Genomic DNA, 57,343 nt, shown 5'->3' on the forward strand with positions numbered 1-57,343 from the left:
AGCACGGCCAACGCGGCGCCCGCGCCGACCACCGCACCGAGGCCGGCGCAGATGGCCACGGCCCAGACCGGGTCGACCGAGATGAGCTCGGCACCGCGGGCCGGCTGCATGCACAACGGAGCCACGACGGTGGCGCCCAGGGCGGCGCTGCCCGCGACCGCCAACCGCCGGGCTGTCCCGGTGAGCTGCTCGTCGTGGCGGGTCAGCCGCTCGGTGAGCACGGCACCGATCACGGCGGCGTTGGTCGCGAACCAGCCGGCCCAGACGAGCTGGGCCGGCCACTGGTTGACGGTGACGCCGGTGAAGACGCCGGTGAGCCGGACGATGCCGAAGCCGAAGGCGAGGCCGAGCTGCCCGGCGCCGGCCAGCAGGCTGACGCCGAACGCCGTGATCAGTAGCCGGCTCAAGGTCCGATGGGCCATGACCGGAACGTTACGGTCCGTCGCCACCGATCGCCACCGGCGCGCCGTGCGGAGCCGGAGTACCTGCTGGTGGTGGGTCTACTTGAGCTCCACCAGCCGGGCAAGGTATGTCGTGTCACCGACGTTTGTGAGCATGTGCACCGCCCCGGGATCGCGGTAGACCACCCCACCGGTCGGCTCGTCCGCATCGATCCTGGTGCCGTCGACGGTCTGCACCACGTTCTTCGCGCCCTGCACGGCGACCACCAGGTAGGGATGGTCGTGCCGGTGCAGCGGCTGCCGCTCACCCGGCGCCAACCGGATGTGCCAGACCCGGACCCGGTCGTTCTCGAAGACGACCTCCTGCCCCACCGGCCCGAGCGCGGGCTCCGGGCCGTTCGGATCGAGGCCGTTCGGATCGAGGCCGGTCGCATCTCCGGTCATCGGGTCGCGTCCAGTCGGGGAAGCACCTCGGCGGCGATGAGGTCCAGATGGTCCAGGTCGCTGAGGTCGATCAGGCGCAGGTGCACCCGGGTCGCGCCGATCGCCGCGAATTCGCCGATCCGGTCGACCAACTGTTCCGGCGATCCGACCACCGGGTCCTCGGGTGGCAGGGCGCTCTTGGCGTGCAGCGGTGCCGCCCGCCGCCGGGCCTCGGCGTCGTTGCGGCCGATCGCCACCACGATGCCGGCGGAGAGCGTCAGCGGCCGGCGTCCCGAGCCGTGGCGGTCGACCCGGTGGCACGCCTCGCGTACCCGCTCGTACGCCTCGGTGGTCTGGTCCACGCCGGTGAAGGGCACGTTGAACTCGTCGGCGTACCGGGCCGCCAGTTCCGGTGTCCGCTTGGGACCGCGTCCGCCGACGATGACCGGCGGCCCGGGGGTCTGCACGGGCTTCGGCAGGGCGGGGGAGTCGGTAAGCCGGTAGTGGTCGCCGGTGTAGCTGAACGTCCCGCCCGACGGGGTGCCCCACAGCCCCGTGATCACTTCGAGCTGTTCGGTGAGCAGGTCGAAGCGTTCGTTGATGCCGGGAAACGGAATGCCGTACGAGACGTGCTCACGCGCGTACCAGCCGGCGCCGATGCCCAACTCGATCCGGCCGCCACTCATCTGGTCGACCTGGGCCACCATCACGGCCAGCGGGCCGGGCAGCCGGAAGGTCGCCGAGGTGACCAGCGTGCCCAGCCGGATCCGGCTGGTCTCCCGGGCGAGTGCCGCCAGCGTCAGCCAGGCGTCGGTCGGGCCCGGCAGGGCCGGTTCGTCGCCCATGGCCTGGTAGTGGTCGGCGCGGAAGAAGCCCTCGAACCCGCCCTCCTCGGCCAGCCGGGCGAACCGGAGCTGGTCGTCGTAGCTGGCGCCCCGGTGCGGCTCCGTGAAGACGGCCACCCGCATGCCTATCGTCCCTCCGTGCCGGCGCTCGCCGGCTCGTTGCGTTCCATCAGCAGTTCGTGCAGGTCGGCACTGACCCGGGCGACGTCCGCCAGGTGGGCGTTGCGGCCGAGGGTGCGGGGCCGGGGAATGTTCACGTCGACGACCTTCCGGACCCGGCCGGGGCGCGGGCTGAGCACGACCACCCGGTCGGCGAGCAGCACCGCCTCGTCGATGGAGTGGGTGACGAAGACCACGGTGGCGCCGTTGCGCATGTGCACTCGCTGTAACTCACCGGCCAGCTCCTCGCGGGTGAGCGCGTCGAGCGCGGAGAAGGGTTCGTCCATCAGCATCACCCGGGGGTCGCCGATCAGCGACCGGCACAGGGAGACCCGCTGCTGCATGCCGCCGGACAGCTCGTGCGGCAACCGCTTCTCGAAGCCGGACAGCCCGGCCACGTCGAGCAGGTCCCGCGCCCGGTCCCGGTGCCTGGCGCGCCGCCAACCGAAGATCTCGACCGGGAGCAGCACATTGTCCAGGACCGTGCGCCACGGCAGCAGTGCCGGCCGTTGGAAGAGCATGGCGATGTCCCGCCGTGGCCCGGTGACCGGCGTGCCGGCGACGGTGACCTCACCCGAGGTGACCGGGATCAGGCCGGAGATCAGGCGAAGCAGGGTGGACTTGCCGCATCCGGAGCGGCCGAGCACCGCGACGAACTCGCCCTCGGCGACGTCGAGGTCGATGCCGCGCAACGCCTCGACCCGGCCGGCGCGGCCGTCGAAGGTCCGCGACACTTCGGACAGTCGGATCATCTCCGGCGGGCCTCCCCTGAGTGGGTGGTCAGGAATCCGCCAAAGGCTATCGGTACCGGTGCCGAATCGCACCGTCCGGGTTGGACATCACTTTGTATCCGTTCCGCAACCCGATACGCCTGGCGTCGCAAAGGTGGGGTTCTCGTACGCTGTGCCCGCGAAGAGTCCCCCTCGTACGCGGTGTCGGCTTCCGTCCCGGCTGCCGGTGCCGCCCCGACAACTCCCTTCCGGTGGCCCGACGCCCCGGTTGGAAAGGACAAGGTGCACTGATGAGAAGGCTGACCCGTACGGTCGCCGCGGCCACGATGGCCTCCGCCCTCGCCCTGGTTTCCGCATGCAGCAGCGGCTCGGACGACGCCGACGACAACAGCGGCGTGGGCTCGTCACTGGAGCAGGTGACATACCTCACCTCGTTCGGCAACTTCGGCCGTGACGCCTACGCCTGGGTGGCCAAGGAGAAGGGCTTCTTCAAGGAGGCCGGCTTCGAGGTCGAGATCAAGCCCGGGCAGGGCACCGGCTCGATCATCCAGACGGTCGTCGGTGGTCAGGCGCACTTCGGCCCGATCGACCTGACCGGTGGGCTGCTCCAGTTCGGCAACGGTGACGCCAAGGACTTCGTCGCGGTGGCCGCCATCCAGCAGCGCACGATGGCGGCCATCGCCACCGTCGAGGGCACCGGCATCAACACCCCGAAGGACCTGGAGGGCAAGAAGCTCGCGGACACCCCCGGCTCGGTGGTCCGCAACCTTTTCCCGACGTACGCCCGGCTGGCCGGCGTCGACTACACCAAGGTGACCTGGGTCAATGGTGAGGCACAGACCCTGATGGGCACCCTGGCCTCCGGCTCGGTCGACGGCATCGGCCAGTTCGTCGTCGGCCAGCCGACCATCGAGACGGTGACCAAGAAGAAGGCCGTCCTGCTGCCCTACAGCAATGTGATGCAGGACCTCTACGGCAACGTGCTGATCACCTCCAAGCAGATCGCCACCGAGAAGCCAGAGATGGTCAAGCGGTTCACCGCGGCGCTGCTCAAGGGCCTGGAGTACGCGCTGACCAACCCGCAGGAGGCGGCCGAGATCCTGGCGAAGAACGTCGACGCCGTGGTGCCGGAGGCGGCTGCCGCCGAGTTGCAGCTGATGGCCGGGTACGTCCGGTCCAGCAACTCCGGCACCGCGCTGGGCACGCTGGACAGCGGCCGGGTCGCCAAGAGCATCGCGATCCTGCGTGGCGCCGGCGCGCTGAAGTCGGACCTCACCCCCGACCAGATCATCGACTTCAGCCTCGTGCCGACGGCCTGAGGTCGACAAGTCCCGCACGGGGTACGCCGCACCGGGCAACCGGTGCGGCGTACCCCCGTTTCCCGCCCGCGCGAGGGCACCGAACCGCAGGAGGATCCGATGACCGACGTCCGCCCACGGCCGCTGGCGGCGACGCTCGCGCCCGAGCCGCCCCGGTCGCACCGCCTGGTCGCCGGTGGCGGCCGGCGACCCTGCGGGGCGGTGCGGTCGCGGCGCTGCTGCCGGCCGCCGGGCTCCTGATCGCGCTCGGTGGCTGGTGGCTGGTGGCCCGGTTGGAGCTGATCCACCCGGCGGCCCTACCGCCGCCCGGCGACGTGCTGGCCGCGTTCTCCGAGCGGCCGGAGCGGCTGCTGGAACACACCGCCGCCACCACCGGCGAGATCCTGTTCGGTTTCGCCCTCTCCGCCGCGGCCGGGGTCCTGATCGGCCTGGCGCTGGCCGCCTCCCGGGCGGTCGAGCGGATGTTCACCCCGCTGCTGGTCGCCGTCAACGCGGTGCCGAAGATCACTCTCGGTCCGCTGCTGGTGGTGGCTCTCGGCTGGGGTCAGAAGCCCATCCTGACCATGGTCTTCCTGCTCTGCTTCTTTCCGATCGTGCTGTCGACCGCGACCGGCCTGACCACCACGCCGGCCGAACTGGCCGAGCTGGTGCGGTCCTGGAACGCCTCCCGGTGGCAGGCGTTCCGCAAGGTCCGCTTCCCGGCCGCCCTGCCGCAGATCTTCGTGGGTCTCAAGGTGGCCATGCCGCTGGCCGCGATCGGTGCCGTGATCGGCGAGTTCCAGGCCGGCGAAGGTGGTCTCGGCTACGTCATCCAGCAGTACGCCGGCATCGGCGACACCGCCACCGCATGGGCGGCGATCATCCTGGTCGCCCTCGTCAGCATCATGCTCTACGCCGCACTGGTGCTCGTCGAGCGGCGCAGCCTGCCGTGGCTGCGCGAGACCACCTCCAGCCGCTGACCGATCAGCTCAGCAGCCGCCACCGGCCGTTGCGGGCGACCAGGGTCGTCAACGCCTGCGGCATCAGCCCGGAGTGGTTGTCCGGCGTCATCCGGATCGGCCCCGACAGGCCGTCCATCTGGGACGTCTCCAGCACGTCGCGCAGGCCGGCCCGGTCGACCTCGCCGGCCGGCCCGCCGGCCCGCAGTTCGGCGTCGGCGAGGAGCTGCACCGCGTCCGCGGCGAAGGACGCCGAGCCGTGGTAGCCGCCGAAGCGGGCGGTGTACTCCTGGAACCACTGGCGACGCGCCGCCTTCGCGGGCGTGGTCGCGATCACGTCGTCGATGACCATCGTCTGGGTGAAGACCAGGGTGGCCCGCTCCACCGCCCGCGCCGCCGAGCCGAGGAAGAGGTCGCCCGCGGCCGACGCGTCGAGGAACAGGGCGCCGGTGAAGCCGATCTGCTTGACCGCGCTCGCGGCGAGCATCGCCTGCTCCGGCGGGGTCCAGATGACCAGGGCCTCCGGCTCGGCGGCGACCAGCGTCTCGGCCTGCCCGTCCAACTCCGTGTCGGTACCCCGGACGGACGCCTCGGTCAGCACGTGGATGCCGACCTTGCCGAACTCGCGACGCAGTGCGGTGGCGCCCTCCTGGCCGTAGGCGCCCTCACTGCGCAGCAGGCCGACCGTGTCGATGTTGCGGCGACGCAGTTCGACGGTGAGCGCCGCGGCGCTGTCGGCAGCGTTCGGCGCCAGCTTGAACATGTACCGGCGTTCCGCCACCGGGTTCGCGACGGCGCCGGCGGCGGCGAGCGCGACGGTGGGGATCTGCTCTTCGTTGACCGTGCGCACGGCGCCTACCGCGCATTCGTTGCAGCCGCCCATGACGATGGCGGTGACTCGCGAATCGTTGCTGAAGTCGACGATGTTCCGCAGTGACTCACTGGCGTCGGAACGGTTGTCCTTCAGCAGGAGTTCGATCGTCCGTCCGTTCAGGGCACCCGAGGCGTTCAACTGCGCGACCTTCAGTTCCAGGGCCTGCCGGTACGCCTTGCCGACTCCGGCCGCCGCGCCGGAGAGTTCCAGGTCTGCGGCGATCACGATCGGGCTCGTGTCCTGCTCCTGCCCTCCGAACTGGCAACCGGTCAGTGTGGTGGCCAGCAGGGTCGACACGAGCGCCGTGGCGGTCGCGGAGCGGAAGGGGGTCAACTGTGTCCTCCTGATGTGGCGCGGGTGGGACCCGGTCACCGGTGGCTCGACCGTCCTCTGTGGATAATGAGATGGCTCTGCCGTACCGTGTGCGCGAAGCCTGCAAAACCTTGCCAATGCCGGGCGCTGCGGTCAAGCGGGGTCACCGGCGGCGTTTCGGGACACTGATCCCACATGTTGGTGTAACCAGATGTTTTCAAATGCTCACTGTGGCGACACGTTTGACCACTCTGGAGTTACATGCCCTGTTCAAGGGCGCTGTGGAAATGTAGGTATTAGTTGACCGGATCACGAGATGCGTGCCGTCCGACCGTTTCCTGCCCCCCTGCGGCTTCCCAAATACCATCTCGTCTGATGAAATCGCGGCCGTGCCGCGCGTGGCGCTGGCCGTCGCTCCATGCACGGGTCGACGGGTCAGGCGTGGAGAAAACGACGGAGGCGATGTCGTGAGCACCGGATCGACGACCCTGCCCGCCATTGGTGACGCCGCGCGGAAGGCGCCCGGCCGGCTGCCCCGGCTGCGTGACGCCCGGATCCGGTCCAAGTTGGCGTTGATCCTGGTTGTCCCGGTCGCCGCGGTCATCGCGCTGGCGACGGTCCGCCTGATCTCCGTCGGCGAGGGCGCCTACGACGCGACCCAGAGCCGGTCGCTCACCGCGCTCTCGGTCGATGTCTCCGCGCTGGCGGACGACCTGCACGCCGAGCGGATGGCGGCGGCGGCCTACCTTGCCGCGCCGCAGCAACAGGCCGACGCGTACAACCTGCGGGTCCGGCAGACCCAGCAGCGGATCGACGAGTACCGGGCGGAGCGAGCCCGGGTCGGTGAGCCTCCCGCCGCGGTCCGTGACCGGCTCGCCGCCATCGACGCGCACCTGGACACCCTCGACGGCACCCGACAGGAGGTGCTCGACCGCCAGCAGATGGAGGTCGCCGAGGCCGCGCTGCGCTACGGCGTGGTGCTGACCGACCTGGTCGGCTACGGCGACGGGTTGGCCCAGTTGCCCGGGGACGAGCAACTGGGTGACAGCCGCCGGGCGGTCGCCGCCTTCGCCCGCGCCAAGGCGGCGGTCGCCGAGGAGGAGGCGGTGGCCTTCACCGCGCTGAGCGCCGGCCGGCTCGACAACGAGCAGTTCTCCGCCTTCGTGGCCACCCTCACCGGGCAGCAGGAGGCACTGGTGGCCTTCTCGCTGGCCGCCGACCCGATCCAGCGGGCACTGGTCGAGCGCACCGTCTCCGGCGATGCGGTGGTGCTCGCCGACCGGGTCGCCACCGACCTGAGCCGATCGGTGAACCAACGCGCGCCGTTCACCGCCCAGGAGGCCACGGCCGCCATCGGCGCCGTGCACGAGCTGATGCGATGGGCCGAGGTCGAGTTGCAGAGGCGCCTGCTCGATCAGGCCGAGCAGGCTCGCTCGGACGTCATCCAGCAGGCCGTCGTCGAGACGACGCTGGTGCTGCTCACCCTGATCATCGCGGTGACCCTGGCCGTGGTGCTGGCGCGCTCGCTGAACCACTCGCTACGGCGGCTGCGTGAGGGTGCGCTCTCGGTGGCCAACCACGATCTGCCCGAGGCGGTGCGCCGGCTACAGAGCATGGGCAACGTCAGCGACGGCGGCGTCGACGAGATCGTCCGCGAGGTACGCGACCCGATCCAGCTCAACAACCGCGACGAGGTGGGGCAGGTCGCCTCGGCGTTCAACGTGGTGCACCGGGAGGCGGTCCGCGTCGCGGCCGAGCAGGCGGCCCTGCGGACCAGCGTCTCGGCGATGTTCCTGAACCTGGCCCGGCGCAGCCAGAACCTGGTCGATCGCATGATCGGTGAACTCGACGCGATCGAGCGGGGTGAGGAGGACCCGAAGCGACTCGCCCAGCTGTTCGAACTCGACCACCTGGCCACCCGGATGCGTCGCAACGACGAGAACCTGCTCGTCCTCGCCGGTGCCGACTCGGCCGTGCCGCGCCGCGACGACGCGCTGCTGGTGGACGTCCTGCGGGCCGCGCAGTCGGAGGTGGAACTCTACAACCGGATCGAGTTCGGCACGGTCGACACCGACGTGTCCGTGGCCGCCCACGCGGTCAACGACGTGGTGCGGTTGGTGGCCGAGCTGCTCGACAACGCCACCCGCTTCTCGCCACCGAACACCACGGTCGTCGCCGACGGCCGGCGGATCCGCGACTACGTGCTCATCCAGATCGAGGACCGGGGTCTCGGCCTCACCGACGAGCAGCTCGACTCTCTCAACCGACGGCTCACGGCGCCATCCGCGGTGGACGTCGCGGCCTTCCGCCTGATGGGTCTCGCGGTGGTCAGCCGCCTCGCCGCCCGCTACGGAGTCCGCGTCGAGCTGCGCCGCAACGTCGAGGGCGGCACGGTCGCACAGGTCACCCTGCCCGCCGCCACGGTCGTACTGCCCAGCCTGCGTGGTCGCGACCAGGCGATCATCCGGCCGCGGCAGCCGCTGGCGGTCGAGCAGACGCCGATGGCGCCGGTCGGTCACAGTGACCAGTTCGGCGGGGCGGGACGCGGCAACATCGCGACCCTGACCGACCAGTGGCGCAACAACACGCCGTCCTCGGCGTCCTGGCCGACGGCGGAACCGGCGCCCGACAACCAACTGCCGACCCGTACGCCGCCACCGGCCTTCGCCGGCGGGTTCAACGCCGGTACGCCGACGGCGACCCAGCCCACCCTCGACCCGACCCGGGGCGCCGGTGGGCGCGCCGAACCCGTGCTGCCGGTCGGCCCGGTCGCCGGCGCGCCGACGGGGTTCGCCCCCGGCGCCGGCCAGCAATCCGGCGGCGGAGGTTTCTACAACTCCGGCTTCCAGGGGCTCGGTGCCAGCCTGGCCGCCAGCGCACCGACCCCTACCGGGCCGATCACCGCCCCGCCCGAGCAGCCCGGCGAGGCGCCCATCTTCCGGGAGATGGAGGCGGTCTGGTTCCGGTCGCACGGCAACGACGCGACCGCGATCTTCAGCCGGCCGCAGTTCGACGAGCCGCCGCCGGCCGCCGACCCGCCGGCACCCGCCGTCGAGCCGACGAGAGGGCGGAGCCCGCTACCCACCCGCACGCCGGGCGCGGCGGCAGCCGGGACACCCGCGCCGCCGCCGGCGTCGTACACTTCGTCGTCCAGCGCGACGACCGGCGCGCTGCACAACGCGCCACCGGTGCCGCCCTCCGCGTCGCCACCGCCCTCCGCACCACCGCCGTCCAGCAGTGCGGAGGACGACGCCTGGCGGACGGCGGCCGACGACGGGTGGTCGCGAGCCAGCCGGGCGGCCGAGCCCGCCCCGCCGGCACCACCCGGTCCGGCCTGCCGAAGCGGGTGCCCCAGGCGCAACTCGTGCCCGGCGGCATCGAGCCGCGCAGCGGGCGCGAGCACAGCCGCCGGACCCCGGATGAAGTACGTGGTCTGCTGTCGGCCTACCACCGCGGCGTCCAGCGTGGCCGGACGGCGGGAGCGAGTCAGAACAGCACTTCGACCAAGGAGACGAGCCGATGAACAGGCCAGCGGCCATGCAGGACATGGGTTGGCTGCTCAGCAACTTCGCCGACAGCGTGGCGGGCATCGCCCACGTGGTGGCGGTGTCCGCGGACGGGCTGCTGCTCGCCTCCTCCCGCGACCTGCCAACGGATCGGGCGGACCAGCTCGCCGCGATCACCTCCGGCGTGGTCAGCCTGACCGAGGGGGCCGCGCGGATGTTCAGCGCCGGCGGAGTGCTGCAGACAGTCATCGAGATGGACAGCGGATACCTGTTCCTGATGTCGATCAGCGACGGCTCGTCCATGGCGGTGCTCGCGGCGCGCAGCTGCGACGTCGGCCAGGTGGGCTACGAGATGGCATTGCTGGTGGAGCGGGTCGGCGCGGCGCTGGTGCCGCTGCCGCGGGACGCGGTGCGGTCGTAACGGGTGCGCTGCCGGCGGACGGAGGAGGTGATCGTGGATGGAGCAGCGGCGTGACCCACGCGGCGCGCTGGTCCGACCGTACGCGGTCACCCGGGGCCGGACCGAGCCGCTGCAGGACATCGCGCTGGAGGCGGTGCTGGTGGTCAGTCCCACCCAGATCGCCGAGTCGCGCTTCGCCGGGCACGACAAGCATCGCATCGCCATGGTCTGCGAGGGCCGGCCCGAGTCGCTGGCGGAGATCGCCGCGTACACCCGGTTACCCCTGGGTGTCGCCCGGGTGCTGGTCGCCGACATGGTGGCCGAGGGCCTGTTGACGCTACAGACGGCCGCTCCCGCCACAGGTTACGAGGAGCGGATGGAAATGCTGGGAAGGGTGCTGAGTGGACTTCGCGAGCTATGACCCCGCCGGGGCCCGCCAGAGCCGGGGAATCATCTCCGCGAAGATCGTGGTCGCGGGCGGCTTCGGGGTGGGCAAGACGACGCTGGTCGGTGCGATCTCCGAGATCACACCGCTGACCACCGAGGCGGTGATGACCGCGGCGGGCGTCGGCATCGACGATCCGTCGAAGGTGCCGGGCAAGGAGACCACCACGGTCGCCATGGACTTCGGTCGGATCACCATGGCGCAGGATCTGATCCTGTACCTGTTCGGCACACCCGGGCAGACCCGATTCTGGTTCATGTGGGACGAGATCATCCGGGGTGCGGTGGGCGCCGCCGTTCTGGTGGACACCCGCCGGATCGCCGATGCCTTCGCCCCGCTGGACTACTTCGAGAACCGCAACCTGCCGTACGTGGTCGCGCTCAACCGGTTCGACGGCGCGCCCCAGTACGAGCCGGACGAGGTGCGCGAGGCGCTGGCCATCTCGCCGGACGTGCCGCTGGTGATGACCGACGCCCGGCATCGCGACTCGGTCAAGCGGGTGCTGGTGACCGTCGTCGAGCATGCCATGACGCGGTTGCAGACCGAGCACGACCGGGGTTTCCCGACCCCGGTCGGCTGAGTCTCGGACGGTGTCCCGCCGGACCGGCTCAGGCCGGTCCGGCGGGACAGACCCGCCTCAGTCGACGCGGAGGCGGTAGCCGCGCTTGACCACCGTCTGCACGACACGAGGGGCCTTCAGGCCGGCCCGCAGCCGGGCCACCGCCATCTCCACGGCGTGCTCGTCGGCGCCCCGCGGCAGCGTCCGCAGCAGCGCGGTACGCGACAGCACCCGCCCCGGCGTCTGGGCCAGGGCCCGCAGCACCGCCATCGGCGCCGGGGCGAGCGGACGCAGTTCGCCGTCCACCACCGCCGCATGGCCCCGCAGGGTGAGCAGGTGCCCGGCGACCTTGATGGTGACCGTTCGCCGGGGCAACTCGTCCACGATCGTGCGCACCAGCGCGCCGAGCCGGCCCGGCTCGGCGCGCTCACCGGCACCCCGCGGCGGACCAGCGGCTCCGCCGTGACCGGGCCGACGCAGCTGGCCAGCACGTCACCGCGCAGCGCGTCCAGCACCGCCTCGGTGCGGTCGCCGGCGGCCCGCAGCAGCGCCTCCGCCGCCGGTGCCGAGGTGAAGGTGACCGCGTCCACCAGCCGGCCGGCCACCAGGTCGACCAGCCGGTGCAGCGGTGCCGGGTCGGTCGGTGGGGCCCAGCGGTAGACCGGGATCTCGATCACGGTCGCCCCGGCCTCCTCCAGCGCGCGGGTGCACTCCGGCTGCCGCTCGCCGTGCAACTGCATGGCGATGATCTGGCCGGACACGCCTCGGCGGCGCAGGTGGTCGACCACCTCGTCGCAGCTCTCCGAGGCGGGCGACCACTGGTCGTACAGCCCGGCCGCGCGGATCGCCCCGCGTGCCTTGGGACCCCGGGCCACCACGTAGGCGCCGCTGAGGACCCCGCGCAACGGCTCGGCCAGCCCCCATCCCTCGGCCGCCTCCAGCCAGCCGCGCATCCCGATGCCGGTGTTGGCCATCAGGATGTCCGGCGGCCGTTCCAGGCACGCTCGGGTGGCCTCGCGCAGTTCGGTGTCGTCCGCGAGTGGCACGATACGCAGGGCGGGGGCGAGCACCACCCGGGCGCCGCGCCGTTGGAGCAGCGCGGCGAGTTCGTCCCGCCGCCGGTCGGCGGTCACCCCGATGGTGAAGCCGGCCAGTTCTTCGCGCATCAGCCCTCCTGTCGCAACCGCACCTCGACCATGCCGTCCCGGCAACGAACCTCGTGCCGGGCCACCGCGACCCCGGGCAGGTCGAGACAATCCCCCGTGCGCAGGTCGTAGACCTGCTTGTGCAGCGGCGAAGCGACCGTTGGCACACCACCCCGGCTGCCCACGATGCCGCGGGAGAGCACGTACGCCCCGGCGACCGGGTCGCGGTTGTCGATCGCGTACAACCCGTCCGCGGTCCGGAAGAGTGCCACCTGCACCCCGTCGACCAGGGCGGCGACGCCCCGATCCGGATCCAGCCGGTCCAGCGGGCAGATCGTGGTCCAGCGCAACGTCGTCGTGGTGGTCATCGCCGCACCTCCGGCAGGCCGAGCGTGACCGGTTGGCGTCCCTCCGAAGGGGGCTGGCCGCCGACCGGCACCGGCTGGCCGCGTTCGGTGGCGAAGGTGATCGACGGGTCGGGCACGTCGGGCGCATTGACGAACGAGGTGAACCGGCGCAGCCGGTCGGGGTCGTCGAGCACGTCGCGCCACTCGTCGGAGTACGACGCGACGTGCCGCGTCATCGCGGCGTCCAGTTCGACGCAGAGACCGAGCGAGTCGTCCACGATCACCGACCGGAGATGGTCGAGGCCGCCGTCCATCGCCTCGATCCAGGCGGCCGTACGTTGCAGCCGGTCGGCGGTCCGGACGTAGTACATCAGGAACCTGTCGATCAGTCGGATCAGCGCCTCGGTGGACAGGTCGGTGGCGAACAGGTCGGCGTGCCGTGGCCGGAAGCCGCCGTTGCCGCCGACGTAGAGGTTCCATCCGGTCTCGGTGGCGATGACCCCGAAATCCTTGCTCCGCGCCTCGGCGCATTCCCGGGCGCAGCCGGAAACCGCGGATTTGATCTTGTGTGGGGAGCGGAGTCCCCGGTAGCGCAGCTCCAGGGCGACGGCCAGCCCGACCGAGTCCTGCACCCCGTAGCGGCACCAGGTGGAACCGACGCAGGACTTGACCGTTCGCAGCGCCTTGCCGTAGGCGTGCCCGGACTCGAACCCGGCATCCACCAGCCGGCGCCAGATCTGCGGCAGTTGCTCGACCCGGGCACCGAACAGGTCGATCCGCTGCCCACCGGTGATCTTCGTGTAGAGGTTGAAGTCCCGGGCCACCTGGCCGATGACGATCAACTTCTCCGGGGTGATCTCCCCGCCGGGGATCCGGGGCACCACCGAGTAGCTCCCGTCGCGTTGCAGGTTCGCCAGGAAGTGGTCGTTGGTGTCCTGCAACGAGGCCTGCTCGCCGTCGAGGATGTGACCGTTGCCGAGCGAGGCGAGGATCGAGGCGACGACCGGCTTGCAGATGTCGCAGCCGCGCCCCCGGCCGTGCTCCGCGATCAGCCGGGAGAACGTCCGGATGCCACGCACCCGGACGATGTCGAACAGCTCCTGGCGGCTGACATCGAAGTGTTCGCACAAAGCCGTGGACTGGCTGACGCCCGCCGCGTCGAGCAACTGCTTCAGCATCGGTACGCAGGAACCGCAGCTGGTCCCGGCCCGGGTGCACGCCTTCAGGGCGGGCACGTCCGTGCAGCCGCCGGCGATCGCCGTGTCGATCTCCGCCCGGGTCACCGCGTTGCACGAGCAGACCTGGGCGGTCGGGGGCAGGGCCCCGGCCGTCGTACCCGTCGCACCCTCGGGAGCCAGCAGGGCCAGCGGGGCGGCCGGCAGCGGCCCGCCGACGCTGGCCCGCAGCGTCGGGTAGGCGGCGGCGTCACCGACCAGCACCCCGCCGAGCAGTGTCGCGGCGTCGTCGGAGAGGACGAGCTTGGCGTACACCCGGGTGGCCGGGTCGGTCCAGGTCACGTCCAGGCAACCCGGTGTGGCGCCGTGCGCGTCGCCGAAGGAGGCCACGTCGACGCCGAGCAGTTTCAGCTTGGTGGCGGTGTCCGCGCCGGGGAAGACGGCCGCGCCGCCGACCAGCCGGTCGGCCACCACCTCGGCCATCGCGTATCCCGGGGCGACCAGGCCGTAGCAGGTGCCCTCGACGGCCGCGCACTCGCCGACCGCGTAGATCCGCTCGTCCACCGTCCGGCAGCCGGCGTCGACCAGCACGCCACCGCGCGGACCGAGGTCGAGCCCGGCCGCCCGCGCCAACTCGTCGCGGGGGCGGATCCCGGCGGCCACCACGACCAGCTCCGCGTCGAGCACCGTGCCGTCGGCCAACTCCACGGCGGTCACGGCCCCGTCCGGGCCGGCACGCAGCGCGGTGGTGGCCACCCCCAGATGGCAGGCCACGCCCAGGTCCTCGACGTAGCGGCGGAGCATCGCGCCCCCGGCGGTGTCCACCTGCACCGGCATCAGCCGGGGGGCGAACTCCACCACGCTGGCGCCCAGCCCGAGCAGGCGCAGCGCGTTCGCTGCCTCCAGGCCGAGCAGGCCGCCCCCGATCACCGTCCCGTGGCGCCGGCCGTCGGCGTACGCACGGATCGCGGTGAGGTCGTCCAGGGTCCGGTAGACGAAGACACCCGGCAGGCCGGCACCGTCCACCGGTGGCACGAAGGGGTACGACCCGGTGGCGAGCACCAGGACGTCGTACGGATGCTCACCCGCGGCAGTGGTCACCACCCGACGGGTCCGGTCCACGCCGGTCGCCGGTTCGCCGAGGCGCAACTCGACGCCGTCGTGCGGGGTGTGCAGGTTCAGCTCGTCGGCGCCGGCCCCGTCGAAGTACGCCGAGAGTCGTACCCGGTCGTACGCCGGTCGGGTCTCCTCGGCGAGGACCGTGACCCGCCAGCGTCCCTGCGGGTCGCGCGAGCGCAGCGCGTCCACGAACCGTTCGCCGACCATGCCGTTGCCGATGACGACCACCCTGCCGCCGGTCATCGTCCCACCTCCACCGGATCCGCTTTGGACAACCAATCGACGATGCCGGCGACCGCGTCCCGGCACCCGCCGCAGCCGGTGCCGGCCCTGGTGCCGGCGACGACCTCGTCGAGCGTGCGGGCCCCGCTCCGCCAGCAGTTCACCAGCGCGCCCTTGCTGACCGTGTTGCACTGGCACACCGTGGCCGCGTCCGGCATCAGCGCCGGTGACACGGCGGGCGCCGCGGTGGCGCCGCCGACGGCGCGGCCGAGCAGCAGTGCCCGTCGGTCGGCCGGGACCGGGTGACCGCGGTCGAACAGCTGGATCACCGTGCCGACGGACGGGTTGTCGCCGAGCAGGATCGCGGCGGCCAGCCGTTCGCCGTGGATTCGCAGCCGCGCGTAGGTGCCGCGGGCCGGGTCGGCGAAGGTCAGCTCCTCGCCGGGGCCGCCCGCCGGGTCACCCATCGCGGCGAGGTCGATGCCGGCCGCCTTGAGCCGGGTCACCACCGGCCGTGGCCGGTACCGGGCCAGCGGGTCCTGCCCGGTCAGCACCTGGGCGACCACTCGGGCCTGCGCCCAGGCCGGCGCGACCAGCCCGGTCAGCGTGCCCTCGTGCTGCGCGCAGTCACCGATCGCCGAGATCCGCCGGTCGCTGGTCTGTAGCCGGTCGTCGACCAGCACACCCCGTTCCGTGGCCAGCCCGGCACCGGTCGCGAGGGCGATGTCGGGGCGTACTCCGCAGGCGAGCACCAGCAGGTCGGCGTCGAGCGACCGCCCGTCGGAAAGCTCCAGGCGTACCCCGGACGCGCCGGCCTCGACTCCGGTCGGGGTGACCGCCAGGTGGGTGGTCACCCCGAGACCGGTGAGCGTGCCGGCGAGCACCGCGCCGGCGGCCGGGTCGAGCTGGCGTTCCATCAGGTACGGCACCCGGTGCACCACGCCCACGTCGAGGCCTCGGGCGGCGAGGCCGCGGGCAGCCTCCAGCCCGAGCAGCCCGCCGCCGAGCACGAGGGCCCGCCGCGCCGCACCGGCCACGGCGAGGATGCGCCGGCAGTCGTCGAGGGTGCGGAACGGGATCACCCGTTCCGGAAGGCGCTGCGGGTCGAGGCCGGGCAGCGGCGGCACCACCGCCCGGCTGCCGGTGGCGAGCACCAGGTGATCGAAGGGGATGCGGTCACCGTCGTCGGTGCGTACCTGCCCGGCGGTGCGGTCGATCTCGGTGACCGTGACCCCGGTGCGCAGGTCGACGCCGCGCCCCGCGGCCTCCGCCAACTCCACGTCCGGCTCACCGATCTTCCCGGCGAGCAGGGTGGACAACATGATCCGGTTGTACGCCCGGTGCGGCTCCGCGCCGAGCACGGTCACCTTCAGGTCCTCGCCGCAGGCGTGCAGTTCCGCCGCGAGGCGGGAGCCGGCCATCCCGTTGCCGACGACCACGACCCGTTCGCTCGTGCCGGCCCTCCGCTGCGCGCCGCTCATGCCCTCTCCAGCCGTACGGCGCAGATCTTGAACTCGGGCATCCCGGAGATCGGGTCGACGGCGTCGTTGGTGACGGAGTTGGCCCGGGCCTGCCCACCCCAGTGGAACGGCGCGAAGACGGTGTCGGGCCGGATGGTCGGGCTGACCCGGGCGGGTGCCTGGAACTCGCCCCGCCGGGAGACCACCCGTACCGCCTCGCCGTCGGTCAGCCCCAACCGGTCGGCGAGGTCGGGATGCAACTCCACGAAGGCATCCGGGGCGGCCCGGCGCAGCGCGGCCACCCGGCGGGTCTGGGTGCCGGACTGGTACTGCGCGAGCACCCGTCCGGTGGTGAAGTGCAGCGGGTACTCCGCGCAGACCTCCTCGGCCGCCGGCCGGTGCTCCACGGGATGGAACCGGGCCAACCCGTCGGGCGTGGCGAACCGGTCGGCGAAGAGTCGGGGCGAGTCGGGCCCGTCTTCCTCGGGACATGGCCAGAACACCCCGTCGGCCGTGTCGATCCGGTCCCAGCTGATCCCGGCGTAGTCGGCGATGCCGCCGGCCGAGGCCCGCCGCAGCTCGCCGAAGACCGTGTGGGGGTCGTCGGAGGGGGCCCGGCCCCGTGTCCCGAGGCGGGCGGTGAGGTCGGCCAGGATCTCCAGGTCGGTGCGGACCCCCGCCGGAGGCCGGCGCAGCGCCCGGCGGCGCAACACCCGTCCCTCCAGGTTGGTCATCGTGCCGTCCTCCTCGGCCCACTGCGCGGTGGGCAGCACCACGTCGGCCAGCGCCGCCGTCTCGGAGAGCAGGAAGTCGGCGACGACCAGCAGGTCCAGGTCGCGCAGCCGGCTCTCGACCCGGGCCGCTCGGGGTGCGGAGACCACCGGGTTGGAACCGAAGACCAGCAACGCCCGTGACCCTGACGCCGTCCCCAACGAGTCCAGCAACTGGTAGGCCGGCACGCCCGGACCGGGCAACTCGTCGGCGGGTACGCCCCAGACCCGCGCGACGTGGGCGCGGGCCTCCAGGTCGTCGATCTTCCGATACCCGGGCAGCTGGTCGGCCTTCTGCCCGTGCTCCCGGCCACCCTGCCCGTTGCCCTGCCCGGTCAGGCAGCCGTAGCCGGAGCCGGGGCGGCCGGGCAGGCCGAGCGCGAGCGCGAGGTTGACGAAGGCGGTGACCGTGTCGACGCCCTTGGCGTGCTGTTCGGCCCCGCGTGCGGTGAGGATGATCGCCCGCCCGGCGGTGCCGAGGGCGCGGGCCGTCTCCTCCAGGTCGGCCACCGGCACGCCGGAGAGCGCCTCGGCGCGGGCCGGCCACCAGCCCGCCACGGTGCGCCGTACGGCGGAGAAACCGGTGGTGCGGCTGGCGACGTAGTCCCCGTCGACGTAGCCCTCGGTCAGGGCGAGGTGCAGCAGCGCGTTCGCCACCGCCAGATCCGTGCCCGGCAGCGGTTGCAGGTGCAGGTCGGCCTGCCGGGCGGTGGCGGTCACCCGCGGGTCGATCACGATGAGCCGACCGCCCCGCTCCCGTTGCTCGGTCAGCCAGCGCACCAGCGGTGGCATGGTCTCCGCCGGGTTCGCGCCGACCAGCAGCAGAGTGTCCGCCCGGCCCAGGTCGGACAGGGGGAACGGCAGGCCCCGATCCACCCCGAAGGCCCGCATGCCCGCCGCGGCGGCCGAGGACATGCAGAACCGTCCGTTGTAGTCGATGTGCCGGGTGCGCAGCGCCACCCGCGCGAACCTGCCCAGCGCGTACGCCTTCTCGTTGGTGAGCCCGCCGCCGCCGAAGACGGCGACCGCGTCGTGGCCGTGGCGCTCCTGGATGTCGCGGACACCGGTGATGATCCGGTCCAGGGCCGCGCTCCAGCTCGCCGGGCGCAGCTCGCCGCTGGCCGGGTCGCGCAGCAGGGGGGTGGTCAGCCGTTCCGGGTGGCCGAGCAGGTCGGTCGAGGTCCAACCCTTCTGGCACAGGCCACCCCGGTTGGTGGGGAACTGCCGGGGGAGGACGCTGACCTCACCAGCCTCCTCGCGCAGGATCATCCCGCACTGGAGAGCGCAGTACGGGCAGTGCGTGGCCACCTCTCGGGGCGCCTGCCCCGGTCGTGTCGCCGGCTGTGCACCGTCTGTCATGTCGGCAAAGCGTGCCGTTGGGCAGTTTCCGGTCCGCGTCCCGTTTGTTTCGGTCCTGTCAAGAGCCGCTCACACTGCACGTCGGCTGGGGGCAAGCTTGCAGGGTCCGCAATATGGAACAGACCTCCTGCTATTTGGGAGACGGCATGGGTGTGGCCGAGACGTTCGACGCGGTGGCCAGCGGTTACGATGCGTCACGCCGCCGATTGGTGCCTGGAGGACACCGGCAAGCGAGACCTCTACCGGCGGGCGGCCGGGACGCTGCGGCCCGGTGGGATCCGAGGCCGGGCTTGAGGACGTGGACTGCTACTTCAAGGCGTGGCGGCTCGCCGTCCTCGGCGGCTGCGCTCCGGGCCCGGTCGGCCGCGCTCCGTCGAGTGGGGCTGGGCCGCGTCGAGCAGGGCTGGGCCGTCGAGCGGGGGAGAGCATCAACCTGCCGCGCGCACTGTCGAGCTGAACCGCTTTCGCTCTCAGGTTAGGTCCGGGCTCCGCCCCGGAACTGCTGGACATCGATTGAACTGCGGACGGTCGGCTGAGCTGCGGGGTGCTGCGGTGAGGCTGTCGAGCCAAGGGCGATGGCGCCGGCAGAAGGCGATCGAGCTGCGGAAGTCGGCACGGCGGTGGAGCAGAGGCGGCGGCGATTCGTCTGCGCTATCAGCTCGACAGCGCCGGCGGGTGGGACGTGGCCGGCGGGTGGGGACAGCACCGGCGGGTGGGACAGCACCGGCGGGTGGGACAGTGCCGGCGGGTGGACTGGGATGACTGGCGGTCATACCAGTGGGTAGGCTGTGCGGCATGACTGCCAAGGTGACTTTGTCGTTCTCGGACGAGACGATCGCGGAGGCCCGGCGGTTCGCGAAGCGCGAGGGGCTCTCGCTCTCCGCCTGGATGGACCAGGCGGCCCAGGAGAAGGCGCTGCGCGAGGTCTTCGCCGCCCACGCCGCCGCCGTCGGGCGCGCCGGGCTGGATCTGGAGTCCGCGTCCCTGGCCGACGCCCAGGAGGTGGGCCTGGTCGACGATCTGCTCTTCGGCGGTCGCCCGCGTGCTGCGTAGGGGCGAGGTCTGGCGGATCGAGGGGGCTCGGGAACGGCTCGGGCTGGTGGTCAGTTCCGATGTCTACAACTCGACCGCGGTGCCGATCGTGATCGTGGCCGAGGTGGTCGAGGCGGCGCTGCTGCGCGACTCGCCCCTGGCGGTACCGATGGGCCGCTGGGTGGTGATGCCCGACCGGGTCTCCTCGCCGATGAAGAAGTGGTTCACCGAGTGCGTCGACGTGGCCGACGCGGAGACCATGCGGCGGGTCGACCGCGCGCTGCGTATCCTGCAACAGCTCTGATTCGACGCGGTCCTCACCACCGTCGGCCACCCGTGGTGCGATCCCCGTTGCCCGGCCGACCCGAAGGGCGAATGCGGCGGTAACGGCCGCTACCTAGCTTCTGCGCCATGACCACCACGAGCGCGAAGCCAGCGGTAATCGAAGCGGAAGACCTGGACCGTCGACCAGGGCGATGGATCGGGCACTGGGCCCCGGAGGATCCGGGCTTCTGGCGGGGCGTCGGCAGTGGTGTCGCCCGCCGCAACCTCATCTGGTCGATCTTCGCCGAGCATATCGGTTTCTCGGTGTGGCTGCTGTGGAGCATCGTCGTCGTCCGGCTCGGCGACGCCGGTTGGCAGCTGACCACCAGCCAGGCGCTCTGGCTGACCGCGGTGCCCAGCGGGGTCGGCGCACTGCTGCGGCTGCCGTACACCTTTGCCGTGCCGGTGTTCGGCGGCCGGAACTGGACCGTCGTCTCCGCGCTGCTGCTGATCGTGCCGTGCGCCGGCCTGGCCTGGGCGGTCGAGCATCCGGAGATCGGCTTCCTGCCCCTGCTGCTGATCGCCGCGACGGCCGGGCTCGGCGGCGGCAACTTCGCCTCCAGCATGGCGAACATCTCCTTCTTCTACCCGGAGCGGGAGAAGGGCTGGGCGCTGGGGCTCAACGCCGCCGGTGGCAACATCGGGGTGGCCGTGGTGCAGTTCGTGGTGCCCCAGGTGATCGTGCTCGGCGGTGGGCTGGTGCTGGCCCGGGCCGGCCTGATGTACATCCCGCTGGCGGTGATCGCCGCGGTCTGCGCGTACCTCTTCATGGACAACCTGGTCGAGGCCAAGGCCGACGTCGGGCCGGTCTGGTCGTCGCTGCGGCACCGCGACACCTGGGTCATGTCGCTGCTGTACATCGGCACCTTCGGCTCGTTCATCGGCTACTCGGCGGCCTTTCCCACCCTGCTCACCTCGGTGTTCGGCCGGCCGGACGTGGCGTTGGCGTGGGCGTTCCTCGGGGCGGGGGTGGGCTCGTTGTGCCGGCCGTTCGGTGGCCGCCTGTCCGACCTGGTCGGTGGCGCCCGGGTCACGGTGGCCAGCTTCGTGCTGATGGCCGCCGGCGCCCTGGCCGCGCTCTGGTCGGTCGAGCGGCGCAGCATGGGCGTGTTCTTCGCGGCCTTCCTGCTGCTCTTCGTGGCCACCGGCGTCGGCAACGGCTCGACCTACCGGATGATCAGCAGGATCTTCCAGGTCAAGGGGGAGGACCAGGGTGGTGCGCCGGAGGTGATGCTGTCGATGCGCCGGCAGGCCGCCGGCGCCCTGGGCATCATCTCCGCGGTCGGCGCCTTCGGGGGCTTCCTCGTGCCGATCTGCTATGCCTGGGCGCGGTCGACCTACGGCGGCATCCAGCCGGCACTACGCTTCTACGTGGGGTTCTTCCTGGTGCTGCTGCTGGTCACCTGGGCGACGTACCTGCGGCCGGGAAGCCGGATGGCCCGCGCAGGGGTGTGATTCCGATCATGCCGGCCCCGTTCGGCACGCCGGCCGGACCCCGTTTTGACCGGCCGGCGGGGCTGCGGGTATCGTTACCTGCTGTTGTACGACATCTGTGGGCGTGCCGCCTGAGGTACGCTTGGTCGTTCGTGCGCGCTGTTCGGCCGGGAGGTCCTGGTCACCTCGGCGCGCGACCCCAGACCGACGACGAGACAAGGTAGACCTGTGCGTACGTACAGCCCGAAGCCGGGTGAGATCGAGCGTCAGTGGCACGTCATCGACGCCTCTGATGTCGTGCTGGGCCGTCTGGCCACCCACGCCGCCACGCTGCTGCGGGGCAAGCACAAGCCGACTTTCGCGCCGCACGTCGACACGGGCGACTTCGTCGTCGTCGTGAACGCGGGCAAGGTCGCGCTGACCGGCAACAAGCGCCAGCAGAAGATCGCCTACCGGCACTCCGGTTACCCGGGTGGCCTCAAGCAGGTCGGCTACGAGGAGCTGCTCTCCAAGCGCCCCGAGCGGGCCATCGAGCTGGCGGTGAAGGGCATGCTTCCGCACAACAAGCTCGGCCGTCAGCTGATCAAGAAGCTGAAGGTCTATGCCGGTGCCGAGCACCCGCACAGCGCGCAGCAGCCGGTGCCGTTCGAGATCAAGCAGATCGCGCAGTGAGCGCGGGCGAAGGAAGCAGCATGACCGACATCACCGCCACCGAGGTTGCCCCCGAGGCCACCGAGGCGCCGGCGCCCGTCGCCCGCGCGCCTCGTGGTGACCGCCCGATCCAGACCGTGGGTCGGCGCAAGGAGGCCATCGTCCGGGTCCGTATCGTCCCGGGCACCGGCAAGATCACTTGCAACGGGCGTGACCTGGAGGCCTACTTCCCGAGCAAGGTGCACCAGCAGCTGATCAAGGATCCGCTGGTCACCGCCGAGAAGCCCGAGGCGTTCGACGTCATCGCCAACCTGCGGGGCGGCGGCACCACCGGCCAGGCCGGTGCGCTGCGGCTGGCCATCGCCCGGGCGCTGATCGTCAACGAGCCCGACGACCGCCCGGCGCTCAAGAAGGCCGGCTTCCTGACCCGGGACGCCCGGGTCAAGGAAAGCAAGAAGTACGGCCTCAAGAAGGCCCGCAAGGCTCCCCAGTACTCGAAGCGCTGACCTCCAGCCGCACCTTGTACTTCTGACGGACGGCCGGTCCGCCTCCCCTCACGGGGGAGGTGGGTCGGCCGTTTCCGTCTCTTCGTGGCAGGGCAGTTTCTCCCGCATCGGCAGTTTCATCGGAGGTTGGTGGGTATGGGCCGGTTGTTCGGCACAGACGGCGTACGCGGGCGGGCAAACGCCGATCTCACCCCGGAGTTGGCGCTGTCGGTGGCGGTGGCCGCCGCACACACCCTCGCCGAGTCGGATCGGAGCCACGCGCCGCTGGCCGTGGTCGGTAGGGACACCCGGGCCAGCGGCGAGATGCTGGAGGCGGCGGTGGTGGCCGGGCTGACCAGCGCGGGCGCGACGGTCATCCGGGTCGGCGTGCTGCCCACGCCGGCCGTGGCGTTCCTCACCGCGGAGGCCAAGGCGGACCTCGGGGTGATGCTGTCGGCCTCGCACAACCCGATGCCGGACAACGGGATCAAGCTCTTCGCCGCAGGCGGGCACAAGCTGCCCGACGAGATCGAGATGCGGATCGAGGCGGCTGTCGAGGCCAATGCCACCACCGCCTGGAAGCGCCCGGTCGGCGCGGGGGTGGGCCGGGTGCACGACCTGCTCGATGGCGCGGACCACTACGTACAGCACCTGGTCGGCACCGTGGCGCACCGCCTGGACGGGATCAAGGTCGTGGTCGACTGCGCCAACGGCGCCGCCGCCGAGGTGGCCCCGGTGGCGTACCGGGAGGCCGGCGCCGAGGTCATCGCGATCAACGCCGAACCCGACGGACTCAACATCAACGACGACTGCGGGTCCAATCACATCGAGGCGCTGCGCCAGGCGGTCGTGGAGCACGGCGCGCACCTCGGCCTCGCGCACGACGGTGACGCCGACCGTTGCGTGGCGGTGACCGCCGACGGCGACGAGGTCGACGGCGACCAGGTGATGGCGATCCTCGCCCTGGCCATGCGGGAGGCCGGCACGCTGACCGCGGACACCCTGGTGGCCACCGTGATGAGCAACCTCGGTCTGCGTCTGGCCATGTCCGCCGAGGGCATCCGGCTGGTCGAGACCAAGGTCGGCGACCGGTACGTGCTGGAGGAGTTGCGCGCCTCCGGACTGGCGCTGGGCGGCGAGCAGAGCGGACACATCGTGCTGCCGGCGTACGCCACCACCGGCGACGGGGTGCTGACCGGGCTGCACCTGATGGCCCGGATCGCGGCCACCGGCCGGACCCTGTCGGACCTCGCGGCCGTGGTGACCAAACTGCCGCAGGTGCTGATCAACGTGCCGGTGGGCGACCGCACCGTGGGCGCCGCCGCGCCCGCCGTCCGCGCCGAGGTCGAGCGGGCCGAGGCGGAACTGGGCGAGACCGGGCGGGTGCTGCTGCGCCCGTCGGGCACCGAGCCACTGGTCCGGGTGATGGTGGAGGCCGCCAGCGAGGCGACCGCTCGGGAGGTCGCCGAGCGCATCGCCGCCCAGGTCCGCACCGCGAGCCCGCCTTCTTGATCAACTCGCCTGGTTGGCGCGCAGCCGGGAGACCGCTTCGGTGAGCGCCTCGGGGCGCTTGCAGAAGGCGAACCTGATCAGCCGCCGGCCGGCCTCGGGATCGTCGTAGAAGACCTGGGTCGGCACGGCCACCACGCCGCACCGCTCGGGCAGCGCGCGGCAGAACTCGACACCGTCGCGCCCGCCGAGGGCGGTGACGTCCGCGGTGACGAAGTAGGTCCCCTCGGGCGTGAGCACGTCGAAACCGGCCTCGGTCAGCCCGTCGACCAACTGGTCCCGCCGGGCCTGTAGGCCGGCCCGGAAGCCGGCGAAGTACGAGTCGGGCAGCCCGAGTGCCACCGCCACCGCCGGTTGCAGGGGTGCGGCGTTGACGAAGGTGAGGAACTGCTTGACCCGCAGCAGCGCCGAGACCAGCGCCGGCGGTCCGCTGGCCCAGCCCACCTTCCAGCCGGTGCAGGAGAAGGTCTTGCCGGCCGAGGAGATCCGCAGCGTACGCTCGCGCATTCCGGGCAGCGTGGCCAACGGCACGTGCCCGCTCGCCGCGTCGGTGAAGGCCAGGTGTTCGTAGACCTCGTCGGTCACCGCGTACGCGCCGTGCTGCTGGCACAGCTCGGCGACCAGGGCGAGTTCGGTCGGGGTGAACACCTTGCCGGTCGGGTTGTGTGGGGAGTTGAGCAGCACCAGTCGGGTGCGGGTGCCGAAGGCGGCGCGCAGCGTGGCCGGGTCGAAGGCGTACCGCCCGTCGGGGCCGGGGCGCAGGGTGACCGGGCGCCGCACCGCCCCGGCCAGCGCGATCGAGGCGGCGTACGAGTCGTAGTACGGCTCGAAGCAGATCACCTCGTCACCGGGTTCGCAGAGGGCGAGGATCGCCGCGGCGACCGCCTCGGTGGCACCGGCGGTCACCACCACCTCGCCGTCCGGGTCGTACTCCAGCCCCCAGAATCGGCGCTGGTGCGCGGCCACGGCCGTGCGCAGCTCGGGGATGCCCGGTCCCGGCGGGTACTGGTTGCGGCCGGAACGCAGTGCCTCGGCCGCGGCGGCGAGCATTTCCGGCGGGCCGTCGGTGTCCGGAAAGCCCTGCCCGAGGTTGACCGCGCCGGTGCGCGCGGCGAGGGCGGACATCTCGGCGAAGATCGTCGTCCCGAACGGGCGCATCCGGGTCACCAGCGGGTCGACATCGGTGCTCGTCACGCCCGTCAGGGTACGGGTGCGATCCGCCGGGTCGATTCGCGCGGGCTGGGTGCTTTGTGACTGCGATCACCGACGCGACCTAGAATGCTCAAATTCAGTGATTGTTTACCCGGGTTTCGCGCAGACATCGTGAGCGAAACTGGTTAGGCTGCCTGTCATGTGTGGAATCGTGGGTTACGCCGGTGGCCGACCGGCGCTCGGCATCGTGCTCGACGGCTTGCGGCGGCTGGAATACCGCGGCTACGACTCGGCCGGCGTCGCCATCGTCTGCGACGGGGAGCTGCTGACCGAGAAGAAGGCCGGCAAGCTGGCCAACCTGGAGAAGGTGCTCTCCGAGCGGGCCGCCGAGGACCCGAGCGGCTGCGGCGCCAGCCCGATCGGCATCGGCGACGGCACCACCGGCATCGGGCACACCCGGTGGGCCACCCACGGCGGCCCCACGGACCGTAACGCCCATCCGCACCTGTCACCCGACGGCCGGGTCGCGGTGATCCACAACGGCATCATCGAGAACTTCGCCAAGCTCCGCACCGAGCTGGAGGACGAGGGCGTCCAGTTCACCAGCGACACCGACACCGAGTGCGCCGCCCACCTGCTCGCCGCGGCCCTGGCCGACCTGCGCGCGGCCGGCCAGCCGGACGGGCCGCAGTTGCTCGCCGCCGCGATGCGGGTGGTCTGCCAGCGGCTGGAGGGCGCCTTCACGCTGCTCGCCGTGGACGCCGCGGTGCCCGGCGCGGTGGTCGGCGCGCGCCGCAACTCACCGCTGGTGGTCGGCCGGGGCAACGGGGGGAACTACCTCGCCAGCGACGTGGCCGCGTTCATCGAGCACACCCGCGAGGCGGTCGAGCTGGGTCAGGACCAGATCGTCCTGATCACCGCCGACACCATCGAGATCACCGACTTCGAGGGGCAGCCCGCCAGCGGCAAGGACTTCCACATCGACTGGGACTCCTCGGCCGCGGAGAAGGGCGGCTACGACTGGTTCATGCTCAAGGAGATCGAGGAGCAGCCGCAGGCCGTCGCCGACACGCTGCTCGGCCGGCTCACCGAGACCGGTGAGATCGCCCTGGACGAGGTCCGCCTCAGCGACCAGGATCTGCGCGACGTCGACAAGATCTTCATCGTCGCCTGCGGTACCTCCTACCACGCCGGGATGGTGGCCAAGTACGCCATCGAGCACTGGACCCGGATCCCCTGCGAGGTGGAGCTGGCCAGCGAGTTCCGCTACCGCGACCCGGTGCTCGACCGGTCCACCCTGATCGTGGTGATCTCGCAGTCCGGCGAGACGATGGACACCCTGATGGCACTGCGGCACGCCAAGGAGCAGAAGGCCCGGGTGCTGGCCATCTGCAACACCAACGGCTCCACCATCCCCCGGGAGTCCGACGCGGTGCTCTACACCCATGGTGGGCCGGAGATCGCCGTCGCCTCCACCAAGGCGTTCCTCACCCAGGTGATCGCCTGCTACCTGATCGGCCTGCACCTGGCCCAGGTGCGTGGCGTCAAGTACGCCGACGAGGTGGCGGCCGTGGTCGAGCAGCTGCACCAGGTGCCGGGCAAGCTGCGCGACCTGCTCGGGCGGATCGAGCCGGTCCGCGAGCTGGCCCGGGAGCTGAAGTCCGAACCGACGGTGCTGTTCATCGGCCGGCACGTCGGCTACCCGGTGGCGCTGGAGGGGGCGCTGAAGCTCAAGGAGTTGGCGTACATGCACGCCGAGGGCTTCGCCGCGGGCGAACTGAAACACGGCCCGATCTCGCTTATCGACCGGGGCACCCCGGTGATCTGCATCGTCCCGTCCCCGGTGGGTCGGGGCATGCTGCACGACAAGGTCGTCTCCAACATCCAGGAGGTGCGCGCCCGTGGCGCCCGCACCATCGTGATCGCCGAGGAGGGTGACGAGTCGGTCGTCCGCTACGCCGACCATCTGATCCACGTGCCGCGTACGCCGACGCTGCTCGCCCCGCTGGTGACCACGGTGCCGTTGCAGGTGTTCGCGGCCGAGATCGCCGCCGCCCGGGGACACGACGTCGACCAGCCGCGCAACCTCGCCAAGTCCGTCACCGTGGAGTAGCCCGGGGGCGGTCACCGGTCGAGGACGATCCGGGCCATGCCGTCCAGGGCCGGATTGGCCGGATCCCAGTAGCCGGTGTGGCCGTGCCGGCCGCTGGGAAACGTCCGGCCACCGAAGGCCGGATCGGCCGGGTCGCGGCCGAACCAGCGTTCGTCGCCCGACCCGGTCAGCAACCCCGCGATCGTGCCGATCGGGGAGACGCCGAGCAACGCCTGCCGGGCCAGGTCGTCCGGCGGGCGGGTCAGCCGGATCACGTCGTCCGGGGCGGTGCTGGCCCACACCTGCCCGGCCGGCACACCGAGTTCCGTCGCGTGCGCCACGCCCACCCCCGGTGAGCCGACGAAGACCAGTGCGTCCGCGGCCAGCCCGTGATCGCGTGCGGCCGTGCCCACCACCAGCGACCCGTAGCTGTGCCCGAGCACGGTCTGCCGGGCCGGCGGCCCGTCGTGGGTGGCCCGCAGCCCCTCCTGGAAGCGGTGCAGCGCGTCGCCGCCCGCGCGGGCCTGCCCGTCCCAGGCCGCCTCGTGGAGGAAGTCCGGCGCGTCGTAGTCCAGCCAGAGCACCGCGGCGGTCTCCTCGCCCGGTGCCAGTTCGGCGCAGCGGGCCAGCACCCGCCCCGCCCGGCCCAGTTCGCCGGTGGCGTCGTCGAGCCCGGTGGTCATCCCCGGCACGTAGGTCAGGACACCGGCGGCGCGGTCCGGATTGCCCAGCGTCACCACCGCCCGCCCTTCGCCGCCGACATCCAGCCCCAGCAGGTACGCCCGCGGCGGCTGGGGCGAATCCAGCCGGGCGGCGAGCGCGTCCAGGCCGGTCAGGGTGGCCTCGACGCGGCGCAGCCCGGCCAGCTCCAGCGCCCCTCGGGGCACCCGCCCCAGCAGCTGCTCCCACTGCGCGAGCAGCGCCTCCCGCCGGAGCCCGAGCAGCAGCCGGTTGGCCTGGTCACGTGCGGCGGCCGGCACGCCGTCGAGCCGGCCGACCAGTTCGGGCTCGTGCACCACCAACCACCGCCGCTCGGCCGGTGTGAGCCCGGCCCACCAGAGGCGCACCAGGGCGGGATCGGCGGGCGGGGCGGGTCGCTGCGGCGGCGGTTGGACGGCCCAGCCGGAACCGGCCGCCGCCGCCAGCCGGCCGAGGCGCGCGGCAGCCTCCCGGTCGGCGGCCGTGGCCAGGTCGAGGGCGTTCCCGATGGCCGTCGACACCGGCAGGACGGTGGGACCGGCCCGGTCGGCCGGAACCCGGGCCGGGTCGGCGCGGACCTTTCCCCAGCGGTCGATCAGCACGCCCGCGGTGGCGGCCAGCGCCACCGCGCCGGCCAGCCGGGCCCGCGCGGCCGACAGCCGCGTGGCGAACTCGGCGAGCACCTGGTCGGTCTCGATCGCCGCCGGGACCAGCGCGACCAGCTCGGCCCGCAGCCCGGACAGCCGCGCACCGGCGGCTCCGGCGGCGTCGCCGGACCAGCCGGCCCGCAGCGCCGTGGCGCCGTCGGCCAGCTCGCCGGCCCGTCGCTCGGCCAGCCCGGCCAGGCCCGCCCAGGCCGCCCCGCTGGCCCGCCAGGCGGCCGGGTCGGTCGTCGAGAGCTGGGCGTAACCGACCTGCCCCGGTGCGGACCGGGTCGGCGTCGACCCGGTCACCGGGGCAGCGCCGACAACCGGGCGGCGGCCCGCGCGTCCACCGACTCGTACGCCCCGGCGGCGGCCCGCACCGCGTCACCGGTCTCCGCGACCCGGGCACCGAGCCGACCGGACCAGGCGTGCACCGACGCCTCCAGTCGGGCCAGCGCCCCGGCCGTCGACCATTCCCCGGCCGGTGCCGCCAGTCCCGGCACGCCGGCCAGCCCGTGGGCCAGCCGGTGCCCGGTGTCGCCCAGCGACCGCCCGATCCGGTGCAGCAGCTCCGGCCGCACGGTCAGCTCGTCCTCGGTCATCGACCCCTCCCGCCTCTCGCCCACGACGCAGACGACGCTAGGCGGCACGGGGCGGCTGCGGGGGTGCCCTGTGGACGACCGGCGGCGGGCGTACCGCGAGGTTGTCCACAGGCGTTGCCGGGCACCCGGCCGGCGGCTATCTTGCGGCGCCCGCGCCGGTAGGGTGGGCCGCGTGATCGTCGCCGGCTGAGCGTCGGGCGCGGGGAACCGGAGGTGTGGCATGAGGCCGGTCTGGCGGGTGGCGGACGTACGCGCGGCGGAGGCGGCCCTGATGGCCACCCTTGCGCCCGGCACGCTGATGCAACGCGCGGCCGCCGGCCTGGCCCGACGCTGCGCCCTCCTGCTCGCCGACCGGGGCGGGGTGTACGCGGCGCCGGTGCTGCTGCTCGTCGGTTCCGGTGACAACGGCGGCGACGCGCTGTACGCCGGGGCCCGCCTGGCGCGACGCGGCGCGGCCGTGTCGGCGTTGCTGCTGCGCCCGGGACAGGCCCACGCCGAGGGGCTGGCCGCGTTGCGGGCCGCCGGGGGCGGATCGTCGAGCGCCCACCGGCCGTGGTCGACCTGGTGCTCGACGGCATCGTCGGCATCGGTGGTCACGGCGGGCTGCGGGAGCCCGCCGAGCAGCTCGCGGCGAGCCTGCTGCGCCACCGCGGGCGCGACGGTGCCCGGGCGACGGTGGTGGCGGTGGACGTGCCCAGCGGGGTCGAGGTGGACACCGGGGGCGTGCCGCTGACCCCGTCCGGCCAGCCCAACGCGGTGCGTGCCGACGTGACGGTGGCCTTCGGCGCGTTGAAGCCGGCGCTGGCGGTCGGACCCGCCGCGGCGCTGGCCGGCGAGGTGGAGCTGGTCGACATCGGGCTGGCGCCGTGGCTGCGGGGCAGCCCGGCACTGCACGTCGTGCAGTGGTCGGACGTGGCCGACTGGTGGCCCGCGCTCGGTCCCACCTCGGAGAAGTACACCCGGGGAGTGGTCGGCGTCGCCACCGGTTCCGCGACGTACCCGGGCGCGGCGGTGCTCTCCGTCGGCGGTGCGCTGGCCGGCCCGACCGGCCTGGTCCGCTACGCCGGAGGCGCCCGGGACGAGGTGGTCCGCGAGCATCCCTCGGTGATCGCCACCGGTCGGGTGGCCGACGCCGGCCGGGTCCAGGCGTGGGTGTGCGGCTCAGGGCTGGGTACCGGCGAGCCGGCGGCGGCGGAGCTGCGGACCGTACTCGCCGCACCGGTGCCGGTGGTGCTGGACGCCGACGCGCTGACCCTGCTGGTGGACGGCTCCCTCGCCGACCGGTTGCGCGGGCGCGACGCACCGATCGTGGTCACCCCGCACGACCGGGAGTTCACCCGGCTCTGCGGCGAGCAGCCCGGCGCCGACCGGGTCGCCGCCACGCTGCGACTGGCCGCCTGGATGAACGCGGTGGTCCTGCTCAAGGGGGACCGCACGGTGATCGGCACACCCGACGGGCGGGCGTACGTCAACCCGACCGGCACCCCGGCGCTGGCCACCGGCGGTACCGGTGACGTGCTGGCCGGACTGCTCGGCTCACTGCTCGCGGCCGGGTTGCCGCCGGAGCGGGCCGCCGCCGCGGCGGCGTTCCTGCACGGGCTGGCCGGTCGGGAGGCGGCCCGGGTGGCCCGGTGACCGCGCCGGACGTGGCCGCCGCGCTGCGTCCCGTGCTGGCCCGCCTGCCCTGACTACCCGCCGCGGTGATCAGCGCGGAAAGTAGGCTGGGGGCATGTGGCAGGCCGAGGTACGCGTGGACCTTGACGCGATCCGGGCGAACGTGGCCCGGCTGCGCGCCAGCACCGACGCCGAGCTGATGGCGGTGGTGAAGGGCGACGGCTACGGCCACGGCATGGTGCCGGCGGCCCGGGCCGCGCTCGACGCCGGGGCGGACTGGCTCGGTGTCTGCACCCTGGACGAGGCGCTGGCGCTGCGCGCGGCCGGCATCGACGCCCCGGTGCTGGCCTGGCTGCTCGCGCCGGGGTTGCCGCTGCACACCGGCGTCACGGCCGGCGTCGACCTGGGCGTGGCGAGCCTCCCGCAGCTGGCCGAGATGGTCGAGGCGAGCCGGATCGCCGCGCTACCGGCCCGGCTGCACCTCAAGATCGATACTGGGTTGGCCAGGGGTGGGGCGACCGTCGCCGACTGGCCGGCACTGCTCGACGCCGCCGCCAAGGCGCAGGCCGACGGCCTGGTCGAGGTGGTCGGGGTGTGGAGCCACTTCGTCTACGCGGACCTGCCCGGCCACCCGACCACCGACCGTCAGCTGGCCGTCTTCCACGAGGGTCTGGCCATGGTCGAGCGGGCCGGGTTGCGACCGCGCTACCGGCATCTGGCCAACTCGGCGGCCACCCTGACCCGGCCCGACACCCACTTCGACCTGGTCCGGCCGGGGTTGTCCGTCTACGGCCTCTCCCCGGTGGCGGGCCAGACCTACGGACTGCGCCCGGCGATGACCGCCCGAGCCCGGGTGATGCTGACCAAGCGCGTCCCGGCCGGCGTGGGCGTCTCCTACGGCCACACGTACACCACCGATCGGGCGGCGAACCTGGCCGTGGTGCCGCTCGGTTACGCCGACGGCGTGCCCCGGCACGCCTCGAACGCCGCTCCGGTGCAGCTCGGCGGGCGCCGCCGGATCATCTCCGGCCGGGTCTGCATGGACCAGTTCGTGCTCGACTGCGGCGACGACCCGGTGGTCGCCGGCGACGTGGCCACGCTGTTCGGCAGTGGCGCCGACGGCGAGCCGACGGCCGACGACTGGGCCGAGGCGGTCGGCACCATCAACTACGAGATCGTCACCCGCTTCGGCAGCACCCGGGTCCCGCGCGTCTACGACGGTTCGACATGACGGGACTGCGTATCCCCCGGCCCCGGACCACCGCCGGCAAGGCCGCCGGTCTGGTCGGTGCGGCGCTGGGGTCGCCGCCGCCGGGCTGGCCGCCGGGGTGGCGACGGAACGGGCGCTGGTCCGCCGGCTCAAGGCGGACGCCGCCGACCCGTACGCCGAGGAGGCGTTCGGCGAGCAGCGGCACGACGAGGCGTACCGGCTGGAGATGCCGGACGGCACGGACATCCACGTCGAGGTGGTCGAGCCGACCCGGCCGGTCGAGGGCAACCCGACCGTGCTGCTGGTGCACGGCTTCTGCCTGGACATGGGCACCTTCCACTTCCAGCGCAAGCTGCTGGCCGAGCGGGGCGAGCACCGGATCGTCGCGTACGACCAGCCCGGGCACGGCCGGTCGGGTCGGCTGGAGAGCGGCGACTACGACCTGATGGCGCTCGGGCACACGCTGCGCCGGGTGATCGACGAGGTCGCCCCGGAGGGGCCGCTGGTGCTGGTCGGTCACTCCATGGGCGGCATGACGATCATGGCCTTGGCGGAGCTGTACCCGGAGATGTTCGGTGACCGGGTGGTGGGCACGGTGCTGATGGCCACCTCGGGCGGGCTGCTGGCGGAGACGAAGCTGGTCGCGCCCGCCCTGCTCGGCCGGGTCGGTGCTCCGGTGCTCTACATGGCCGGCAACGTCACCCGGTACGGCGGCGCGGTGATCGATCGGGCCCGCCGCTCGACCAGCAACGTGGCCTGGCTGCTGACCCGCAGGTACGGCTTCGGCACCAGCAACCCGAGTCCGGCCCTGGTGTCGTACGTGGAGGAGATGAACTCGCGTACCGCGGCCGACACCGTGACCCGCTACCTGCGTACCCTCGCCACCCACTCCCGGTTTCCGGCGCTGGCCACGCTGGCGGGCACGCCGGTGCTGGTGATCGTCGGCGACAAGGACATGATCACACCGGCGACCCACTCGGAGGAGATCGTCCGGCGGCTGCCGCACGCCGAGTTCGTCAAGATCCCCGACAGCGGGCACGTGGTGATGTTGGAGCACGCCGACCAGGTCGACGCCGCGCTGGTCCGCTTCCTCGACAGCTGCGGGCGGAACGGGTCGTGAGCCGGATCGTGCTACCGACCGTCGCGGACACGCACGCCTTCGGGCAGCGGCTGGCCGGGCTGCTGCGCGCCGGTGACCTGGTGCTGCTGACCGGCCCGCTGGGTGCCGGCAAGACCGCGCTGACCCGGGGGATCGGCGCCGGCCTGGGGGTGCTCGGTGACATCACCTCGCCGACGTTCGTGATCGCCCGGGTGCACCGCCCCGATCCGGTCGACGGGCGGCAGGTGGCGTTGGTGCACGCCGACGCGTACCGGTTGGGCGACGCGGGCAACCCCCGGGCCGAGATCGACGACCTCGACCTTGACGCGTCGGTCGACGACTCGGTGACCGTGGTCGAGTGGGGCGAAGGACTCGTCGAGCAACTGGCCGACGCCCATCTGCGGATCCGCCTGCATCGGCACGACGACGACACCCGGACGGCGGAGTTGGAGCCGGTCGGTGGCGACTGGGCGCAGCGCCTCGGGGCCCTCACCGCCCGGGGCTGAGCGCTGTCGCACCCGGTGCCTACAGTGCCCGCAGACGTTCCGACCGGTGAAAGGTTGCCGATGCCCGACGACACCCCCGCTCCCGACCTGCTGGCGCTGCTCCCCGACGAGTGGCGGGCGGTGCTGGCGCCTCATCTCGACCCGGCCCGGATGTCCGCGTTGAGCGAGTTCGTCGCCGCGGAGTACGCCGCCGGCCCGGTCTTTCCGCCGGTGGAGGATCTCTTCTCGGCCTATCGGCTCTGCCCGCCGTCGGCCTGCCGGGTGCTGATCCTCGGGCAGGATCCCTACCACCGCTCCGGTCAGGCCCACGGGCTCAGCTTCAGCGTGCGCGAGGGTGTGTCGGTGCCGCCGTCGCTGCGCAACGTCTTCAAGGAGCTGGGCGAGGATCTGGGCGTGCCGAAGCCGCGCAGTGGCAACCTCGACGGCTGGGCGGCGCAGGGCGTGCTGCTGCTCAACTCGGTGCTGACCGTGCGCCAGGGCACGCCCGGGTCACACGCCAACCGGGGCTGGGAGGAGTTCACCGACGCGACCATCCGGGCCCTCGACGCGCTGGACTCGCGGGTGGTGTTCCTGCTCTGGGGTGGCTATGCGCGCAAGAAGGCGGCGCTGGTCGGCAACCCGCAGCACGTGGTCCTGGAGGCGGGGCACCCCAGCCCGATGAACCCGCGTGGTTTCCTCGGCAGCCGCCCGTTCAGCGCGGCCAACAAGGCGCTCGCCGACGCCGGCCTGCCCGCCATCGACTGGGAGCGCTCGGCCGGCTGAGCCGTGTGCTCCTCCCGCCACGCCGCCCGCACGTGCCAGGTGGTGGCATCCGCCTGGTTGGTCGGTGGAGCCGGTCGGACGACATGCCTTGACTAACGTCGATCGTTGGATAACGATATCGGAAATAGATGTTGGCTAACGTCTTCAGTCTGGGGGTCCGTAGCGACGCCAAGTAGCAGTGGAGCACCCACACAACCGACAGTCCGGCAATTCGTACAACCATGGCGTGGCATCGACGCGCGGTGACCGTCCCTCACCACATGCACCCCGTCGATTACGTCACGCCGCCTCTCGCAGGGAGAAGCACACCACCATGAACGAAATCCCCACCCACCGTAAGAGTCGCCGACGCGGCCGCGTCAGGATGCTGGCTGCCGCCGCCTTCGCCGCAGTGTTGGCCACCACCGGCACCGTCGCGATCTCGGCCAGCCCCGCCCACGCCGAGGCCGACCGGCAGGTCTGCTCGAACACGGAAGGCACCCACAACGGGTTCTTCTTCTCGTTCTGGAAGGACAGCGGCGACGCCTGCATGGTGTTGCGCGAGAACGGCCGCTACAGCAGCTCGTGGAGCAATAGCACCAACAACTGGGTCGGCGGCAAGGGCTGGAACCCCGGGACCCGCCGCACGATCAGCTACTCGGGCAGCTACAACCCGGGCAACAACAACAGCTACCTGGCCCTGTACGGCTGGACCCGCAACCCGCTCGTCGAGTACTACGTCGTCGAGAACTTCGGCAGCTACAACCCGAGCAGCGGCGCCACCCGGCTCGGCAGCGTCACCACCGACGGCGGCACCTACGACATCCTGCGCAGCCAGCGGGTCAACCAGCCCTCGATCGACGGCACCCAGACGTTCTACCAGTACTGGAGCGTCCGGCAGCAGAAGCGCAGCAGCGGCACCATCACCACCGCCAACCACTTCGACGCCTGGGCCAGCGTCGGCCTGAACCTCGGCAACCACTACTACCAGATCATGGCCACCGAGGGTTACCAGAGCCAGGGAAGCTCGGACATCACCCTCTCGGAAGGCGGCACCCCCGGCCCCGGCCCGACCAACCCGCCCAACCCGACCACCCCGCCGCCCAGTGGCGGTTCCGGCCAGATGATCGTCGGTCAGCAGTCCGGCCGGTGCCTGGACGTGCCGAACTCCAGCACGAGCAACGGCACCCAGATCCAGTTGTACGACTGCTGGGGTGGCTCGAACCAGCGGTTCACCCACACCTCGAGCAGGCAGCTGACGGTGAACGGCAAGTGCCTGGACGTGCCGAACTCCAGCACGAGCAACGGCACCCGGATCCAGTTGTATGACTGCCACAGCGGTGCGAACCAGCAGTGGAATATCAACTCCAACGGCACGATCACCGGAGTGCAGTCAGGGTTGTGCCTCGACGCCGGTGGCAGCGGTAACGGGGCGGCGATCCAGCAGTACAGCTGCTGGGGTGGAGCAAACCAGCAGTGGAGCCGCCGCAACTGATCCGTCGCTCGGGGCCAGGCTCTGACGGGCCTGGCCCCGTGCCTCCACGCTATGCCAGCCTGGTCGGCAGGGCTCCGTCACGGTGCGGTAAGCGATGTGACGGAGCCCTGCTCAGCACGACCGAGGGGCACGAGCGCCTCGGTCGCCGGGATCCAGGTGCGTTCGTCGTTCATGTCCTGACTACTCACCGTCATGGGCGCGGTGCGCGCGAGCGCTACGACCCGGCGGCGATGGCGGGCGGGCGTCCAAGGGCCAGGGGCGATGCGGCTAGGCTGGTTCACCGTGCTCGTACTCGTGGTGGACAGCTCGACCCCGGCGGTGACCGCGGCGCTGGTCGAGGTCACCGCGAACGCGGTGGTCACTCGGGCGCAACGGTGCACGGTCGACGCCCGCGCCCACGGTGAACTGCTGGCCCCGCAGGTGGAGGCGGTGCTCGCCGACGCGGGCGCCCGCCCGGTCGACCTGGCCGCGATCGTCGCCGGGCTCGGCCCCGGCCCGTTCACCGGGCTGCGGGTGGGCCTGGTCACCGCCGCCACCATGGGGCAGGTGCTCGACATTCCGGGGTACGGCGTCTGCTCGCTGGACGCCATCGGCCATCCGGCGGCGACCGGCGAGCCGGTGCTGGCGGCGAGCGACGCGCGGCGGCGGGAGATCTACTGGGCGGTCTACGACGGCGCGGGTGAACGTCTGGTCGGGCCGGAGGTCGGTGCGCCCGCGGCGGTCGCCGACCAGGCTCGGGCGCTGGGCGCGACCGCCGCGGTCGGTGACGGAGCCCACCGCTACGCCGACGTCCTGGGCCTGCCGCTGCGGGCCGAACCGCGGTACCCGGACGCGGGCGCGCTCGCCGGCCTGGCCGCCGAGCGGATCCGAGCCGGCGCGCCCGCTGATCCGTTGACCCCGCTCTACCTGCGCCGGCCGGACGCGGTGGCGGCGACCGCGCGCAAGCCGGTCCTGCCGTGAGACCGGCGCATCCGGGCCGGTTCCGCTGGTGGCACATCGACGAGGTGCTGCCGATCGAGGCGGATCTCTTCGGCGCCGAGCAGTGGTCGGCGGCGATGTTCTGGAACGAGTTGTCCCACGGGCACTTCTACCGGGTGGCGACGGACGACGACGGCGCGGTGCTCGGCTACGCCGGGCTCGCCGTCGCGCCGCCCGGCGAGGCGTGGGTGCAGAACATCGCGGTCCGGCGGGACGCGCAGCGCCGGGGGTCGGGCGGCTGCTGCTGGAGGCGCTGCTCGCCGAGGCCGCCCGGCTCGGCGTACGTGCCGTGCTGCTGGAGGTCGCCGCGGACAACGCGGCGGCGCAGCGGCTCTACGCGACCTACGGGTTCGAGCCGATCGGCGTGCGGCGCGGCTACTACCAGCCGAGCAACACCGACGCGCTGGTGATGCAGCGCATCGAGGACTGAGACCACCATGGCTGACGAACCACTGATCCTCGGCATCGAGACCTCGTGCGACGAGACCGGCGTCGGCGTCGTACGCGGCCACACCCTGCTCGCCGACGCACTCGCATCCAGTGTGGAGCAGCATGCCCGGTTCGGCGGGGTGGTGCCCGAGGTGGCCAGCCGGGCACACCTGGAGGCCATCGTGCCGACCATGGAGCGGGCGCTGACCGAGGCCGGGGTGAGCCTCGCCGACGTCGACGCGATCGCGGTCACCGCCGGCCCCGGCCTGGCCGGTGCGCTGCTGGTCGGGGTGGCGGCGGCCAAGGGGTACGCGGTCGCCGCCGAGAAGCCCGTCTACGGCGTCAACCACCTGGCCGCGCACGTCGCCGTGGACACCCTGGAGCACGGTCCGCTGCCCGAGCCGGCGATCGCGATGCTGGTCTCCGGCGGGCACTCGTCCCTGCTCCTGGTCGACGACCTGGCCCGGGGGGTGACCCCGCTGGGCGCCACCATCGACGACGCGGCCGGCGAGGCGTTCGACAAGGTCGCCCGGCTGCTCGGCCTGCCGTTCCCCGGCGGGCCGTACATCGACCGGGAGGCCCGTGCCGGAGACCCGGCGGCGATCGCCTTCCCGCGCGGGCTGACCGCGGCCAAGGACCTCGCCGCGCACCGCTACGACTTCTCCTTCTCCGGGCTGAAGACCGCGGTGGCGCGTTGGGTGGAGGCACGGCAGCGGGCCGGCGAGGCGGTCCCGGTGGCCGACGTCGCCGCGTCCTTCCAGGAGGCGGTCTGCGACGTGCTGGTCGGCAAGGCGTTGGAGGCCTGCCGCGCCAACGGCATCGAAACCCTGGTGATCGGCGGGGGAGTGGCGGCCAACTCGCGGCTGCGTGCGATGGCCGAGCAGCGGGCCGCCCGGCACGGCATCCGGGTCCGGGTGCCCCGGCCCGGGCTCTGCACGGACAACGGCGCGATGGTGGCGGCGCTCGGCGCGCACCTGGTCGCCTCGGGCGTCGCGCCGAGCCGGCTCGACCTGCCCGCGGATTCGGCGATGCCGCTGACCACGGTCAGCGTCTGAGGGAGGACGGCGACGTGATCGTACGGATGTGGGAGGCACGGGCGGAGCCGTACGCGCTCGCCGACCTGATCACCTGGGTCTGCGACACCGCGCTGCCCGAGTTCGAGCACGACCCACTGCACCTGTCCAGTGAGGTCTTCTCCTCCACCGACCATCGGGTGGTGGTGATCTCCAAGTGGCGCAGCGGCCCGCGGTCACTGCCCGATCCGCCGGTGATGCTGCTCGCCCGGCAGCCGCATTCGTGGGACTTCACCCAGGTCGACCGCTGACCGGTCGACCGGGCCGTTCCGCATCAGCGGATGGTCACCGTCGTGGTGGCGGTGGAGCGGTCGATCTCGCTGGTCCGGGCGGTGATGCGCAGCGTCCAGTCACCGGCCACCGGAAAGTGGATCTCCGCGCTGGCGTGATGCGGTTCCAGCGCGTCGACCTGGACGGTGATCGGCTCGATGCCGGCCGCCGGCAGGGCGGCCGTGACGGTCCACTCCGCCACCGGCAACTCCTTCGCCTGCGGGGTGTAGACGTAGGCGTGCAGGCTGTTCGCGGTGCCGGCCACCGCCGGGTAGACGTCGAACTGGAGCGTGAACAGATCGGTGGTGAGCGACTGCGCGACACCCTCCCGGGTCACCCCGTCGGCCGCCGTGCCGGCGGTACGGCCGGGCGGGGTCTGCACCAGGATCGCCGTCAGCGCCAGCACCGCCGCCGTCGCGGCGAGTTCGAGCCCGGCCGCCCGGGTGACCCGCCGGGGTCGACCGGCGGCGACCTGCCGGCGGATCAGCCGCCGCTGCCCGGCCGCCACGCCCAGGATCCCGGCCAGCAGTGCCGCCTTGGCGCACAGAAGTTGGCCGTAGGTGCTGCCGAGCAGGGCCGAGGGCCGGCCGAGTTCGATCGCGGCCTGGCCCAGCCCGGCGGCCACCAGCCAGGCCACCGCGAGGGTGGCCAGCCGCGACCAGGCGGGCAGGATCCGGCCGAGAACCCGCTGGTGGGTGCCCCGGAGCAGGAAGACGGTGAGGGCGAGCAGACCGCCCAGCCAGACGGTCACCCCGGCGATGTGCACGGTGCCCAGCACGATGCTCACCGGCGGCAGCGGTGAGGCGACCGGATGCCCGGCCAACGGCCAGGTGACCATCCCGGCAAGGCCCACCACCGCCAGCGCACCGCCACCCGCCCGGCCGGCGGTGCCGCGTACCGCCGCCGGCAGCAGGGCCGCGGCCAGGCCGACCAGGGCCAGCCGGACGGCCAGCAGCACGCCGATGTCGCTGTCCGCGACGGCGCGCAGGTCGGCCGGGGACAACTGCCCGAGCGGCGCGCCGACCACCTGGGCGGCCTGCCCGACCCAGGTGCCGAGCGTGCCGGCGGCGACCAGGCCGAGCCCGAACAGCGCCGTGGTCGTCGCGCCTCGGCGGGAGCGCCGGCGGGGCCACATGGTCGCGGCCAGCAGCGGCGGACCGACGGCCAGCAGCAGGCCCAGGTAACCGAGGTACTTCGCCGCCGGCACCAGTGTCCCGGCCGGGTTCTCGGATTCCGTCGGCGGCGTCGGCGGCGTTGCCGACGGCGCCCCGGCAGCGAAGGTGAAGCTGCCGGCGACCGGATGGCTGTCCGCCGAGATGACGCGGTAGCTGACCAGGTAGGTGCCGAGCGGGCGGTCTGCGGGCCGCAGCTCGATCCGCATGGTCCGGTCCCGGACCTCCGGCTCGCCGACGTTGATCCGCTTGCCGTCGGGCGCGAGCACCTGCACCCGGCCCGGCACCACGGCGACCGACTCGCTGAAGGTCACCAGCACCTCGCGCGGTGCGTAACCGAGCACCTCGTCGCGCAGCGGCGTGGTGGCCACCACGACGGCGTGCGCCGCCACCGGGCCGGCGGGGCCCAGGGCGGCGCACAGGGCGGCCAGGATCAGCCCGAGCAGGACGGCGGCTCGGGTTCGGGGAGCCATCGGTCTGAACGCCGGGGCTAGCTGCGACGGAACATGCGGTACGTGAGGAAGCCGCCGGTGCCGAGCGCGCCGAGGAAGATCGCCCAGATGACGGTGTTGCTGACGCCGATCCCCGGGCCGGTGTTGGCCGAGGCGGCGGCGAGCAGGCCGTCGTTGCCCGGCGCGGGCAGCGCCGCGGGCGGCAACTCGGCCCAGCGGACCAACCCGGTGCTCTCCAGCATCGTCATGTGGTCGCCGACGAAGATGTTCGCCTCGTTGGCCAGGTCCCGGATAACGGGGTTGCGGGTGCTGGAGCGGACGGCGCCGATGACCGGGAAGATCTTGCCGTGGGCGACCCGGAGGCGGGTGACGAAGATCCGGTCGAAGCGGGCGCCGGTGGCGTCCTTCATCTCGGTCAGCCAGCCCTGCTGCTCCGCGGTGGGCGCGTTCGGGATGATCGCGCCGAGCTTGTTGGCGGCGTCCACGGTGATCCGGTCCAGTTCCTCGTGCTGCCGGGCGATCTCCGCACCGATCTCTCGCACGACCGGCGACTGTCCCTTCTCGGCGGCCATCTGCCCGGCCGGCATCTCCCAGAGCCCGGCCAGCCGCACCCCGTCGAGCAGAGCCTGGTCGGCGGCGTTGAGTTGCTGACCGGCCGGCGCGGCCAACGCCATGCCGGGCAGTACGACAAGGGCTGCGGCGATCGTGGTGAGCAGCACCGCCAAGCGACGGGACCGGTTGCCCTGCCGGCGACGAGCGGAATCCAGCGGTGCCATGTCTGTGGCGCCTCCTCGGACGAGAGCCGATCGGTTGAGCGACGGGCGTCCGCCCCGTCGGCCGCCCGTCCGCACACTGGTACGGATCGTCCGGCCGATAGGTTCACCCGTTGGTGAAACCGGCTCGCAGATCGCGGAGGCAGGGGTCAGCCGACGTCGAGCGGGTCGGCGAGCAACCGGTCGAAGGCGAGTTCGGCGGCACCGACCAGGGGGGCGTCCTCGCCGAGCTTCGGCGTACGCAGCCGTACGTGTTCCAGGCAGGCGGGCAGGCCGTTGGAGTTGAGCCGGCTGCGCATCTGGGCGGCGGCGGCCAGGTAGAGGTCGCGCATGGTGCCGCCGAAGATGACCATCTCCGGGTTGAAGATGTTGACCAGGTTGGCCACGCCGAAGCCGAGCCAGTCGCCGGCCTGGCGGACCGCGGTCTGGGCCTGGGCGTCGCCGCGGTCGGCGGCGTCGATGACGGCCAGCATCGCCTCCCGGCCCCGGGCGTCGGAACGACCGGCGGCCCGGAGCAGCCCGTGCTCGCCGATCTCGGTCTCCCAGCAGCCCCGGTTGCCGCACTCGCAGCGTGCCCCGTTCCGGACCACCACCATGTGCCCGACCTCGCCGCTGTAGCCGCCGTGCCCGGTCAGCCGCCGCCCGCCGGCGATGATCCCGGCGCCCACGCCGACGTCGCCGTAGAGGTAGATGACGTTGTCGCAGCCGGCCGCCGCGCCGCGGGCGTGCTCGGCGAAGGCCGCCACGTCGGCCACGTTGCCGACGGTGACCGGCACGTCGACGCCGAGTTCGGCGCCGAGCGCCGTGCCGATCGGCTCGTCCACCCAACCGGTCGTCGGCCCCAGCCGGACCAGGCCGTCGTCGCGGCGCACCATGCCGCAGACCGCCACCCCGGCGCCGACGCAGACGGCCCCGTCCGGCAGCGCCTGCCGCATCTCCTTGACCGCGCCGGCCAGCAGCGGCGCGGCCTCCGTGGCGGTGAGACCGCGCGGCCGGTCCAGCTCCCGGCGGTCGAGCACCGCGCCGCCGAGTCCGACCCGGGCGGCCCGTAGCCGATCCACCTCGATGCTGTACGCGTACGCGAACACCCGGTCCGACTCGGGCCGGACGACCAACGACGGTCGTCCGGCCCGGCCGGTTTCCCTCGGCGCCCCCTCAGTCACCAGGCCGGCCGCGGCGAGGTCGGCGGTGAGCGCGCCGATGGTGCTCCGGTTCAGCCCCAGCGTGGTGGTCAGCTCCGCGCGCGTGGTGGCGCCGTGCACGTGCACGTGGCGTAGCAGGGCGCCGAGATTCTGTCGACGGATCTCGTCCTGGCTCGGTCCTACGCGCATCGGGGTGTGACTACTTTCGGTGGAGCGGGTCAGCGGTTGCCGGTAGCGGCGCGTCGTCGGGACAGCGCGTCGACGCTGGCGGCCAGCAGCAGCACCACGCCGGTGACCACGTACTTGATGCCCGAGCTGTAGCCCATCAGACCCATGCCGTTGTCGATCACCGCGACCACGGCGCCGCCGAGCACCGCGTCGAGGACGCGACCCTTGCCGCCGAAGAGGCTGGTGCCACCGATCACCGCCGCGCCGACGGCGTAGAGCAGCACGTTGCTGCCGCCGGTGTTCGGGTCCACGGAGTTGGCCCGGCTGGCCGCCACGATGCCGCCGATCGCGGCCATGGTCGAGCAGATCACGAAGACCGAGATGCGGATCCGGTCCACGTCGATGCCGGCCCGGCGGGCGGCCTCCCGGTTGCCACCGACCGCGTAGATGTGCCGGCCGTAGCTGGTGCGGTGGAGGACGAACGTCCCGAGCACGAGCAGCACGGCGATGATCGGCACCACGATCGGCACGCCCTTGAGCGAGCTGATCAGCACGTTGCGGCTGCGCTCCAGGTTGAGCACGTAGACCGCGAGGCCGAGGATCAGCGTCAGCCCGCCGATCCGGGCCAGCACCACCGTGAACGGGTCGTTGACCAGGCCCCGCGCGGCGCGGCTGCGGTATCGACGCAGCTGCACCGCGGCGTAGCCGACGACGGCGACGGCGGCGAGCGTCCAGCCGAGCACCGGCGGCAGGTTGCGGTTGGCGATGGCCACCAGCACCGAATCGCGCACCGAGATGTTGCGGCCTTCCTCCATCAGCAGCAGCACCACACCCTGGAAGGCCAGGAAGCCGGCCAGGGTGACCACGAAGGAGGGGATGCCGACCTTGGCGACCAGGAAACCGAGCGTGGTGCCGATGATCATGCCGGTGAGCACGGCGGCGAGCACCGCGACGTACCACGGGTAGCCCAACACCGTCACCACGTTGGCCAGGACCGCCGCGCAGACGCCGCTGGCGAAGCCGGCCGACAGGTCGATCTCACCCAGCAGCAGGACGAAGACCAGACCCATCGCGATCAGGGTGACGGCCGCGCCCTGGGTGAACAGGTTGGCGAGGTTGCCGGCGGTGAGGAACGACGGTCGCATGATCGAGAAGACCGTGCAGAGGACGAGCAGGCCGAGGACGGCGGGCAGCGCACCGATGTCGCCCCCGCGTACCCGCCGCCAGTAGTCGCGGGCGTGGCTGCCCACGGAGGGCGACGACGTGACGGCGGCCGGACCCTCCTGCTTGACGGCCGTGGTGCTCATGAGACGCCTCCTGAGGTGGTGCCGGCCGGTGTCGCGCCGTTGCCGCCGTTGGCCGGTTCGGCGGTGAGCCCGAGCCCGCCGGAGCGACCGGCGGTGATCAGCTCGACCACCTGGGCGTGGGTGATGTCGGTGGTCTTCACCTGGGCGACCATCTGACCGAGGTAGAGCGCGGCGATCCGGTCGGAGACGGCGAAGACGTCGTTCATGTTGTGCGAGATGAGCACCACGGCCAGGCCGTTGTCGGCCAGCCGGCGGACCAGTTCGAGCACCTGGGCGGTCTGCGCGACGCCGAGCGCGGCGGTCGGCTCGTCCAGGATGACCAGCTTGCTGTTCCAGAGCACCGCCTTGGCGATGGCCACGGTCTGGCGCTGGCCACCGGAGAGGCTGGAGACCAGCTGGCGAAGCGACTTGACGGTGCGTACCGAGAGCCCGGCCAGGGTGTCCGCCGCCATCTGCTCCATCGTCGGCTCGTCGAGGACGATGCCGCTGCGCTTCTCGCGGCCGAGGAACATGTTCTGCACGATGTCGAGGTTGTCGCAGAGCGCGAGGTCCTGGTACACGACCTCGATGCCGAGCGAGGCGGCGTCGCGCGGGCTGTGGATGTGCGCCGGGCGGCCGTCGAAGACGAACTGCCCACCGTCGGTGGGATAGATGCCGCTGATGCACTTGACCAGGGTCGACTTGCCGGCGCCGTTGTCGCCGACGAGCGCGGTCACCTCGCCCGGGTAGGCGGCGAAGGCGACGTCGCGCAGGACCTGGACGGGACCGAAGCTCTTGTCGATCCCGCGTAGCTCCAGCAGAGGGGTCGCGGACACGGGGGGCTCCTTATTCATGGCGGGAGATCGGGGCCCGTCCAGCGGCGGCGCCGCCCGGCACGGGTTGCCGTGCCGGGCGGCGCCGCCTGGGCGGGGTGCGGTCAGCTGATACCCGCGTCGGTGCAGAGCTTGGCGAAGTCGGCGGTGCAGACCTCTTCCTTGGTCACGAAGCCGTCGGCGATGACGTCCTTGACGTTCTCCTTGTAGATCGCCGTCGGGGTGAGCAGGACGGACGGCACGTCACGGCCGCCCTCGGGGTCCTTCACCGTCTGGCCGGTCTCCTTGCGCTCACCCTTGGCGAGCCCGATGGCCAGCTCGGCGGCGGCGTCGGCCTCCTGCTTGATCGCCTTGTAGACGGTCATGCACTGGTCGCCGGCGAGGATGTTCTGCAGGCCCTGCGGGGTGGCGTCCTGGCCGGTCACCGGAACCTTGCCGTTGAGCTTGTTCTTCTTCAGCACCGAGATGGCGGCGTTGCCGAGGCCGTCATTCGCGGCCAGCACGCCGTCGATCTTGCCGCCGGCCTTCGTCATCTGTTGCTCGAAGATGGTGGCGGCCTGGGCGTTGTCCCAGTCCGGCACCGAGTCGTCGGCGACCTGGGTGTACTCGCCGGCGTCGAACTTCGGCTTGAGCACCGAGTCGTAGCCGTTCTTGAACAGGGTGGCGTTGTTGTCGGTCGGCGAGCCGTTCAGGTAGGAGATCGCCGGCTTCTGCACGTTCGCGTCGGTGAGGCACTTGACGAGGCCCTCGCCCTGGAGCTTGCCGACGGCCTCGTTGTCGAAGCTGACGTAGTACTCCGCCGAGCCGCCGAGGGTGAGGCGGTCGTAGTCGATGGTGGCGACGCCCTGCGACTTGGCCTTGTCGAGGACGGCCTTGCCGGTGCCCGAGTCCAGGTTGACGATCATCAGCGCGGTGACGCCACTCGTGATCATCTGGTCGGCGATCGTCTGGAACTGGGTCTTGTCACCCTGGGCGTTCTGGATGTCGTAATCGACGTTGGCGGCCTTGAAAGCCTCTTCGAGGAACTTGCGGTCCGCGCCCTCCCAGCGGGCGGAGGACTTGCTGTCCGGAAGGATCACGCCGATCTTCGGGGTCTTGTCGGACCCGGCCTGGTCGCCGGATTCGTTGGCGCAGGCCGTCACGCTGCCGAGGGCCAGCAGGCCCACGGCGCTGACGGCGAGGAAGCCCTTGCGCATGTGCAGGGTCCTTTCGAGGGTGGGGGAAGGGTGTCGGTGTTTTGTTTTTGTTGTGTCCGGCAACGTATTCCGCGTCAACTCGCCAGCACAAGGGTGCGGTCGTCACGAGTTTGTTGTCGGCGGTAACAATTCAGCAACGCCCCGGACACCCGGCCGCCACCGTCCGTGGCGCGGGTGCCGCAGCCCGAGCTGTGGTCGAGTTCAGTCCGCCGGGCGGCAGACCAGGACCGTCGGGGCGGCGGCGACCCGGGTGAGCACCAGGCTCGCCGACTGGTCGCCGGCCAGCCGCAGGTCGCGCCGGAGCCGCTCGGGTTCCAGCGCGGAGCCGCGCTTGAGGATCTCCACCCGGCCGACCCGGCGCTCCCGCAGCAGCACCCGCAACCGCTTGAGGGAGAACGGCAGCACGTCGGTCACCGCCAGGCAGCGGGCGTACGGCGTGCGCTGGGCCGCGTCGGCGTAGAGGTAGGCGATGGTCGGGTCGGCGAGGGTGGCGTCCAGGTCGGCGGCCAGCTCGGCGATCAGGTGCGCACGCACCACCGCCGGATCCGGGTCGTACACGAAGCGCCGCACCGCCCCGACCGGTGCCTCGCGCGCCCCCGTTCCGGTCAGCTGGTACGCCGCCGGGCCGTCGGCGCGGTCGGGCGGTTGATGGGCGGGGGCCGCTGCTCCACCTGAGGCGTCAACCGGAAGCCTCTCCTTCAACACGGTCGCCCGGCGGGAGACCTCGGCCAGGTCGCCGCACCAGAGGGCCGCCTCGACCAGGTCACCGTCGACGCTCACCCACTCCGCCTCCGCGCCGGGCGGGATCAGCGCGTGGTCGATCCCCGGCGCGACCTTCACCACCGTGCGCGGCACCCGTTCGGCCAGGCCGGTCACGAAGTCCCACGGCGGTGAGTACGAGTTCGGGTCGAAGATCCGGCGACCGGTGCCGGCTCGGCGTCGGGCCGGGTCGCAGAAGACCGCCTCGACCCGGGTCACGTCGAACGCCGTCGCGTCGCCACACTCGACGGTGACCAGGTCGGCCAGTCCGGCGGCCTGGGCGTTCGCCTCGGCCAGCGCAGCGGTGAGCGGGTCCGCCTCCACCGCGTACACCCGGATGTCGACGCGGGCGGCGGCGAGCGCGTCGGCGCCCAGCCCGCAGCCCAGGTCGGCCAGTGTGCGCACCCCGGCGGCGCGCAGCCGCCGCGCCCGCCGGTCGGCGACGACCCGCCGGGTGGCCTGCTCCAGCCCGGGCCGGGTGAAGAACATCCCGGCCGCCGCCGGCCCGAACTTGCCGGTCGCCCGGCGGCGCAGCTCGGCCTGGGTCAGTGCTGCCGCCGCGAGCCCGCCGGGCACCCCGGCCGAGCGCAGCGCCACCGCCGCGGCCAGCGGATCGCCGCCGGCCACCCGGGCCGCCGCGTCGAGCGCGGCCGACCCCTCGGGCGTACGCAACGCGGCGAACTGCTCCAGATCCACCCGCCCATTCTTCCGCCCCGCCCGACGCCCTCAGCCGGGGGTGGGGCGGGGGTCGGGTCGGCGCAAAGGGAGGCGGCGGGTCGGGGTTGGTCAGCGGGTGGGGGCGTGGGGGCGACGAAGGCGCGCCAGGCGTCGGGAGTGAAGGCGAGCACCGGGCCGGTCGGGTCCTTGCTGTCGCGCACGGCGACCAGGCCGGGCAGGTTGTCGGCGACCTCGACGCAGGCGCCGCCATTGCTGTTGCTGCGGGAGGACTTGCGCCAGGCGGCACGGGTCAGGTCCATGACTTCGCCACTTCCTCGATCAGGCGGGCGGACTGCCGGTGCGGCAGCGCCTCACCGGCCACAGTCTCCCACTGCCGCCCCAGGGCGGCAAGGTCGTTCGGACTGTCCACGGTGTGCCCCCGGAGCTGGTTGTCCAGGTGCGCCACCTCGGTGCCGTCGGCCAGCCGGGCCAGCACGAAGGGGCCGTTGAGCCCGATGTACCACGGGGTCTCGGCCGGCACGATCCGGACCTGGACGTGCGGGCGGTCGGCGAGGCCGCGCAGGTGCTCCAGTTGCTCGCGCATGGTCGCGCGCTTGCCGACCTGCCGGCGCAGCACCTGCTCGTCGAGCACCGCGACGAGCTGCGGTGGCTCCTCGCGGGTGAGCACCTCCTGCCGGGCCATCCGGGCCAGCACCCGCTTCTCGATCTGCTCGTCGGTCAGCGGCGGACCGGCCCGGAGCATCGCCCGTGCGTACGCCTCGGTCTGGAGCAGGCCCGGCACCACGGCCGGGTCGTACCAGCGCAGCGCGACCGCCTCCCGTTCGATCTCGCCCCACGGCCGGAACCAGTCCGGCTCGGCGTGCAGCCGGATCAGCTCCAGCATCCCGACGAAGAGACCGCCGGTTTCCAGCACCTTGTCGACCCGGGCCAGGTAGTCGGCGCTGAGCTGGTTCGGGCCGATCTCCATCGCGCTCACCGCCGAGGTGGAGTAGTTGATCATCTTGCTCAACTCCTCCTGGCTGAGCCCGCGTACTTTGCGGGCCCGGCGCAGCTGGTCGCGCAGGAACCCCAGGGTTGGTACGTCCGCCATCTGTCCGCCCTCCGTGACGTGTTCGCGCCGGAGAGTAAGGGTGCGTCGTGCGGCGGGGAAGTGATTGTCGGCGTGTTGCGGTCAACGCTGGCGAACGACGGCGGAAGAGTGTGGAAAGAGTGGCGACGCGGGTGCCCAGGCGTGGCGACACGAGGGTGGCGGATTGGCACTCTCCTTGACGGAGTGCTAGCCGAGGAATAACCTGCGATTAGCACTCTCACCCTGAGGGTGCCAACCTTCGGGCCCTGGTGTCCGGGGGTTGAACGCCAGGCGGACCGGCACCCGCGACGACGGCCCCGCCCGGTGGCATGTGGCAGATTGACGCCGGCCGGCGTGCCGACCGGCAACGAAACCAGTACCCCAGGAGGGTATGCCCGTGACTACCGCGACCAAGGTTGCGATCAAGCCGCTCGAGGACCGCATCGTGGTCCAGGCGAACGAGGCCGAGACCACCACCGCCTCGGGCATCGTGATCCCCGACACCGCCAAGGAGAAGCCGCAGGAGGGCACCGTCCTCGCTGTCGGCCCGGGCCGGATCGACGACAAGGGCAACCGCGTGCCGATCGACGTCTCCGTCGGCGACACCGTCCTCTACTCGAAGTACGGCGGCACCGAGGTCAAGTACGCCGGCGAGGAGTACCTGGTGCTCTCCGCCCGCGACGTCCTCGCGGTCATCGAGAAGTAAGCAACCGATCAGTGTCGTTGCCCCGGTCCGGCTCGCCGGGCCGGGGCAACGTCGCTTCGAAGGGACATTCATGGCGAAGATCCTGAGCTTCTCGGACGACGCCCGGCACCTGCTGGAGCACGGTGTCAACGCACTCGCGGACGCGGTCAAGGTCACCCTCGGCCCGCGCGGGCGCAACGTCGTCCTGGACAAGAAATTCGGTGCGCCGACGATCACCAACGATGGTGTGACCATCGCCAAGGAGATCGAGCTCACCAACCCGTACGAGAACCTCGGTGCGCAGCTGGTCAAGGAGGTGGCGACCAAGACCAACGACGTCGCCGGCGACGGGACCACCACCGCGACGGTGCTGGCCCAGGCCATGGTCCGGGAGGGCCTGCGCAACGTCACCGCGGGCACCAACCCGGCCGGCCTCAAGCGGGGCATCGACGCCGCCGCCACCAAGGTCTCCGAGGCGTTGCTCGGCCGGGCCGTCGAGGTCTCCGACCGGAAGTCGGTCGCGCACGTCGCGACGATCTCCGCGCAGGACGCCACCATCGGCGAGCTGATCGCCGAGGCGATGGAGAAGGTCGGCCGCGACGGTGTGATCACCGTCGAGGAGGGTTCCGCCCTGCTGACCGAGCTGGACGTCACCGAGGGCCTCCAGTTCGACAAGGGCTTCATCTCGCCGAACTTCGTCACCGACGCGGAGTCGCAGGAGTCGGTCCTGGAGGACGCCTACGTCCTGATCACCACGCAGAAGATCTCGGCGATCGAGGAGCTGCTGCCGCTGCTGGAGAAGGTCCTCCAGAACAACAAGCCGCTGCTGATCATCGCCGAGGACGTCGAGGGGCAGGCGCTGTCCACCCTGGTGGTCAACGCGATCCGCAAGACCATCAAGGTCTGCGCGGTCAAGGCCCCCGGCTTCGGCGACCGCCGCAAGGCGATGCTCCAGGACATGGCGATCCTCACCGGCGCCGAGCTGGTCGCCCCCGAACTGGGCTACAAGCTCGACCAGGTCGGCCTGGAGGTGCTGGGCAGCGCCCGGCGCATCGTGGTCGACAAGGAGAACACCACCGTCGTCGACGGCGGTGGCCAGAGCAGCGAGGTCGCCGACCGGGTGGCCCAGATCCGCAAGGAGATCGAGGCTTCGGACTCCGAGTGGGACCGGGAGAAGCTCGCCGAGCGGCTGGCCAAGCTCTCCGGTGGCATCGCGGTGGTCAAGGTCGGCGCGGCCACCGAGGTCGAGATGAAGGAGCGCAAGCACCGCATCGAGGACGCCATCTCCGCGACCAAGGCCGCGGTCGAGGAGGGTACGGTGCCCGGCGGCGGTGCCGCCCTGGTGCAGATCCGGAGCGTCCTCGACGACGACCTCGGCTTCACCGGCGACGAGAAGGTCGGCGTGTCGATCGTGCGCAAGGCACTTGTCGAGCCGCTGCGCTGGATCGCGCAGAACGCCGGTCACGACGGCTACGTGGTCGTGCAGAAGGTCGCCGCCAGCGAGTGGGGTCACGGCCTCGACGCCGCCGTCGGCGAGTACGTCGACCTGGCCAAGGCCGGCATCCTCGACCCGGTCAAGGTGACCCGCAACGCGGTCACCAACGCCGCGTCGATCGCCGGTCTGCTGCTCACCACCGAGAGCCTGGTGGTGGAGAAGCCGACGGAGCCGGAGCCCGCCGCGGGCGGCCACGGCCACTCCCACGGCCACAGCCACCAGCACGGCCCGGGCTTCTGATCCCTGCCGTACGCCGGACGCGGGGCGCACCGTCATCGGACGGTGCGCCCCGCGCGTCCGTGCAGCTGATCTGCGGCCGGAAAGGATTACGGAACGCTGACGTGACTACCGGATGGGTGGCCCGGTCGGAAACACTGGGCGGGTGAGCAGCACGACACCCAGATATGCCGCGCTGGCCGGCGTCGCCGCCGCTGCGGCGGCCATCGGCACCGCCGAACTGGTTGCCGCCCTGACCGGCCCCCGGTCGTCCCCGCTCGTAGCGGTCGGCGGTCTCGTCGTAGACACCGCCCCCGAGCCGGTCAAGCGGTTCGGCATCGAGGTCTTCGGCACGAACGACAAGATCGCCCTGCTGGTCGGTACGGCACTGCTGCTCGGCGGCTTCGCCGCCCTGATCGGCATGCTGGCCGCCCGGCGGTTGACGGTGGGCCTGGCCGGCATCGTCGTCTTCGGCGGGATCGGCGCGGCGGCGGCCCTGACCCGGGCCGGTGCGGACGCCGCCGACGTGCTGCCGTCACTGCTCGGGGCGGCGGTCGGCGGGGTGGCACTCTGGGCGTTCGTCGCAGGCCCGCTGGAACTCGACCCCTGGCCCTGGTCCCCACCGACATCGGCCGGCCCGACAGCGTCCGCCGGAAGCACACCACTCCCTGAAGGTCCGGGGCGACGGGTCGACCCGGATTCGCGGCGGCGGTTCCTCACCGGTGTCGGGACGGTGCTCGGGGTGGCCGCCGTCGGGGGCGTCGCCGGGCGGTGGCTGGCCGGCCGCCAGGGGTGTCGGCCGCCCGCGAGGCGATCACGCTGCCGGCACCGGTCTCTCCCGCACCGCCGGTGCCGGCCGGCGCCGACCTGACCCAGCCCGGGCTGGCCAGCTACGTCACGTCCAACCGAGGCTTCTACCGGATCGACACCGCGCTCGTGGTGCCGCAGGTCGATCCCGAGACCTGGCGGTTGCGCATCCACGGCCGGGTCCGCAACCCGGTCACGCTGAGCTACGCCGACCTGCTCGCCCGGCCGATGGTGGAGCGGTACGTGACCCTGGCCTGCGTCTCCAACGAGGTCGGCGGCGACCTGATCGGCAACGCCCGGTGGCTCGGCGTGCCGATCCGGGAACTGCTCGACGAGGCGGCACCGCTCGACGGAGCCGACCAGGTGGTCGGGCGCTCGATCGACGGCTGGACCTGCGGCACGCCGACCGCGGTGCTGCGCGACGGGCGGGACGCCCTGCTCGCGGTCGGGATGAATGGCGAGCCGCTGCCGGTGCAGCACGGCTTTCCCGCCCGGATGGTGGTGCCCGGCCTGTACGGCTACGTGTCGGCCTGCAAGTGGATCACCGAGCTGGAGCTGACCAGCTTCGCCGACTTCGACGCGTACTGGGTGCCCCGGGGTTGGTCGGCGCAGGGGCCGGTGAAGACGCAGTCGCGGATCGACACTCCCCGCCCGCGCAACCGCCCGGCCGCCGGCCCGGTCGTGGTCGCGGGTGTCGCCTGGGCGCAGCACCGGGGCATCGACCGCGTCGAGGTACGCGTCGACGACGGGCCCTGGCAGGAGGCGGAGTTGGCCCCGACGGTCTCGGTCGACACCTGGGTGCAGTGGTCGTGGCGGTGGCCGGCCACCGCGGGCGAGCACACCCTCCAGGTCCGGGCCACGGACAGCACCGGCGAGACCCAGACCGGCCAGCGGCAGGACGTCGCCCCCGACGGCGCGACCGGTTGGCACACCGTCACGCTCACCGTCACCTGATCCAGTTCGCGCACCGCAACCGCTCCCTGGGCTTCGGCGCTGGCTGCGGGAGCCGCGTCCAGCAGGCGCGGGCACTGTCGAGCTGGTGGCGCACACGGATCGCTTCTCGATCGCGCGGCGCCCTCAGGTGACAGCACAGACGGATCAGCTCGACAGACGCCACCCGAGGGTATGCCGCCAGCGCGTCCCGATACCGCCCAGTCTCTCCAGCCGCAGCCGCAGCCGCAGCCGCAGCCTCGGTCGGTGGTGGGGTAGACACGGCGACGCCGCGTCCCGGCATCGGGACGCGGCGTCGGTTGCCTGCGTCAGGCGACGTTGCGCTGGGCGGGCAGTGCCGATCGGTGGGGGCTGCCCAGTCGGGCCTCCAGCCGGTTGACGTCGACCCGGGTCTGCCGGCGATCGGCGAGATCCTCCCAGCCGACCGCGAGCAGCCGCAGCCGCTCGGACTCGCTGAAGCCACCCCACACGCCGTACGGCTCCCGTACCGACAGGGCGTGCGCGGCGCACTCGGCCCGGACCGGGCAGGTGCGGCAGACGGCCTTGGCGGAGGACTCCCGGCGCAGCCGGGAGGTGCCCCGCTCCCCGTCCGGGTGGAAGAACTGGGCGCTGTCCCGGCCTCGGCAGGCACCGAGCCGCTGCCAATCCCAGAGGTCGATGATGGGTCCGGGCAGTCTACGTACGTTCGACATCAGCACCCCTCCTCTCGCGCGGCACCGCGAGACGTTTTTGGCCGGCTGTCCGGGCGGCGGGCCGCGCAGGCGCACCGTTCCCGGCCTGGCCCCTCCCGTACCCGGACCGCTCTCGACTCACACGTCTTTGATCCAGAACGGCATGCCCACTTGCGGCATATGCCCTATCTGTCGGAAAAGTTGGGAGGATTGCCCGGAACATCCTCCCGACCGCAGCCGGCCATGGTCTGCTCGTGTGCGGAGAGGAGATGCCAGTGCGTACCGTTCTTGTGTGCGTTCGAACGCCGCTCGCGGCGCAGCACCTGACCTCCGCGGCAGCGCGGCTGGGGTTGTCGGGTGCCGTCCGGACGGCGGTCTCCGATCCCGAGGTCATGCTGCGGCTGGCAGAGCGCCCCGCCGACGTGGTGCTCGCCGACACCGCGCTCACCCGTCCCGACAGCGCCGGCTTCGTCCGCCGGGTGCTGGCCCGCGCGCCACAGGCCGCCGTCCTGCTGTTGGGCGCGGAGGAGTCGGAGGCGGCGACGGCGACCATCAGCGCCGGGGCGCGTGGGCTGATCCAGGGGGTGGACCACGATCTCACCAGCGCGGTGGCCAAGGCGCTGCTGCTGCTGGCCGCGCCCGGTCGGCCGAGCCGGAACCGGATCGCCGACCCGGCCCGCGACGCCGCGGCGGTCGGTGGGCCGGGACGGCCGACGCCCAATGGTCGTGCCGCCGGTGAACCCGCAGCGGCCTGGCCGGCGGTGGACGGCGCCGGCGGGCCGGCCATGGTGCCGGCGCAGCGCGGCGACGATCCGGCCGATCCGGACGCCGAATCCGAGCCGGTCAAGCCCGGTGCGCCCGCGAGACCCGACCGGTCCACGATCGGCCTCACCGAGCGGGAGTTGCAGGTGCTGCTCGGCATGGCCGAAGGCAAGAGCAACGCCGAGATCGGCCGGGAGCTGTTCGTCTCCGAGGACACCGTGAAGACCCACGCGCGGCGGCTGTTCCGCAAGTTGGGTGCCCGCGACCGGGCGCACGCGGTGGCGGCCGGCTTCCGGGCCGGGCTGGTCGCCTGAGCTGGCCGGCTGTCGGATCAGTTGCCGGCGCCGGGCTCGTCCTCGGTGCCCTCGCTGAGGGTGTCGTGCACGCCGTCGGCGTAGCCGCGGGCGTAGTCCCAGGTGACGTAGTGGTCGGGATCGGGGTCGTAGGCCGGCTCGTGCACCCGGGGGCGCCCGGAGTTGAGCAGGTGACGCAGGTTGCCCCGGAGCAGATCCCAGTCGAAGTAGTGCGGCTCCCGGCAGTCCTCGCAGTCGATGACGAGCCCGCGGACCCCGATCGGCGCGAGCAGTGCCTGGTAGATCTCCAGGTCGGCGAGGTCCTCCAGGACGTCCTGGCGCTCGACGTCGGTCAGCGGGTCGAGCGGGGCGTCGTCGTCGCCGGAGTCGTCCAGGTCGGCCGCCGGATCGGTCGGGTCGCCGGTGAACGGGTCGATGGGCTCGTCGTGCACCCCCTCACCGTAGACCCAAGCCATGGCCGACGCCTGTCCCCTGTCGCGCAAGCCGATCGGTCGGTGCCGTCGGCGCGGGCCGCCGGAGCCGGGGTCACCCAGGCCCACGGGTACGATGAAGCCGACGCACCCTCGCCCGGCGTTTGCCGGTGCGCCACCCGTGCCACCCTCGCTGAAGCCCGTTCGAACAGCTCAGGAGAGCAATCGTGGAGAATTCGCCCCGCACCGACCTTTCCGCCGGCTCCGCGGCCGGCGAGCTGGGAGGCCACCTGCCCGAGCTGCCCGCCGGCTCGGCCCGGGTGGTGCCGCTGGGGTTGACCTTCGACGACGTGCTGCTCCAGCCGGGTGAGTCGGACGTGGTCCCCAGCCGGGTGAACACCGTCACCCAGCTCACCCGCAACGTCTCGCTCTCCATCCCGCTGCTGTCCAGCGCGATGGACACGGTCACCGAGGCGCGGATGGCGATCGCGATGGCCCGTCAGGGCGGCATCGGCGTCCTGCACCGCAACCTCTCCGTGGAGGACCAGGCGCTCCAGGTCGACCTGGTCAAGCGCTCCGAGTCCGGCATGATCACCAACCCGGTGACCGCCAGCCCGGACGACACGCTGCGCGAGGTCGACCAGCTCTGCGGGCGCTACCGCATCTCCGGCGTGCCGGTGGTCGACGGGCAGGGGCAGCTCGTGGGCATCGTCACCAACCGGGACATGCGCTTCGTCTCCGATCCGGCGACGCCGGTCCACGAGATCATGACCAGGGCACCGCTGGTCACCGCGTCGGTGGGGGTGAGCAAGGACGAGGCGCTCGGCCTGCTGCGCCAGCACAAGGTCGAGAAGCTGCCCATCGTCGACGGCTCCGGCAAGCTGCGCGGGCTGATCACCGTCAAGGACTTCACCAAGAGCGAGCAGTACCCGGGCGCCACCAAGGACGACGCGGGCCGGCTGCGGGTGGCGGCGGCCATCGGTGTCGGTGAGGACTCCTACAAGCGGGCCCGGGTACTGGTCGACGCCGGTGTCGACGTGATCGTCGTGGACACCGCCCACGGTCATCAGCGGGCGGTGCTGGAGATGGTCGGCCGGCTCAAGAAGGACGTCGGCATCGACATCGTCGGCGGAAACGTGGCGACCTTCGCGGGCACGAAGGCGTTGGTCGACGCCGGCGTCGACGGGGTGAAGGTCGGTGTGGGCCCGGGCGCCATCTGCACCACCCGGATCGTGGCCGGCGTCGGCGTGCCGCAGATCACCGCGATCATGGAGGCCACCCGGGCGGCCCACCCGGCCGGCGTGCCGGTGATCGGTGACGGCGGCATCCAGTATTCGGGTGACATCGCCAAGGCCCTGGTCGCGGGCGCCGACACGGTGATGCTCGGCAGCCTGCTGGCGGGCTGCGAGGAGAGCCCCGGCGAGTTGATTTTCGTCAACGGCAAGCAGTTCAAGGCGTACCGCGGCATGGGTTCGCTCGGCGCCATGCAGTCCCGCGGGCAGGCCAGGTCGTACTCGAAGGACCGCTACTTCCAGCAGGACGTGACCAGCGACGAGAAGCTGGTCCCGGAGGGCGTCGAGGGGCAGGTCCCGTACCGCGGGCCGTTGTCCCGGGTGGCCCACCAGCTGGTCGGCGGCCTCCGGCTGGCGATGGGGTACGCGGGCGCGGAGAACATCCCCGAGCTGCACCAGCGTGGTCAGCTCATCCGGATCACCGCGGCCGGGCTCAAGGAGAGCCACCCGCACGACATCCAGATGACCGTCGAAGCGCCCAACTACCACACCCGCTGACCCCTCCCACCACCCCCGAACACACTGGAGTGCCCCATGCGTGACGTGGTCGAGATCGGGCTGGGCAAGACCGCGCATCGCGGTTACCACCTGGACGACATCGCGATCGTGCCCTCTCGCCGCACCCGGGACGTCGACGACGTCTCCACCGGATGGCAACTCGACGCTTACCAGTTCGGCATCCCGTGCGTCGGGCACCCCTCCGACGCGACGATGAGCCCGGCCTCGGCCGTCCGGCTCGGCCAACTCGGCGGTCTCGGCGTGCTCAACGTGGAGGGTCTGTGGACCCGCTACGAGAACCCGACAAAGGTGCTGGAGGAGCTTGCCGGCCTGGACGAGGAGGCGCGCGCCACCAAGCGGCTCCAGGAGGTGTACGCCGAGCCGATCCGGCCGGATCTGATCACCGAGCGGGTCCGCGAGTTGCGGGACGGGGGCGGCACCGTCGCGGTGCGGGTCTCCCCGCAGCACACCCTGGCGCTGGCCCCGGTGATCCTCGACGCGGGCGTCGACATCCTGGTCATCCAGGGCACCATCGTCTCCGCCGAGCACGTCTCGACCACCGACGAGCCGTTGAATCTCAAGGAGTTCATCGCCGATCTCGACCTGCCGGTCATCGTCGGTGGCTGCACCGACTACAAGACGGCGCTGCACCTGATGCGCACCGGAGCGGCCGGCGTGATCGTCGGCATCGGCGGCGACGAGTGGTCCACCACCGAGTCGGTGCTCGGCATCCGGGTGCCGATGGCCACCGCGATCGCCGACGCCGCCGCGGCCCGGCGGGACTACCTCGACGAGACCGGTGGGCGGCACGTGCACCTGATCGCCGACGGCGACATCCGGACCTCCGGCGACATCGCCAAGGCACTCGGTTGCGGTGCGGACGCGGTGATGCTCGGCGAGCCGCTCTCGTTGTGCGAGGAGGCGCCGGCCGGCGGGGCCTGGTGGCACTCGGCGGCCAGCCACCCGTCGCTGCCCCGGGGCGCGTTCGAGGCCGCCGGTGAGCCGCTGGGCTCGATGGAGCGCCTCCTCTTCGGCCCGGCCGACGCCCCCGACGGCCAGCTCAACCTCTTCGGCGGCCTGCGCCGCGCCATGGCCAAGTGCGGCTACCGCGACCTCAAGGAGTTCCAAAAGGTCGGCCTGATCCTGGACCGCTAACCCGTTCCGGC

46 protein-coding genes and 8 pseudogenes (1 of these 54 cut by a window edge) are annotated in these 57,343 nt (G+C 72.3%); 30 read left to right on the forward strand and 24 right to left on the reverse strand.

Annotated features, from left to right (window positions below; all coding sequences use genetic code 11):
* The 4 genes from KIF24_RS03580 to KIF24_RS03595 all read right to left on the reverse strand — a co-directional run.
* Positions 1–422: the beginning of a hypothetical protein gene (locus tag KIF24_RS03580; protein ID WP_221082739.1), read on the reverse strand. The gene continues 1,351 nt to the left of window position 1, outside the view; the window shows 422 of its 1,773 coding nt (coding positions 1–422); it begins with the start codon at positions 420–422; its stop codon lies beyond the left edge, outside the window.
* Between the two features lie 78 nt (positions 423–500).
* Complete coding sequence (locus tag KIF24_RS03585) at positions 501–845, reverse strand: cupin domain-containing protein (RefSeq protein ID WP_230414833.1); 345 nt, start codon at positions 843–845, stop codon at positions 501–503.
* Positions 842–1,792: an LLM class F420-dependent oxidoreductase gene (locus KIF24_RS03590; RefSeq protein ID WP_221082740.1), complete on the reverse strand. Its 951-nt coding sequence runs from the start codon at positions 1,790–1,792 to the stop codon at positions 842–844. The genes KIF24_RS03585 and KIF24_RS03590 overlap by 4 nt, the downstream gene beginning before the upstream one ends.
* A gap of 2 nt (positions 1,793–1,794) precedes the next feature.
* Positions 1,795–2,580, reverse strand: a complete 786-nt coding sequence (locus KIF24_RS03595; RefSeq protein ID WP_221082741.1) for an ABC transporter ATP-binding protein — start codon at positions 2,578–2,580, stop codon at positions 1,795–1,797.
* 269 nt (positions 2,581–2,849) lie between these two features.
* On the opposite strand from KIF24_RS03595, the gene KIF24_RS03600 reads away from it, so the two are divergent.
* Complete coding sequence (locus KIF24_RS03600; RefSeq protein WP_221082742.1) at positions 2,850–3,878, forward strand: ABC transporter substrate-binding protein; 1,029 nt, start codon at positions 2,850–2,852, stop codon at positions 3,876–3,878.
* Positions 3,879–3,977: 99 nt separating this feature from the next.
* A pseudogene (locus tag KIF24_RS03610) lies at positions 3,978–4,837 on the forward strand (ABC transporter permease).
* 4 nt (positions 4,838–4,841) lie between these two features.
* Here KIF24_RS03610 and KIF24_RS03615 read toward each other — a convergent pair.
* Complete coding sequence (locus KIF24_RS03615; protein ID WP_221082744.1) at positions 4,842–6,023, reverse strand: ABC transporter substrate-binding protein; 1,182 nt, start codon at positions 6,021–6,023, stop codon at positions 4,842–4,844.
* A 446-nt stretch (positions 6,024–6,469) separates the two neighbouring features.
* Here KIF24_RS03615 and KIF24_RS03620 point away from each other — a divergent pair.
* From KIF24_RS03620 to KIF24_RS03635, 4 genes and pseudogenes are all read left to right on the forward strand, one after another.
* Positions 6,470–9,525, forward strand: a pseudogene (locus tag KIF24_RS03620) (nitrate- and nitrite sensing domain-containing protein).
* Entirely contained in the window at positions 9,522–9,929 is a 408-nt protein-coding gene (locus tag KIF24_RS03625) for a roadblock/LC7 domain-containing protein (protein WP_221082745.1), read from the forward strand. Before KIF24_RS03620 ends, KIF24_RS03625 begins: the two are co-directional and overlap by 4 nt.
* Positions 9,930–9,966: 37 nt before the next feature.
* A complete protein-coding gene (locus KIF24_RS03630) occupies positions 9,967–10,329 on the forward strand; it encodes a DUF742 domain-containing protein (protein ID WP_221082746.1) in 363 nt (120 codons plus the stop codon).
* The gene (locus KIF24_RS03635) at positions 10,310–10,933 is read left to right on the forward strand and encodes a GTP-binding protein (RefSeq protein WP_221082747.1); all 624 of its coding nucleotides are present in this window, start codon (positions 10,310–10,312) and stop codon (positions 10,931–10,933) included. Before KIF24_RS03630 ends, KIF24_RS03635 begins: the two co-directional genes overlap by 20 nt.
* A 57-nt stretch (positions 10,934–10,990) precedes the next feature.
* On the opposite strand, the pseudogene KIF24_RS03640 reads toward KIF24_RS03635, so the two are convergent.
* The 5 genes and pseudogenes from KIF24_RS03640 to KIF24_RS03660 all read right to left on the reverse strand — a co-directional run bounded on the left by KIF24_RS03640 (position 10,991) and on the right by KIF24_RS03660 (position 18,419).
* A pseudogene (locus KIF24_RS03640) lies at positions 10,991–12,078 on the reverse strand (uroporphyrinogen-III synthase).
* Positions 12,078–12,425, reverse strand: coding sequence for a nitrite reductase small subunit NirD (gene nirD / locus KIF24_RS03645; RefSeq protein ID WP_221082748.1), 348 nt, complete (start codon positions 12,423–12,425; stop codon positions 12,078–12,080). Before nirD ends, KIF24_RS03640 begins: the two are co-directional and overlap by 1 nt.
* Positions 12,422–14,941: a nitrite reductase large subunit NirB gene (nirB, locus tag KIF24_RS03650; protein ID WP_221082749.1), complete on the reverse strand. Its 2,520-nt coding sequence runs from the start codon at positions 14,939–14,941 to the stop codon at positions 12,422–12,424. Before nirB ends, nirD begins: the two co-directional genes overlap by 4 nt.
* Positions 14,938–16,401: an FAD-dependent oxidoreductase gene (locus KIF24_RS03655; protein ID WP_221082750.1), complete on the reverse strand. Its 1,464-nt coding sequence runs from the start codon at positions 16,399–16,401 to the stop codon at positions 14,938–14,940. Before KIF24_RS03655 ends, nirB begins: the two co-directional genes overlap by 4 nt.
* The gene (locus KIF24_RS03660) at positions 16,398–18,419 is read right to left on the reverse strand and encodes a molybdopterin oxidoreductase family protein (RefSeq protein ID WP_230415119.1); all 2,022 of its coding nucleotides are present in this window, start codon (positions 18,417–18,419) and stop codon (positions 16,398–16,400) included. The genes KIF24_RS03655 and KIF24_RS03660 overlap by 4 nt, the downstream gene beginning before the upstream one ends.
* Positions 18,420–18,780: 361 nt before the next feature.
* On the opposite strand from KIF24_RS03660, the gene KIF24_RS03665 reads away from it, so the two are divergent.
* From KIF24_RS03665 to glmM, 7 genes are all read left to right on the forward strand, one after another.
* Complete coding sequence (locus tag KIF24_RS03665) at positions 18,781–18,966, forward strand: hypothetical protein (protein WP_221082752.1); 186 nt, start codon at positions 18,781–18,783, stop codon at positions 18,964–18,966.
* 338 nt (positions 18,967–19,304) lie between these two features.
* Positions 19,305–19,562 (forward strand): DUF6364 family protein, encoded by a 258-nt coding sequence (locus KIF24_RS03670; RefSeq protein ID WP_221082753.1) that lies wholly within the window; start codon positions 19,305–19,307, stop codon positions 19,560–19,562.
* Positions 19,552–19,845, forward strand: coding sequence for a type II toxin-antitoxin system PemK/MazF family toxin (locus tag KIF24_RS03675; RefSeq protein WP_221082754.1), 294 nt, complete (start codon positions 19,552–19,554; stop codon positions 19,843–19,845). The genes KIF24_RS03670 and KIF24_RS03675 overlap by 11 nt, the downstream gene beginning before the upstream one ends.
* Before the next feature lie 107 nt (positions 19,846–19,952).
* The gene (locus KIF24_RS03680) at positions 19,953–21,320 is read left to right on the forward strand and encodes a NarK family nitrate/nitrite MFS transporter (protein ID WP_221082755.1); all 1,368 of its coding nucleotides are present in this window, start codon (positions 19,953–19,955) and stop codon (positions 21,318–21,320) included.
* A 207-nt stretch (positions 21,321–21,527) separates the two neighbouring features.
* The gene (rplM, locus tag KIF24_RS03685; protein ID WP_221082756.1) at positions 21,528–21,971 is read left to right on the forward strand and encodes a 50S ribosomal protein L13; all 444 of its coding nucleotides are present in this window, start codon (positions 21,528–21,530) and stop codon (positions 21,969–21,971) included.
* A 20-nt stretch (positions 21,972–21,991) separates the two neighbouring features.
* Positions 21,992–22,456: a 30S ribosomal protein S9 gene (gene rpsI, locus KIF24_RS03690; RefSeq protein WP_102658823.1), complete on the forward strand. Its 465-nt coding sequence runs from the start codon at positions 21,992–21,994 to the stop codon at positions 22,454–22,456.
* A gap of 135 nt (positions 22,457–22,591) precedes the next feature.
* A complete protein-coding gene (glmM, locus tag KIF24_RS03695) occupies positions 22,592–23,947 on the forward strand; it encodes a phosphoglucosamine mutase (RefSeq protein ID WP_221082757.1) in 1,356 nt (451 codons plus the stop codon).
* Here glmM and KIF24_RS03700 read toward each other — a convergent pair whose 3' ends face one another.
* Positions 23,948–25,138, reverse strand: coding sequence for a pyridoxal phosphate-dependent aminotransferase (locus tag KIF24_RS03700; protein ID WP_221082758.1), 1,191 nt, complete (start codon positions 25,136–25,138; stop codon positions 23,948–23,950).
* A 157-nt stretch (positions 25,139–25,295) separates the two neighbouring features.
* Between KIF24_RS03700 and glmS the strand changes: the two genes are divergently transcribed.
* Positions 25,296–27,209: a glutamine--fructose-6-phosphate transaminase (isomerizing) gene (gene glmS, locus KIF24_RS03705; RefSeq protein WP_221082759.1), complete on the forward strand. Its 1,914-nt coding sequence runs from the start codon at positions 25,296–25,298 to the stop codon at positions 27,207–27,209.
* Between the two features lie 11 nt (positions 27,210–27,220).
* Here the strand turns inward: glmS and KIF24_RS34295 are convergent, their stop codons facing one another.
* The gene (locus KIF24_RS34295; RefSeq protein WP_221082760.1) at positions 27,221–28,840 is read right to left on the reverse strand and encodes an alpha/beta hydrolase; all 1,620 of its coding nucleotides are present in this window, start codon (positions 28,838–28,840) and stop codon (positions 27,221–27,223) included.
* Positions 28,837–29,133 (reverse strand): type VII secretion target, encoded by a 297-nt coding sequence (locus KIF24_RS03715; protein WP_221082761.1) that lies wholly within the window; start codon positions 29,131–29,133, stop codon positions 28,837–28,839. Before KIF24_RS03715 ends, KIF24_RS34295 begins: the two co-directional genes overlap by 4 nt.
* A 220-nt stretch (positions 29,134–29,353) precedes the next feature.
* Between KIF24_RS03715 and KIF24_RS03720 the strand changes: the two are divergent.
* The 10 genes and pseudogenes from KIF24_RS03720 (at position 29,354) to KIF24_RS03765 (ending at position 38,529) form a co-directional block, all read left to right on the forward strand.
* A pseudogene (locus tag KIF24_RS03720) lies at positions 29,354–30,821 on the forward strand (NAD(P)H-hydrate dehydratase).
* 41 nt (positions 30,822–30,862) lie between these two features.
* Positions 30,863–31,978, forward strand: a complete 1,116-nt coding sequence (gene alr, locus KIF24_RS03725; protein ID WP_221082762.1) for an alanine racemase — start codon at positions 30,863–30,865, stop codon at positions 31,976–31,978.
* Positions 31,975–33,077, forward strand: a pseudogene (locus KIF24_RS03730) (alpha/beta fold hydrolase). Before alr ends, KIF24_RS03730 begins: the two are co-directional and overlap by 4 nt.
* The gene (gene tsaE, locus KIF24_RS03735) at positions 33,074–33,562 is read left to right on the forward strand and encodes a tRNA (adenosine(37)-N6)-threonylcarbamoyltransferase complex ATPase subunit type 1 TsaE (RefSeq protein WP_331461000.1); all 489 of its coding nucleotides are present in this window, start codon (positions 33,074–33,076) and stop codon (positions 33,560–33,562) included. The pseudogene KIF24_RS03730 and the gene tsaE overlap by 4 nt, the downstream one beginning before the upstream one ends.
* Before the next feature lie 60 nt (positions 33,563–33,622).
* On the forward strand, positions 33,623–34,324 hold the full coding sequence (ung, locus tag KIF24_RS03740) for a uracil-DNA glycosylase (protein WP_221082763.1): 702 nt from the start codon (positions 33,623–33,625) through the stop codon (positions 34,322–34,324).
* A 313-nt stretch (positions 34,325–34,637) separates the two neighbouring features.
* A complete protein-coding gene (locus KIF24_RS03745; protein ID WP_221082764.1) occupies positions 34,638–35,798 on the forward strand; it encodes a glycoside hydrolase family 11 protein in 1,161 nt (386 codons plus the stop codon).
* 282 nt (positions 35,799–36,080) lie between these two features.
* On the forward strand, positions 36,081–36,758 hold the full coding sequence (gene tsaB / locus KIF24_RS03750; RefSeq protein ID WP_221082765.1) for a tRNA (adenosine(37)-N6)-threonylcarbamoyltransferase complex dimerization subunit type 1 TsaB: 678 nt from the start codon (positions 36,081–36,083) through the stop codon (positions 36,756–36,758).
* Positions 36,755–37,206 (forward strand): annotated as a pseudogene (gene rimI, locus KIF24_RS03755) (ribosomal protein S18-alanine N-acetyltransferase). Before tsaB ends, rimI begins: the two are co-directional and overlap by 4 nt.
* Before the next feature lie 7 nt (positions 37,207–37,213).
* A complete protein-coding gene (gene tsaD, locus KIF24_RS03760) occupies positions 37,214–38,260 on the forward strand; it encodes a tRNA (adenosine(37)-N6)-threonylcarbamoyltransferase complex transferase subunit TsaD (RefSeq protein WP_221082766.1) in 1,047 nt (348 codons plus the stop codon).
* A gap of 14 nt (positions 38,261–38,274) precedes the next feature.
* Positions 38,275–38,529, forward strand: a complete 255-nt coding sequence (locus KIF24_RS03765; RefSeq protein ID WP_221082767.1) for a hypothetical protein — start codon at positions 38,275–38,277, stop codon at positions 38,527–38,529.
* Between the two features lie 23 nt (positions 38,530–38,552).
* Here KIF24_RS03765 and KIF24_RS03770 read toward each other — a convergent pair whose 3' ends face one another.
* The 9 genes and pseudogenes from KIF24_RS03770 to KIF24_RS03810 all read right to left on the reverse strand — a co-directional run bounded on the left by KIF24_RS03770 (position 38,553) and on the right by KIF24_RS03810 (position 48,097).
* A complete protein-coding gene (locus KIF24_RS03770; RefSeq protein ID WP_221082768.1) occupies positions 38,553–40,193 on the reverse strand; it encodes a copper resistance CopC/CopD family protein in 1,641 nt (546 codons plus the stop codon).
* A 17-nt stretch (positions 40,194–40,210) separates the two neighbouring features.
* A complete protein-coding gene (locus tag KIF24_RS03775; protein WP_221082769.1) occupies positions 40,211–40,948 on the reverse strand; it encodes a DUF4142 domain-containing protein in 738 nt (245 codons plus the stop codon).
* A 146-nt stretch (positions 40,949–41,094) separates the two neighbouring features.
* Entirely contained in the window at positions 41,095–42,276 is a 1,182-nt protein-coding gene (locus KIF24_RS03780) for an ROK family transcriptional regulator (RefSeq protein WP_221082770.1), read from the reverse strand.
* 29 nt (positions 42,277–42,305) lie between these two features.
* Positions 42,306–43,562, reverse strand: a complete 1,257-nt coding sequence (locus tag KIF24_RS03785) for a sugar ABC transporter permease (RefSeq protein ID WP_221082771.1) — start codon at positions 43,560–43,562, stop codon at positions 42,306–42,308.
* Entirely contained in the window at positions 43,559–44,377 is an 819-nt protein-coding gene (locus KIF24_RS03790; RefSeq protein WP_221082772.1) for an ATP-binding cassette domain-containing protein, read from the reverse strand. The genes KIF24_RS03785 and KIF24_RS03790 overlap by 4 nt, the downstream gene beginning before the upstream one ends.
* A gap of 101 nt (positions 44,378–44,478) precedes the next feature.
* Positions 44,479–45,570, reverse strand: coding sequence for a sugar ABC transporter substrate-binding protein (locus tag KIF24_RS03795; protein ID WP_221082773.1), 1,092 nt, complete (start codon positions 45,568–45,570; stop codon positions 44,479–44,481).
* A 201-nt stretch (positions 45,571–45,771) separates the two neighbouring features.
* Positions 45,772–47,025: a THUMP-like domain-containing protein gene (locus KIF24_RS03800; protein ID WP_221082774.1), complete on the reverse strand. Its 1,254-nt coding sequence runs from the start codon at positions 47,023–47,025 to the stop codon at positions 45,772–45,774.
* 101 nt (positions 47,026–47,126) lie between these two features.
* Positions 47,127–47,306, reverse strand: a pseudogene (locus tag KIF24_RS03805) (DUF397 domain-containing protein); the annotation flags it as partial.
* Entirely contained in the window at positions 47,297–48,097 is an 801-nt protein-coding gene (locus KIF24_RS03810) for a helix-turn-helix domain-containing protein (protein ID WP_221082775.1), read from the reverse strand. The gene KIF24_RS03810 and the pseudogene KIF24_RS03805, both read right to left, overlap by 10 nt.
* Positions 48,098–48,467: 370 nt before the next feature.
* Between KIF24_RS03810 and groES the strand changes: the two genes are divergently transcribed.
* The 3 genes and pseudogenes from groES (at position 48,468) to KIF24_RS03825 (ending at position 52,233) form a co-directional block, all read left to right on the forward strand.
* Complete coding sequence (gene groES / locus KIF24_RS03815) at positions 48,468–48,782, forward strand: co-chaperone GroES (RefSeq protein ID WP_089155197.1); 315 nt, start codon at positions 48,468–48,470, stop codon at positions 48,780–48,782.
* A 70-nt stretch (positions 48,783–48,852) separates the two neighbouring features.
* Positions 48,853–50,496 (forward strand): chaperonin GroEL, encoded by a 1,644-nt coding sequence (gene groL / locus KIF24_RS03820; RefSeq protein WP_221082776.1) that lies wholly within the window; start codon positions 48,853–48,855, stop codon positions 50,494–50,496.
* Between the two features lie 142 nt (positions 50,497–50,638).
* Positions 50,639–52,233 (forward strand): annotated as a pseudogene (locus KIF24_RS03825) (molybdopterin-dependent oxidoreductase).
* Positions 52,234–52,538: 305 nt separating this feature from the next.
* Here KIF24_RS03825 and KIF24_RS03830 read toward each other — a convergent pair.
* Entirely contained in the window at positions 52,539–52,922 is a 384-nt protein-coding gene (locus KIF24_RS03830; protein WP_221082777.1) for a WhiB family transcriptional regulator, read from the reverse strand.
* Positions 52,923–53,176: 254 nt separating this feature from the next.
* Here KIF24_RS03830 and KIF24_RS03835 point away from each other — a divergent pair, with 254 nt between their 5' ends.
* A complete protein-coding gene (locus tag KIF24_RS03835; protein ID WP_221082778.1) occupies positions 53,177–53,977 on the forward strand; it encodes a helix-turn-helix transcriptional regulator in 801 nt (266 codons plus the stop codon).
* Between the two features lie 17 nt (positions 53,978–53,994).
* On the opposite strand, the gene KIF24_RS03840 is transcribed toward KIF24_RS03835, so the two are convergent.
* Positions 53,995–54,408 carry a DUF5319 domain-containing protein gene (locus KIF24_RS03840; RefSeq protein ID WP_221082779.1) on the reverse strand — a complete coding sequence of 138 codons (414 nt, stop codon included), beginning with the start codon at positions 54,406–54,408 and terminating at the stop codon, positions 53,995–53,997.
* Between the two features lie 206 nt (positions 54,409–54,614).
* On the opposite strand from KIF24_RS03840, the gene guaB reads away from it, so the two are divergent.
* Both guaB and KIF24_RS03850 read left to right on the forward strand, forming a co-directional pair.
* A complete protein-coding gene (gene guaB, locus KIF24_RS03845) occupies positions 54,615–56,177 on the forward strand; it encodes an IMP dehydrogenase (protein ID WP_221082780.1) in 1,563 nt (520 codons plus the stop codon).
* Positions 56,178–56,213: 36 nt separating this feature from the next.
* Positions 56,214–57,332, forward strand: a complete 1,119-nt coding sequence (locus KIF24_RS03850; protein ID WP_221082781.1) for a GuaB3 family IMP dehydrogenase-related protein — start codon at positions 56,214–56,216, stop codon at positions 57,330–57,332.
* The last annotated feature ends 11 nt before the right edge of the window (positions 57,333–57,343 follow it).

It is taken from the genome of Micromonospora tarapacensis (assembly GCF_019697375.1).
GTDB lineage: Bacteria > Actinomycetota > Actinomycetes > Mycobacteriales > Micromonosporaceae > Micromonospora > Micromonospora tarapacensis.

Excerpts from the sequence above, each read along its gene's own strand:
- KIF24_RS03625 (WP_221082745.1), top strand. The coding sequence starts at position 9,522 with ATGAACAGGCCAGCGGCCATGCAGGACATGGGTTGGCTGCTCAGCAAC.
- KIF24_RS03600 (WP_221082742.1), top strand. The coding sequence starts at position 2,850 with ATGAGAAGGCTGACCCGTACGGTCGCCGCGGCCACGATGGCCTCCGCC.
- KIF24_RS03630 (WP_221082746.1), top strand. The coding sequence starts at position 9,967 with ATGGAGCAGCGGCGTGACCCACGCGGCGCGCTGGTCCGACCGTACGCG.
- KIF24_RS03595 (WP_221082741.1), bottom strand. The coding sequence starts at position 2,580 with ATGATCCGACTGTCCGAAGTGTCGCGGACCTTCGACGGCCGCGCCGGC.
- groES (WP_089155197.1), top strand. The coding sequence starts at position 48,468 with ATGCCCGTGACTACCGCGACCAAGGTTGCGATCAAGCCGCTCGAGGAC.
- KIF24_RS03770 (WP_221082768.1), bottom strand. The coding sequence starts at position 40,193 with ATGGCTCCCCGAACCCGAGCCGCCGTCCTGCTCGGGCTGATCCTGGCC.
- KIF24_RS03655 (WP_221082750.1), bottom strand. The coding sequence starts at position 16,401 with ATGAGCGGCGCGCAGCGGAGGGCCGGCACGAGCGAACGGGTCGTGGTC.
- KIF24_RS03745 (WP_221082764.1), top strand. The coding sequence starts at position 34,638 with ATGAACGAAATCCCCACCCACCGTAAGAGTCGCCGACGCGGCCGCGTC.
- KIF24_RS03715 (WP_221082761.1), bottom strand. The coding sequence starts at position 29,133 with ATGACCGAGGACGAGCTGACCGTGCGGCCGGAGCTGCTGCACCGGATC.
- alr (WP_221082762.1), top strand. The coding sequence starts at position 30,863 with ATGTGGCAGGCCGAGGTACGCGTGGACCTTGACGCGATCCGGGCGAAC.
- nirB (WP_221082749.1), bottom strand. The coding sequence starts at position 14,941 with ATGACCGGCGGCAGGGTGGTCGTCATCGGCAACGGCATGGTCGGCGAA.
- KIF24_RS03785 (WP_221082771.1), bottom strand. The coding sequence starts at position 43,562 with ATGAGCACCACGGCCGTCAAGCAGGAGGGTCCGGCCGCCGTCACGTCG.
- KIF24_RS03590 (WP_221082740.1), bottom strand. The coding sequence starts at position 1,792 with ATGCGGGTGGCCGTCTTCACGGAGCCGCACCGGGGCGCCAGCTACGAC.
- KIF24_RS03670 (WP_221082753.1), top strand. The coding sequence starts at position 19,305 with ATGACTGCCAAGGTGACTTTGTCGTTCTCGGACGAGACGATCGCGGAG.
- KIF24_RS03795 (WP_221082773.1), bottom strand. The coding sequence starts at position 45,570 with ATGCGCAAGGGCTTCCTCGCCGTCAGCGCCGTGGGCCTGCTGGCCCTC.
- KIF24_RS03660 (WP_230415119.1), bottom strand. The coding sequence starts at position 18,419 with ATGATCCTGCGCGAGGAGGCTGGTGAGGTCAGCGTCCTCCCCCGGCAG.
- KIF24_RS03780 (WP_221082770.1), bottom strand. The coding sequence starts at position 42,276 with ATGCGCGTAGGACCGAGCCAGGACGAGATCCGTCGACAGAATCTCGGC.
- groL (WP_221082776.1), top strand. The coding sequence starts at position 48,853 with ATGGCGAAGATCCTGAGCTTCTCGGACGACGCCCGGCACCTGCTGGAG.
- KIF24_RS03830 (WP_221082777.1), bottom strand. The coding sequence starts at position 52,922 with ATGTCGAACGTACGTAGACTGCCCGGACCCATCATCGACCTCTGGGAT.
- rpsI (WP_102658823.1), top strand. The coding sequence starts at position 21,992 with ATGACCGACATCACCGCCACCGAGGTTGCCCCCGAGGCCACCGAGGCG.
- KIF24_RS03810 (WP_221082775.1), bottom strand. The coding sequence starts at position 48,097 with ATGGCGGACGTACCAACCCTGGGGTTCCTGCGCGACCAGCTGCGCCGG.
- KIF24_RS03585 (WP_230414833.1), bottom strand. The coding sequence starts at position 845 with ATGACCGGAGATGCGACCGGCCTCGATCCGAACGGCCTCGATCCGAAC.
- nirD (WP_221082748.1), bottom strand. The coding sequence starts at position 12,425 with ATGACCACCACGACGACGTTGCGCTGGACCACGATCTGCCCGCTGGAC.
- glmM (WP_221082757.1), top strand. The coding sequence starts at position 22,592 with ATGGGCCGGTTGTTCGGCACAGACGGCGTACGCGGGCGGGCAAACGCC.
- KIF24_RS03680 (WP_221082755.1), top strand. The coding sequence starts at position 19,953 with ATGACCACCACGAGCGCGAAGCCAGCGGTAATCGAAGCGGAAGACCTG.
- KIF24_RS03775 (WP_221082769.1), bottom strand. The coding sequence starts at position 40,948 with ATGGCACCGCTGGATTCCGCTCGTCGCCGGCAGGGCAACCGGTCCCGT.
- glmS (WP_221082759.1), top strand. The coding sequence starts at position 25,296 with ATGTGTGGAATCGTGGGTTACGCCGGTGGCCGACCGGCGCTCGGCATC.
- KIF24_RS03850 (WP_221082781.1), top strand. The coding sequence starts at position 56,214 with ATGCGTGACGTGGTCGAGATCGGGCTGGGCAAGACCGCGCATCGCGGT.
- ung (WP_221082763.1), top strand. The coding sequence starts at position 33,623 with ATGCCCGACGACACCCCCGCTCCCGACCTGCTGGCGCTGCTCCCCGAC.
- tsaD (WP_221082766.1), top strand. The coding sequence starts at position 37,214 with ATGGCTGACGAACCACTGATCCTCGGCATCGAGACCTCGTGCGACGAG.